54 protein-coding genes and 2 pseudogenes (2 of these 56 running past the window's edge) are annotated in these 55,484 nt (G+C 68.5%); 22 read left to right on the forward strand and 34 right to left on the reverse strand.

Annotation, left to right across the window (positions count from 1 at the left end):
* Both alaS and KHC23_RS10035 read left to right on the forward strand, forming a co-directional pair.
* Positions 1–454, forward strand: partial view of an alanine--tRNA ligase gene (alaS, locus tag KHC23_RS10030; RefSeq protein ID WP_213372039.1) — the final stretch only. It extends 2,198 nt beyond the left edge of the window; the window shows 454 of its 2,652 coding nt (coding positions 2,199–2,652); its start codon lies off the left edge, out of view; it ends in the stop codon at positions 452–454.
* Positions 455–485: 31 nt separating this feature from the next.
* The gene (locus KHC23_RS10035) at positions 486–1,757 is read left to right on the forward strand and encodes a cyclic nucleotide-gated ion channel (RefSeq protein ID WP_213372041.1); all 1,272 of its coding nucleotides are present in this window, start codon (positions 486–488) and stop codon (positions 1,755–1,757) included.
* Positions 1,758–2,001: 244 nt separating this feature from the next.
* Here KHC23_RS10035 and KHC23_RS10040 read toward each other — a convergent pair whose 3' ends face one another.
* Positions 2,002–3,213, reverse strand: a complete 1,212-nt coding sequence (locus KHC23_RS10040; protein ID WP_213372043.1) for an NADP-dependent isocitrate dehydrogenase — start codon at positions 3,211–3,213, stop codon at positions 2,002–2,004.
* Between the two features lie 301 nt (positions 3,214–3,514).
* Between KHC23_RS10040 and KHC23_RS10045 the strand changes: the two genes are divergently transcribed.
* The 4 genes from KHC23_RS10045 (at position 3,515) to rpsD (ending at position 7,555) form a co-directional block, all read left to right on the forward strand.
* Positions 3,515–4,351: an RNA methyltransferase gene (locus KHC23_RS10045; protein WP_213372045.1), complete on the forward strand. Its 837-nt coding sequence runs from the start codon at positions 3,515–3,517 to the stop codon at positions 4,349–4,351.
* Between the two features lie 143 nt (positions 4,352–4,494).
* Positions 4,495–5,346 (forward strand): glutamate racemase, encoded by an 852-nt coding sequence (gene murI / locus KHC23_RS10050; RefSeq protein ID WP_271188629.1) that lies wholly within the window; start codon positions 4,495–4,497, stop codon positions 5,344–5,346.
* A gap of 103 nt (positions 5,347–5,449) precedes the next feature.
* Positions 5,450–6,706 carry a lytic murein transglycosylase gene (locus KHC23_RS10055; protein ID WP_213373187.1) on the forward strand — a complete coding sequence of 419 codons (1,257 nt, stop codon included), beginning with the start codon at positions 5,450–5,452 and terminating at the stop codon, positions 6,704–6,706.
* A gap of 231 nt (positions 6,707–6,937) precedes the next feature.
* Complete coding sequence (rpsD, locus tag KHC23_RS10060; protein WP_213372055.1) at positions 6,938–7,555, forward strand: 30S ribosomal protein S4; 618 nt, start codon at positions 6,938–6,940, stop codon at positions 7,553–7,555.
* A 129-nt stretch (positions 7,556–7,684) separates the two neighbouring features.
* Here rpsD and grxD read toward each other — a convergent pair whose 3' ends face one another.
* The 6 genes from grxD to purC form a co-directional block, all read right to left on the reverse strand.
* The gene (gene grxD / locus KHC23_RS10065; protein WP_213372057.1) at positions 7,685–8,023 is read right to left on the reverse strand and encodes a Grx4 family monothiol glutaredoxin; all 339 of its coding nucleotides are present in this window, start codon (positions 8,021–8,023) and stop codon (positions 7,685–7,687) included.
* A gap of 73 nt (positions 8,024–8,096) precedes the next feature.
* On the reverse strand, positions 8,097–8,330 hold the full coding sequence (locus KHC23_RS10070; RefSeq protein WP_213372059.1) for a BolA family protein: 234 nt from the start codon (positions 8,328–8,330) through the stop codon (positions 8,097–8,099).
* A 13-nt stretch (positions 8,331–8,343) separates the two neighbouring features.
* Positions 8,344–10,557, reverse strand: coding sequence for a phosphoribosylformylglycinamidine synthase subunit PurL (gene purL / locus KHC23_RS10075; RefSeq protein ID WP_213372061.1), 2,214 nt, complete (start codon positions 10,555–10,557; stop codon positions 8,344–8,346).
* Between the two features lie 52 nt (positions 10,558–10,609).
* A complete protein-coding gene (gene purQ, locus KHC23_RS10080) occupies positions 10,610–11,308 on the reverse strand; it encodes a phosphoribosylformylglycinamidine synthase subunit PurQ (RefSeq protein ID WP_213372064.1) in 699 nt (232 codons plus the stop codon).
* A gap of 5 nt (positions 11,309–11,313) precedes the next feature.
* Positions 11,314–11,556, reverse strand: coding sequence for a phosphoribosylformylglycinamidine synthase subunit PurS (gene purS, locus KHC23_RS10085; protein WP_213372072.1), 243 nt, complete (start codon positions 11,554–11,556; stop codon positions 11,314–11,316).
* Positions 11,557–11,708: 152 nt separating this feature from the next.
* On the reverse strand, positions 11,709–12,518 hold the full coding sequence (purC, locus tag KHC23_RS10090) for a phosphoribosylaminoimidazolesuccinocarboxamide synthase (RefSeq protein WP_213372075.1): 810 nt from the start codon (positions 12,516–12,518) through the stop codon (positions 11,709–11,711).
* A 315-nt stretch (positions 12,519–12,833) separates the two neighbouring features.
* Between purC and KHC23_RS10095 the strand changes: the two genes are divergently transcribed.
* Both KHC23_RS10095 and KHC23_RS10100 read left to right on the forward strand, forming a co-directional pair.
* Positions 12,834–13,157 (forward strand): DUF1476 domain-containing protein, encoded by a 324-nt coding sequence (locus tag KHC23_RS10095; RefSeq protein ID WP_213372076.1) that lies wholly within the window; start codon positions 12,834–12,836, stop codon positions 13,155–13,157.
* A 391-nt stretch (positions 13,158–13,548) separates the two neighbouring features.
* The gene (locus KHC23_RS10100) at positions 13,549–14,217 is read left to right on the forward strand and encodes an SH3 domain-containing protein (protein WP_213372078.1); all 669 of its coding nucleotides are present in this window, start codon (positions 13,549–13,551) and stop codon (positions 14,215–14,217) included.
* 63 nt (positions 14,218–14,280) lie between these two features.
* Here the strand turns inward: KHC23_RS10100 and purB are convergent, their stop codons facing one another.
* The 3 genes from purB to KHC23_RS10115 form a co-directional block, all read right to left on the reverse strand.
* Positions 14,281–15,588 carry an adenylosuccinate lyase gene (gene purB / locus KHC23_RS10105; RefSeq protein ID WP_213372080.1) on the reverse strand — a complete coding sequence of 436 codons (1,308 nt, stop codon included), beginning with the start codon at positions 15,586–15,588 and terminating at the stop codon, positions 14,281–14,283.
* Between the two features lie 90 nt (positions 15,589–15,678).
* Positions 15,679–16,365: a ribulose-phosphate 3-epimerase gene (gene rpe / locus KHC23_RS10110; protein WP_213372082.1), complete on the reverse strand. Its 687-nt coding sequence runs from the start codon at positions 16,363–16,365 to the stop codon at positions 15,679–15,681.
* A 78-nt stretch (positions 16,366–16,443) separates the two neighbouring features.
* Positions 16,444–18,609 carry an inverse autotransporter beta domain-containing protein gene (locus KHC23_RS10115; RefSeq protein WP_213372084.1) on the reverse strand — a complete coding sequence of 722 codons (2,166 nt, stop codon included), beginning with the start codon at positions 18,607–18,609 and terminating at the stop codon, positions 16,444–16,446.
* Positions 18,610–18,925: 316 nt separating this feature from the next.
* On the opposite strand from KHC23_RS10115, the gene KHC23_RS10120 reads away from it, so the two are divergent.
* Positions 18,926–19,300, forward strand: a complete 375-nt coding sequence (locus KHC23_RS10120; protein ID WP_213372086.1) for a hypothetical protein — start codon at positions 18,926–18,928, stop codon at positions 19,298–19,300.
* Between the two features lie 185 nt (positions 19,301–19,485).
* Here the strand turns inward: KHC23_RS10120 and KHC23_RS10125 are convergent, their stop codons facing one another.
* From KHC23_RS10125 to KHC23_RS10140, 4 genes are all read right to left on the reverse strand, one after another.
* Positions 19,486–20,340: a glycine betaine ABC transporter substrate-binding protein gene (locus KHC23_RS10125; RefSeq protein WP_213372089.1), complete on the reverse strand. Its 855-nt coding sequence runs from the start codon at positions 20,338–20,340 to the stop codon at positions 19,486–19,488.
* A 70-nt stretch (positions 20,341–20,410) separates the two neighbouring features.
* A complete protein-coding gene (locus KHC23_RS10130; RefSeq protein WP_213372091.1) occupies positions 20,411–21,265 on the reverse strand; it encodes an ABC transporter permease in 855 nt (284 codons plus the stop codon).
* A 13-nt stretch (positions 21,266–21,278) separates the two neighbouring features.
* The gene (locus KHC23_RS10135; RefSeq protein ID WP_213372093.1) at positions 21,279–22,478 is read right to left on the reverse strand and encodes a quaternary amine ABC transporter ATP-binding protein; all 1,200 of its coding nucleotides are present in this window, start codon (positions 22,476–22,478) and stop codon (positions 21,279–21,281) included.
* Between the two features lie 193 nt (positions 22,479–22,671).
* Entirely contained in the window at positions 22,672–23,670 is a 999-nt protein-coding gene (locus KHC23_RS10140; RefSeq protein ID WP_213372095.1) for a P1 family peptidase, read from the reverse strand.
* 128 nt (positions 23,671–23,798) lie between these two features.
* Between KHC23_RS10140 and KHC23_RS10145 the strand changes: the two genes are divergently transcribed.
* Positions 23,799–24,530, forward strand: coding sequence for a cytochrome c biogenesis CcdA family protein (locus KHC23_RS10145; protein WP_213372097.1), 732 nt, complete (start codon positions 23,799–23,801; stop codon positions 24,528–24,530).
* Between the two features lie 113 nt (positions 24,531–24,643).
* Here the strand turns inward: KHC23_RS10145 and KHC23_RS10150 are convergent, their stop codons facing one another.
* From KHC23_RS10150 to KHC23_RS10175, 6 genes are all read right to left on the reverse strand, one after another.
* The gene (locus KHC23_RS10150; RefSeq protein WP_213372099.1) at positions 24,644–25,744 is read right to left on the reverse strand and encodes a branched-chain amino acid ABC transporter substrate-binding protein; all 1,101 of its coding nucleotides are present in this window, start codon (positions 25,742–25,744) and stop codon (positions 24,644–24,646) included.
* A 128-nt stretch (positions 25,745–25,872) separates the two neighbouring features.
* Complete coding sequence (locus KHC23_RS10155; RefSeq protein WP_213373188.1) at positions 25,873–26,244, reverse strand: DUF6867 family protein; 372 nt, start codon at positions 26,242–26,244, stop codon at positions 25,873–25,875.
* Positions 26,245–26,348: 104 nt separating this feature from the next.
* A complete protein-coding gene (locus KHC23_RS10160; protein WP_213372101.1) occupies positions 26,349–27,134 on the reverse strand; it encodes an ABC transporter ATP-binding protein in 786 nt (261 codons plus the stop codon).
* Positions 27,131–28,093 carry an ABC transporter ATP-binding protein gene (locus KHC23_RS10165; RefSeq protein WP_213372103.1) on the reverse strand — a complete coding sequence of 321 codons (963 nt, stop codon included), beginning with the start codon at positions 28,091–28,093 and terminating at the stop codon, positions 27,131–27,133. The genes KHC23_RS10160 and KHC23_RS10165 overlap by 4 nt, the downstream gene beginning before the upstream one ends.
* Entirely contained in the window at positions 28,093–29,538 is a 1,446-nt protein-coding gene (livM, locus tag KHC23_RS10170; protein WP_213372105.1) for a high-affinity branched-chain amino acid ABC transporter permease LivM, read from the reverse strand. Before livM ends, KHC23_RS10165 begins: the two co-directional genes overlap by 1 nt.
* An 11-nt stretch (positions 29,539–29,549) precedes the next feature.
* Positions 29,550–30,467, reverse strand: coding sequence for a branched-chain amino acid ABC transporter permease (locus KHC23_RS10175; RefSeq protein ID WP_213372107.1), 918 nt, complete (start codon positions 30,465–30,467; stop codon positions 29,550–29,552).
* A 394-nt stretch (positions 30,468–30,861) separates the two neighbouring features.
* On the opposite strand from KHC23_RS10175, the gene KHC23_RS10180 reads away from it, so the two are divergent.
* On the forward strand, positions 30,862–31,374 hold the full coding sequence (locus tag KHC23_RS10180) for a flavin reductase (protein ID WP_213372109.1): 513 nt from the start codon (positions 30,862–30,864) through the stop codon (positions 31,372–31,374).
* Positions 31,375–31,542: 168 nt separating this feature from the next.
* Here the strand turns inward: KHC23_RS10180 and KHC23_RS10185 are convergent, their stop codons facing one another.
* Both KHC23_RS10185 and KHC23_RS10190 read right to left on the reverse strand, forming a co-directional pair.
* Complete coding sequence (locus KHC23_RS10185) at positions 31,543–32,730, reverse strand: BaiN/RdsA family NAD(P)/FAD-dependent oxidoreductase (protein WP_213372111.1); 1,188 nt, start codon at positions 32,728–32,730, stop codon at positions 31,543–31,545.
* Positions 32,727–33,815 (reverse strand): lysine-2,3-aminomutase-like protein, encoded by a 1,089-nt coding sequence (locus KHC23_RS10190; protein WP_213372114.1) that lies wholly within the window; start codon positions 33,813–33,815, stop codon positions 32,727–32,729. The genes KHC23_RS10185 and KHC23_RS10190 overlap by 4 nt, the downstream gene beginning before the upstream one ends.
* 94 nt (positions 33,816–33,909) lie before the next feature.
* Here KHC23_RS10190 and KHC23_RS10195 point away from each other — a divergent pair, with 94 nt between their 5' ends.
* The 3 genes and pseudogenes from KHC23_RS10195 to KHC23_RS24865 form a co-directional block, all read left to right on the forward strand.
* Complete coding sequence (locus KHC23_RS10195) at positions 33,910–34,233, forward strand: XdhC family protein (RefSeq protein ID WP_213373189.1); 324 nt, start codon at positions 33,910–33,912, stop codon at positions 34,231–34,233.
* A pseudogene (locus tag KHC23_RS24860) lies at positions 34,233–34,904 on the forward strand (XdhC family protein); the annotation flags it as partial. The gene KHC23_RS10195 and the pseudogene KHC23_RS24860, both read left to right, overlap by 1 nt.
* 33 nt (positions 34,905–34,937) lie before the next feature.
* Positions 34,938–35,561 (forward strand): annotated as a pseudogene (locus KHC23_RS24865) (nucleotidyltransferase family protein); the annotation flags it as partial.
* Between the two features lie 11 nt (positions 35,562–35,572).
* Here the strand turns inward: KHC23_RS24865 and bcsS are convergent.
* Both bcsS and KHC23_RS10210 read right to left on the reverse strand, forming a co-directional pair.
* Entirely contained in the window at positions 35,573–36,316 is a 744-nt protein-coding gene (bcsS, locus tag KHC23_RS10205) for a cellulose biosynthesis protein BcsS (protein WP_213372118.1), read from the reverse strand.
* 134 nt (positions 36,317–36,450) lie between these two features.
* Positions 36,451–36,912 carry a DUF488 domain-containing protein gene (locus KHC23_RS10210; RefSeq protein WP_213372120.1) on the reverse strand — a complete coding sequence of 154 codons (462 nt, stop codon included), beginning with the start codon at positions 36,910–36,912 and terminating at the stop codon, positions 36,451–36,453.
* Positions 36,913–37,145: 233 nt separating this feature from the next.
* Between KHC23_RS10210 and KHC23_RS10215 the strand changes: the two genes are divergently transcribed.
* Entirely contained in the window at positions 37,146–38,621 is a 1,476-nt protein-coding gene (locus KHC23_RS10215; protein ID WP_213372122.1) for a helicase HerA domain-containing protein, read from the forward strand.
* Positions 38,622–38,775: 154 nt separating this feature from the next.
* Here KHC23_RS10215 and KHC23_RS10220 read toward each other — a convergent pair whose 3' ends face one another.
* The 3 genes from KHC23_RS10220 to KHC23_RS10230 form a co-directional block, all read right to left on the reverse strand.
* Positions 38,776–40,104, reverse strand: coding sequence for a TRAP transporter large permease (locus KHC23_RS10220; protein ID WP_213373190.1), 1,329 nt, complete (start codon positions 40,102–40,104; stop codon positions 38,776–38,778).
* On the reverse strand, positions 40,104–40,733 hold the full coding sequence (locus tag KHC23_RS10225; protein WP_213372124.1) for a TRAP transporter small permease subunit: 630 nt from the start codon (positions 40,731–40,733) through the stop codon (positions 40,104–40,106). The genes KHC23_RS10220 and KHC23_RS10225 overlap by 1 nt, the downstream gene beginning before the upstream one ends.
* 176 nt (positions 40,734–40,909) lie before the next feature.
* Positions 40,910–42,049: a TRAP transporter substrate-binding protein gene (locus KHC23_RS10230; protein WP_213372126.1), complete on the reverse strand. Its 1,140-nt coding sequence runs from the start codon at positions 42,047–42,049 to the stop codon at positions 40,910–40,912.
* A 364-nt stretch (positions 42,050–42,413) separates the two neighbouring features.
* Between KHC23_RS10230 and KHC23_RS10235 the strand changes: the two genes are divergently transcribed.
* A complete protein-coding gene (locus KHC23_RS10235) occupies positions 42,414–44,630 on the forward strand; it encodes an esterase-like activity of phytase family protein (RefSeq protein WP_373878502.1) in 2,217 nt (738 codons plus the stop codon).
* Between the two features lie 204 nt (positions 44,631–44,834).
* On the opposite strand, the gene KHC23_RS10240 is transcribed toward KHC23_RS10235, so the two are convergent.
* Positions 44,835–45,455, reverse strand: coding sequence for a helix-turn-helix domain-containing protein (locus KHC23_RS10240; protein WP_213372128.1), 621 nt, complete (start codon positions 45,453–45,455; stop codon positions 44,835–44,837).
* 146 nt (positions 45,456–45,601) lie between these two features.
* On the opposite strand from KHC23_RS10240, the gene KHC23_RS10245 reads away from it, so the two are divergent.
* Entirely contained in the window at positions 45,602–46,591 is a 990-nt protein-coding gene (locus KHC23_RS10245; RefSeq protein ID WP_213372130.1) for a threonine ammonia-lyase, read from the forward strand.
* A gap of 3 nt (positions 46,592–46,594) precedes the next feature.
* On the opposite strand, the gene KHC23_RS10250 is transcribed toward KHC23_RS10245, so the two are convergent.
* The 4 genes from KHC23_RS10250 to KHC23_RS10265 form a co-directional block, all read right to left on the reverse strand.
* Positions 46,595–47,662 carry a glycosyltransferase family 4 protein gene (locus KHC23_RS10250; protein ID WP_271188608.1) on the reverse strand — a complete coding sequence of 356 codons (1,068 nt, stop codon included), beginning with the start codon at positions 47,660–47,662 and terminating at the stop codon, positions 46,595–46,597.
* Complete coding sequence (locus KHC23_RS10255) at positions 47,662–48,489, reverse strand: UDP-2,3-diacylglucosamine diphosphatase (protein WP_213373193.1); 828 nt, start codon at positions 48,487–48,489, stop codon at positions 47,662–47,664. The genes KHC23_RS10250 and KHC23_RS10255 overlap by 1 nt, the downstream gene beginning before the upstream one ends.
* A gap of 101 nt (positions 48,490–48,590) precedes the next feature.
* A complete protein-coding gene (locus KHC23_RS10260) occupies positions 48,591–49,193 on the reverse strand; it encodes a LysE family translocator (protein WP_213372132.1) in 603 nt (200 codons plus the stop codon).
* Between the two features lie 156 nt (positions 49,194–49,349).
* Entirely contained in the window at positions 49,350–50,165 is an 816-nt protein-coding gene (locus tag KHC23_RS10265) for a universal stress protein (protein ID WP_213372134.1), read from the reverse strand.
* 224 nt (positions 50,166–50,389) lie between these two features.
* Here KHC23_RS10265 and KHC23_RS10270 point away from each other — a divergent pair, with 224 nt between their 5' ends.
* The 3 genes from KHC23_RS10270 to KHC23_RS10280 are packed head-to-tail and all read left to right on the forward strand — an operon-like array spanning position 50,390 to position 52,527.
* Entirely contained in the window at positions 50,390–50,836 is a 447-nt protein-coding gene (locus tag KHC23_RS10270; protein ID WP_213372136.1) for a c-type cytochrome, read from the forward strand.
* Positions 50,833–51,543: a cytochrome b/b6 domain-containing protein gene (locus KHC23_RS10275; RefSeq protein WP_246544496.1), complete on the forward strand. Its 711-nt coding sequence runs from the start codon at positions 50,833–50,835 to the stop codon at positions 51,541–51,543. The genes KHC23_RS10270 and KHC23_RS10275 overlap by 4 nt, the downstream gene beginning before the upstream one ends.
* Before the next feature lie 45 nt (positions 51,544–51,588).
* Positions 51,589–52,527: a DMT family transporter gene (locus tag KHC23_RS10280; protein WP_246544497.1), complete on the forward strand. Its 939-nt coding sequence runs from the start codon at positions 51,589–51,591 to the stop codon at positions 52,525–52,527.
* 60 nt (positions 52,528–52,587) lie between these two features.
* On the opposite strand, the gene KHC23_RS10285 is transcribed toward KHC23_RS10280, so the two are convergent.
* Positions 52,588–52,824: an Lrp/AsnC ligand binding domain-containing protein gene (locus KHC23_RS10285; protein WP_213372140.1), complete on the reverse strand. Its 237-nt coding sequence runs from the start codon at positions 52,822–52,824 to the stop codon at positions 52,588–52,590.
* Between the two features lie 345 nt (positions 52,825–53,169).
* Here KHC23_RS10285 and thiD point away from each other — a divergent pair, with 345 nt between their 5' ends.
* Positions 53,170–53,976: a bifunctional hydroxymethylpyrimidine kinase/phosphomethylpyrimidine kinase gene (gene thiD, locus KHC23_RS10290; protein WP_213372142.1), complete on the forward strand. Its 807-nt coding sequence runs from the start codon at positions 53,170–53,172 to the stop codon at positions 53,974–53,976.
* 96 nt (positions 53,977–54,072) lie between these two features.
* Complete coding sequence (locus tag KHC23_RS10295; RefSeq protein WP_213372144.1) at positions 54,073–55,251, forward strand: MFS transporter; 1,179 nt, start codon at positions 54,073–54,075, stop codon at positions 55,249–55,251.
* Here the strand turns inward: KHC23_RS10295 and dgcA are convergent.
* Positions 55,221–55,484: the 3' portion of an N-acetyl-D-Glu racemase DgcA gene (gene dgcA / locus KHC23_RS10300; RefSeq protein WP_213372146.1), read on the reverse strand. It continues 714 nt past the right edge of the window; the window shows 264 of its 978 coding nt (coding positions 715–978); its start codon lies off the right edge, out of view; it ends in the stop codon at positions 55,221–55,223. The two genes, KHC23_RS10295 and dgcA, sit on opposite strands and share 31 nt — an antisense overlap.

Below are 55,484 nucleotides of genomic sequence, written 5' to 3' on the forward strand. Positions count from 1 at the left end.
CGGCGAGGTGGAGGGGCGTATTTCGCAGCTGATCGAGGAGCGCCGCCGGCTGGAGCGCGAGCTCGGCGAGGCGCGGCGCAAGCTCGCCATGGGCGGTGGCGACTCGGCCGAGGAGCCGCTGCGCATGGTGGGCGAGGTGAAGCTGCTGGCACGCGAGGTCACCGGCATCGAGCCGAAGGACCTCAAGAGCCTGGTCGACGAGGGCAAGAAGCGCATCGGCTCGGGGGTCGTCGCCATTGTCGGCGTCACCGAGGAGGGGCGCGCGGGCCTCGTCGTCGGCGTGACCGAGGATCTCACCGGCCGCTTCGACGCGGTGGCGCTGGTGCGCCGCGGGGCGGAGGCGCTCGGCGGCAAGGGCGGCGGCGGCCGGCCGGACATGGCGCAGGCCGGTGGCCCGGACGGCGCGCGCGCCGGTGAGGCGCTGGCGGCCATCGAGAGCGCGCTGGCCGGCTGAACGCCGCGGGCGGCGAGGGGAGTGGCCGTTCATGACGGCGCACAGGCGCGAGGGCGGCTGGTTCACGGCGTCCGGGTGGCGCGCGCGGCGCCGGCGTTGCTACGAGATTTTGGAGCGCGATGCCGCCCATGACCGGACGGCGCAAAGGGTCGAGATCGGCCTGATCGTGCTGATCGCGCTGAACGTCCTCGTCGCCGTGTTGGAGACGGTGCCGAGCCTGTTCTTGCGGGATTATTTCGCCTTCCTCGCCTTTGAGCGGGCGTCGCTTCTCGTCTTCGCCGTCGAATACATGCTGCGTATCTGGGTGGCGCCGGAGAATCCGCGCTATCGCGGCCTGTCGCCGCTGCGGGCGCGGCTGCATTATGCCCGCACGCCGGTGGCGATCGTCGATCTCGTCGCCTGGCTGCCTTTCGTGGTGTCGGCGTTGTTCGGGGTCAATCTCGTCACGCTGGCCATCTTCCGGCTGCTGCGCTTCGTCAAGCTGGTGCGCTATTCGCCGGGCATGCAGTCGCTGCTCGAAGTGCTGCACCGCGAGCGACAGTCGCTGATGGCGTGCTTCTGGCTGCTTTCCGCCGCGGTCCTCGTGGCGGCCACGGCGATGTATGTCGCGGAGGGCCATGTCCAGCCCGAGCATGTCGGCTCGATTCCGGCGGCGATGTGGTGGGCGATGGCGACGGTGACCACGGTCGGCTATGGCGACGTCTACCCCGTCACTGTCCCCGGGCGGATCATCGCCAGCATCACCATGGTGACGGGCATCGTGATGATCGCCCTGCCGGTGGGCATCATCGCGACCTCCTTCGTCGATGTCATCAAGCGCCGCGATTTCGTCATCACCTGGGGCATGGTGGCGCGGGTGCCGCTGTTCGCCGATCTCGATGCCTCGGGTATCGGGGAGATCCACAAGATGCTCTCGGCCCATACCGCCCAGCCCGGAGAGGTGATCGCCCGCCGCGGCGATGTCGCGCGCTCGATGTATTTCATCGCCTCGGGCGAGGTGGAACTGGAATTCGCCGACGACCTGCATCTGCTCGGCGAGGGGCAGTTCTTCGGCGAGATGGCGCTGCTGCACCAGGCGCGCCGCGCGGCGACCGCACGGGCGCGCACGCGCTGCATGCTGCTGATGCTGGAGGCGGACGCGTTGGCGGACGTGATCCGGCGGCATCCGGAAATCGGCAAGCGCATCCGCGCCATGGCGAGGGATGAGGGGGGGCCGCAGGCGGTGCGGCGCAGCGCCGATATCGCCGATGGCGAATTGAGTGGCCCGGAGCTCGACCCCGGCGGGACGCCGACGGAATCCTAGGGCGTTTTCGAGCGAAGCGGATACCGGTTCGCGTCAAGAAAACGCGTAGATTCACGAAACCAGAACCTTTGCGGCGACCTCGATCCGGCGCTTCCGCCCGGCAGGCGAATGCGGCCGGCGATCGCGGGCCGTGGCCTTCCGGCTTCCGGCGGGGCGCGGCCTGCCGGCGGCAGCTACATCTGGCCGGAGGGGGGAGCCGGGGCGCGAGGCGCGTCCCGGTCCGTTGCCGAAGAGCCCTCGGCGCTCAGGTGAGCGCCTTGCCCAGATTCTCGGACACCTTGTCGAGGAAGCCGGTGGTGGAGAGCCACTTCTGGTCGGCACCGACCAGGAGCGCGAGGTCCTTGGTCATGTCGCCGCTCTCGACCGTGTCGACGCACACCTTCTCCAGCGTGGCGCAGAAGGCGGCGAGTTCGGCGTTGTCGTCGAGCTTGGCGCGATGGGCGAGGCCGCGGGTCCAGGCGAAGATCGAGGCGATGGAGTTGGTCGAGGTCTCCTTGCCCTTCTGGTGCTCGCGATAGTGGCGCGTCACCGTGCCGTGGGCGGCCTCGGCTTCCACGGTCTTGCCGTCCGGCGTCATCAGCACCGAGGTCATCAGGCCGAGCGAACCGAAGCCCTGCGCCACGATGTCGGACTGCACGTCGCCATCGTAGTTCTTGCAGGCCCAGACATAACCGCCCGACCATTTCAGCGCCGAGGCGACCATGTCGTCGATCAGCCGGTGCTCGTACCAGATCTTGTGCTTCTCGAACTCGGCCTTGAACTCGGCCTCGTAGATTTCCTGGAAGAGCTGGCGGAAACGGCCGTCATACTGCTTGAGGATGGTGTCCTTGGTGGAGAGATACACCGGGTATTTGCGCATCAGGCCGTAGTTCAGCGAGGCGCGCGCGAACTCAACGATGGATTCGTCGATATTGTACATGGACAGCGCGACGCCGGCGCCGGGGTACTTATAGACCTCGTGCTCGATCACCTGGCCGTCGTCGCCGACGAACTTGATGGTCAGCGTGCCCTTGCCGGGAACGAGGAAGTCGGTGGCGCGGTACTGGTCGCCGAAGGCGTGGCGGCCGACGATGATCGGCTGGGTCCAGCCCGGCACGAGGCGCGGCACGTTCTTGCAGATGATCGGCTCGCGGAAGATCACGCCGCCGAGGATGTTGCGGATCGTGCCGTTGGGCGAACGCCACATCTTCTTGAGGTTGTATTCGGTCATGCGGCCGGCGTCGGGGGTGATGGTGGCGCATTTCACGCCCACGCCCACGCGCTTGATCGCCTCGGCGGCGTCGATGGTGACCTGGTCGGCGGTCGCGTCGCGGTTCTCGACGCCGAGGTCGTAATACTCGAGCGGCACGTCGAGATAGGGATGGATCAGCTTGTCCTTGATGTACTGCCAGATGATCCGGGTCATCTCGTCGCCGTCGAGCTCGACGACCGGATTCGCCACCTTGATCTTCGCCATGAATTGTCACCTCGCACGGAAATCGTTGTCGGAGGGGTCGCGGCGCGTGTCCGCGCGGGCAGACGCCGGGATGCGCGGGTGATACCGCGCCGGGCCGCACAGGGAAAGCAGGTAGCGGGCCAATTTTCGGCGAAACCGGCGCCCCGGCGGCGCTTCTCCACCAATGGCTGCTGGCATCTGGTATGCGGTGGAGCGGATATGCAGCCGCTCGGGCGCGGCGCGGCCTGCCGGCTTCGCAAGCGCGCCCGGCGCGGCTATATGAACGACCCTTCCCCAATGGCGATGAAGCGAGGAAACCGCGATGTCCGGCGCCGGCACCGACAGCACCAAGCCCTGGCCGGAAAGCGGGCCGGTGGTCATTCTGGTCGAGCCGCAGCTCGGCGAGAATATCGGCTCGGCCGTGCGCGCCATGGGCAATTTCGGCCTGTCGCGGCTGCGCATCGTCAATCCGCGCGAGGGCTGGCCCAACCCCAAGGCGGTGACCTTCGCCTCCGGGGCCGACCGCATCCTCGACCATGCCGAGATATTTCCCGACCTTCGCGCTGCGCTGGCCGACCTCAACTTCGTCGCCGCCGCCACCGCGCGCGAGCGCGGCATGCAGAAATCCGTGCTCGCCGCCGACGCGGTGGCCGCGGAGACGGCGGTGCGCATCAATGGCGGCGAGCAGGTGGGGCTGGTGTTCGGGCGCGAGCGCACCGGGCTCTATACCGAGGAGGTGTCGCTTGCCGACGTCATCCTCACCCTGCCGGTGAACCCCGCCTTCGCCTCGCTCAATCTCGGCATGGCGGTCGCGGTCGTCGCCTATGAATGGTTCAAGCTGGCCTCGGGCGGGGCGCTGCCGTTCCAGCAGCCGGACCGATACCCGATCGCCGACAAGGCGGACCTGCTCGCCTTTTTCGACCATGTGGAGCGCGAACTGGACGAGGCCCTGTTCTTCCGCTCGCCGGAGAAGAAGCCGGTGACGATCCGCAATATCCGCAACATCTTCCACCGGGTCGGGCTGACGCGGCAGGACATCGCCACGCTGCACGGCATGGTGGCGGCGCTGGTTGAGGGGCGGCGGATGCGCGAGGCGCGCACGGCCGCGCGACTGGAGGGGCGCAACGAGCCGCGCGCGGGCGGCGAAACGGAAGGCTGAGGGAGCGCAACGAAGCGTTCACCAAGATGCGCCACAATGATGCCCGGGATGGAGGACATCAGATGCGTATCGAAGCGTCTCCCGTATCCGCTGCCGGCCTGCGCGGCGCCTCGTCACCCGCTTCGTCCAACGGGGCTGTCGCCGTGTCGTCTCTGCCGCTTCACCCGCCTGCCGCCGCCTTGCGCGCGCCGACCATATTGGTGTTCGATTCCGGTCTCGGCGGCCTTTCGGTGTTCCGCGAGCTGGCGCGCACACGGCCGGATGCGCGCTTCGTCTATGCCGCCGACGATGCCGCCTTTCCCTATGGTGCGCTGAGCGAGGACGATCTCGTCGCCCGGGTGATGGCGGTGATGGAATCGCTCATCGCCCGCACGGCGCCGGATGCGGTGGTCATTTCCTGCAACACCGCCTCGACGCTGGTGCTGCCGCCGCTGCGGGCGCGTTTCGCCATTCCCTTCGTCGGCACGGTGCCGGCGATCAAGCCGGCCTGCGAGAACTCGCTGACGCGCGAGGTCAGCGTGCTGGCCACGCCGGGCACGGTGAAGCGCGACTACACTCAGAAGCTGATCCGCGATTTCGCCGGCGATTGCCATGTGGCGCTGGTGGGCTCCACCCGGCTGGCGCCGCTGGCGGAAGCGGCCATGCGCGGCGAGGCGGTCAGCGACGAGGAGATCGCCGCCGAGATCGCCCCGGCCTTCGTGCGCGAGGGGCGGGCGCGCACCGACACGGTGGTGCTTGCCTGCACGCATTACCCGCTGCTGCTGGACCGGCTGCAGAAGGTCGCGCCCTGGCCGGTGCGCTGGCTCGACCCGGCCCCGGCGATCGCCCGGCGGCTGTCCTCGCTGCTCGGCCCGGTCGGCTTCGCCGCAAGCCCGGCGCCGATGCGGCTGTTCTCGACCGGCCAGCCGCTCGACCCGGCGCTGGTCGCGCGCATTGGCGGGCGCCGTACCCGGGCCGGCGAGATCGTGTCGATGGCGGCGCCGACGCCGGCCTGAGGCGAATGCGTTGCGGCCTTGCCCCTGCCGCGATCCCTGCCCAGCATGCCGGTACGGCAGGAGAATCGACGTGACCCGCGACCGCGACGCTTATCACGCATCCATGTTCCCGGCGGCGAGGCTCGCCGCCCCCTTGAGCCGCAGGCGATTGCTGCTGGGGGCGGGGGCTGGTCTCGGCATGCTCGCCCTCGGTGCGGGCGCGGCGCCGGCGCAGCAGGCAAAGCAGCGATTCGAGGTGTGGATCGCCGAATTTCGCGGTCGTGCCCGCGCCAAGGGCATCTCCGATGCGGTGTATGACCGGGTGACCGGTGGGTTGCGGCCCGATATTTCCGTCTACGCCAAGGAGAGCGCGCAGCCGGAATTCCGCGAACAGCTCTGGCAGTATCTCAACCGCCGCATTTCCGACTGGCGGCTGATGACCGGCCGGGCGGCGGCGACGCAGAACGCGGCGCTGATGAGGCGTCTGCAAAAGGATTTCGGCGTCGAGCCGGACGTGCTGCTCGGCCTGTGGGGCATGGAGAGCGCCTTCGGCGAACTGGTCACGGACCCCGACCACATGAAGCCGGTGTTCCCCTCGCTGGCGGCGCTGGCCTGGGGCGAGCCGCGCCGGCGCAAATACTGGGAGGTCGAGTTCCTCAACGCGCTGGCCATCGTCCAGCGCGGCTGGGGCGCGCCGGACGAGATGCTCGGCTCCTGGGCCGGCGCCATGGGGCACACCCAGTGGATGCCGGAGGTCTGGCTCAATCTCGGCGTCGACTATGACGGCGATGGCCACCCTTCGCCCTACAGCGTGCCGGACGCGCTGGCCGGCTCGTCGCTCTACCTCATCAAGCGCGGCAAGTACCAGCGCGGGTTGCCCTGGGGCTTCGAGGTAAGGATGGACGGGGTGCCGACGAAATATGCCGACGCCAGGGCGTGGCGCACCGTCGAGGGCTGGGCGAAGCTCGGCGTGACGCCGGCCGGGGGCGGACGCTTCGCGTTGCCCAAGGCGCGGGCGCGGCTGTGGGCGCCGGTGGGGACGCAGGGCCCGTGCTTCCTGCTGACGCAGAATTTCTATGCCGTGCGCAGCTACAACCCGTCGATGAACTACGCGCTCGCGGTCTGCCATCTCGGCGACCGGGTGCTGGGCGGGGAGCCGTTCATCACGCCGTTTCCCGGCGGCGAGCGGCCGCTGACGCTGGCGGAGATCCAGGAAGTGCAGCGCCGGCTGACCAGGGCGGGGCTCGACACCGGCGGCGTCGATGGCCGGGTCGGCAACATGACGATGCGCGCGGTGGCGAATTTCCAGCGCCGGATGGGCGTCAAACCGGACGGCTATGCCGGCCTCGACGTGCTGGCGGCGCTGAGGCAGGGGAGGTAGAATTACGGTGCGGCGTGACGGGGCGATGACGTTTCCCCGCTCCAGGCCTTGACCTTCCGGCCTTTTGCGCCTATTCACCCGCCCACTCGCGGGGCTGGAAACGGCCCCGCTTGATGTTTCACGCACCCGTGGGTCGGTCCGGCGCGTTCGGAAAGATCCTGTCGGCTCCCGAAACGGGGGTAGAGGAGGGGGCGCGATCCAACCCGCAACGATATGCGAGAGGACCTGCGCATGAGCAAGCGCGTTTCGGCCAAGCACAAGCTTGACCGCCGTATGGGCGAAAACATCTGGGGCCGCCCGAAGAGCCCCATCAACAAGCGTGAATACGGCCCCGGCCAGCATGGCCAGCGCCGCAAGGGCAAGCTCTCCGACTTCGGCGTGCAGCTGCGCGCCAAGCAGAAGCTGAAGGGCTATTACGGCTCGATCGGCGAGAAGCAGTTCTATGCGGTCTATGTCGAGGCTTCGCGCCTCAAGGGCGACACCGGCGCCAACCTGATCGGCCTGCTGGAGCGCCGCCTCGACGCGGTGATCTACCGCGCCAAGTTCGTCCCCACCGTGTTCGCCGCCCGCCAGTTCGTGAGCCACGGCCACATCAAGGTGAACGGCCGCCGCGTCAACATCCCGTCCTACCAGGTGAAGGTCGGCGATGTGATCGAGGTCAAGGAAGCCTCCCGCCAGCTCGTGCTGGTGCTGGAAGCCGTCGCCTCCGGCGAGCGCGACACCCCGGACTATCTCGAGGTCGACCACTCCAAGATGACGGCGAAGTTCGCCCGCATCCCGGAGCTCAACGAGGTGCCCTATCCGGTGGTGATGGAGCCCAACCTCGTGGTCGAATTCTATTCGCGCTGATCCCTCGGCGGATCGCGCGAGACGAAAAGCCGCCCTTCGGGGCGGCTTTTTTGTTGGGCAGGGCTGGCGGGTACGAAAAAGCCGCCCCGGAGGGCGGCTCAACAGAGGCGTAACTGGCCGTCGTCCGGCTCAGGCCGTCGCCTTGCCCATGACGACGACGCCCTTCTCTTCCAGCAGCGTCTGCAACTCGCCGGACTGGTACATCTCGCGCACGATGTCGCAGCCGCCGACGAACTCGCCCTTGACAAAGACCTGCGGAATGGTGGGCCAGGAGGTGTATTCCTTGATGCCGGTGCGCATCTCGTCGGAATCGAGGACGTTGATGCCCTTGTAGTCGACGCCGAGCAGGTTGAAGATCTGCGCCACCTGGCCGGAGAAGCCGCACATCGGGAACTGCGGCGTGCCCTTCATGAACACGACGACGTCGTTGCTCTTCACCTGGCTGTCGATGAAATCCTGAATGCTCATGGCATTGCCTTTCGCCCTTGCGGGCCTCGCGAGAGGGTGTCGTGGCGGCTGCGGGTCAGAGAGCCGGCCGCCTTCAGTCGGGTACATTGGTCTGAAGCGCGAGGGCGTGCAATATGCCGCCCATCTGGCCCTTCAGCGCCGCATAGACCATCTGATGCTGCTGCACGCGGCTTTTGCCGCGGAAGCTCTCGGCAATCACGGTCGCGGCATAGTGATTGCCGTCGCCAGCAAGATCGCGGATCTCGACCGAGGCATCCGGCAGCCCTTCCTTGATCAGCCGTTCGATCTCGCCTGCTTCCATCGCCATTGGTCGGGTTCCCTCACATCAGGCCCGCGCCCATATAGATGGGCAGCCAAGCCTCGTGCCGCTCGCGCAGCGCGTCGATTACAATTGGGCGCTCGCCCGGGATATTCAATCGGTCGCCGCCCGTGGTGCCGAGCTTGGCGATGCTTACCCCGGCCATTTCCGCCCGGCGCAGCACCAGCGCCTTGGCGCTGCCCTCCACCGTGACGATGTAGCGGGCCTGGTCCTCGCCAAACCAGTAGGCGAACGGGTTCATCTCCGGCGACGGGATGGCGAGGCTGGCGCCGATGCCCGAGGCCAGCGCCATCTCCGCCAGCGCCACCAGCAGGCCGCCGTCGGAGACGTCGTGCACCGCGGTGACCAGCCCGTCGGCGATGAGGGTGCGCACGAGGTCGCCGGTCCTGCGCTCCAGCGCCAGGTCGACCGGCGGCGGGGCGCCGTCCTCGCGGTCGAGGATTTCCGACAGGAAGGCGGACTGGCCGAGCCATCCCGTGGTGACGCCGAGCACGAGAATGGTCTCGCCATTCGCCTTGAAGTCCAGCGTGGCCATCTTGGCGATGTCGTCGAGCACCCCGACGCCGCCAATGGTCGGCGTCGGCAGGATGCCGCGGCCATTGGTCTCGTTGTAGAGGCTGACATTGCCGGAGACGACCGGGAACTCCAGTTCCTTGGCCGCCGCGCCGATGCCGCGCAGGCAGCCGACCAGCTGGCCCATGATCTCCGGCTTTTCGGGATTGCCGAAATTGAGGTTGTCGGTCAGCGCCAGCGGCCGGGCACCGACGGCGGTGAGATTGCGCCAGGCTTCCGCCACCGCCTGCTTACCGCCCTCGAACGGGTCGGCCTCGCAATAGCGCGGGGTGACGTCGCAGGTCATGGCGAGGCCCTTGGGGCCGTCCTCGACCCGCACCACGGCGGCATCGCCACCCGGGCGCTGCGCGGTGTTGTTGAGGATCAGATGGTCGTACTGCTCCCACACCCAGCGCTTGGAGGCGAAGTCGGGCGAGCCGATCAGCCGCTCCAGTGCGCCGGGGAGGGTGGCGGTGATGTCGAGCGAGGCGGGGTCGATAGGCACCTGCCTGGGAGTTTCCACCCAGGGGCGGTCATAGAGCGGGGCTTCGTCGCCCAGCTCCTTGATCGGCAGGTCGGCCTTCACCTCGCCCTTGTGCCTGACGATGAAGCGCAGCGTGTCGGTGGTGCGGCCGACAATGGCGAAGTCGAGCCCCCATTTGCGGAAGATCGCCTCGGCCTGCTCTTCCTTGCCCGGCGCCAGCACCATGAGCATGCGCTCCTGGCTCTCCGAGAGCATCATCTCATAGGCGCTCATGCCCTCTTCGCGGCAGGGCACGTTGTCGAGGTCGAGCTCGATGCCGAGCCCGCCCTTGGCGCCCATCTCCACCGCCGAGGAGGTGAGGCCGGCGGCGCCCATGTCCTGGATCGCGACGACGCAGCCGGCCTCCATGATCTCCAGGCAGGCTTCCAGCAGCAGCTTCTCGGCGAACGGGTCGCCGACCTGCACGGTCGGGCGCTTCTCCTCGGCATCCTCGCCGAAGGAGGCGGAGGCCATGGTGGCGCCGTGGATGCCGTCGCGGCCGGTCTTGGAGCCGAGATAGACCACCGGCAGGCCGATGCCGGTCGCCTTGGCGTAGAAGATCTTGTCGGCATCGGCGAGGCCGACCGCCATGGCGTTGACCAGGCAATTGCCGTCATAGCGGGTGTGGAAGCCGACCTGCCCGCCCACGGTGGGCACGCCGAAGGAGTTACCGTAGGAACCGATGCCGCTGACGACGCCGCCCACCAGATGGCGGGTGCGCGGGTGCTTGGGGTCGCCGAAGCGCAGCGCGTTCAGTGACGCGATCGGGCGCGCGCCCATGGTGAACACGTCGCGCAGGATGCCGCCGACCCCGGTCGCCGCGCCCTGATGCGGCTCGATATAGGAGGGGTGGTTGTGGCTCTCCATCTTGAACACGGCGGCCTTGCCATCGCCGATGTCGATGACGCCGGCATTCTCACCCGGGCCCTGGATCACCCATGGCGCCTTGGTCGGCAGGCCGCGCAGGTGCAGGCGGGAGGATTTGTACGAGCAGTGCTCGTTCCACATCGCCGAGAAGATGCCGAGCTCGGTGAAGCTCGGCTCGCGGCCGATCAGCTTCAGGATGCGCTCATACTCGTCCGGCTTGAGGCCATGCTCGGCGACGAGTTCGGGAGTGATTTTCGGTTCGGAGGGGGTCATGCGAAGGCCGTCATTCCGTTTCGCGGTCGGGCAGGGCGGGCGAGGGCGGGTGTCACGCCTTCTCCAGCGCGCCGACGAGGCTCTCGAACAAAGCGCGCCCGTCGGTCGGGCCGACCAGCGGGTCGACATGATTCTCGGGGTGCGGCATCAGGCCAAGCACGTTCAGCTTCTCCGAGACGATGCCGGCAATGGAGTTGGCGGCGCCGTTGAGCACCTGCGCGTCATCGCGCCGGCCGTCCGGCATCACATAGCGGAACAGCACGCGGCCCTCGTCCTCCAGCCGCTTCAGCGTTGCCGCGTCGGCGGTGTAGTTGCCCTCGCCATGGGCCACGGGATAGCGCACGATGGCGCCCCGCGCATAGCGGCGGGTGAACGGCGTGTCGTTGCGCTCGACCTTCAGCAGCGCCTCGCGGCAGATGAAGCGCAGGCGCGCATTGCGCACCAGCACGCCGGGCAGCAGCCCGCTCTCGCACAGGATCTGGAAGCCGTTGCAGATGCCGAGCACGAGGCCGCCGCGCGCGGCATGGGCGCGCACGGCGTCCATAATGGGCGCGCGGGCGGCGATGGCGCCGCAGCGCAGATAGTCGCCATAGGAGAAGCCGCCGGGCAGCACCACGAGATCGGTGCCGGCGGGGAGCGCGGTGTCGGCGTGCCAGACCATGGCGGGCTTGACGCCCGAAACCCGTTCGAGCGCGCGCGCGGCATCGCGCTCGCGATTTGAGCCGGGAAAGACGAGGACGGCGGATTTCATCGTCCTCAGCCCACCAGCTCGATGCGGTAGGTTTCGATCACCGTATTGGCGAGCAGCTTCTCGCAGGCGTCCTTGAGCGTCGCCTCGGCCTTGGCCGGGTCGCTGGTCTCCATCTCGACGTCGAACACCTTGCCCTGGCGGACGCTGGAGACGCCGGGTACGCCGAGCGAGCGCAGGGCGCCCTCGATGGCCTTGCCCTGCGGGTCGAGCACGGCGGATTTCAGGGTGACGAGGACGCGCGCCTTCATGGAATCACTCTCGGGGACGTTCGTGCGACGGAAGCATCGGAAAAACAGAAACGGGGGCTTTGAGGCCCCCGCCTACCATTTGGCCGCGAACGGCTCAATGCTGGAATGCGGAATGGCTGACCCGAGGGCAGCGCATTTCGTATCCGGCAATCTCACTCCTCGGGCTCGGACTTCACCAGAACCGGGCCGCCGGTCTGGACGCGCTCGTTCTCGGACATGATGCCGAGGCGACGGGCGACTTCCGAATAAGCTTCGACCAGCCCGCCCAGGTCGCGGCGGAAGCGGTCCTTGTCGAGCTTGTCGTTCGACTTGATGTCCCACAGCCGGCACGAATCCGGGCTGATCTCGTCGGCGACGACGATGCGCATCATGTCGTTTTCCCACAGGCGGCCGCATTCCATCTTGAAGTCCACAAGACGGATGCCGACGCCGAGGAAGAGGCCGGACAGGAAGTCGTTGACGCGTATCGCCAGGGCGATGATGTCGTCGATTTCCTGGGTGGTGGCCCAGCCGAACGCGGTGATGTGCTCTTCCGAGACCAGCGGGTCGTTGAGCGCGTCGTTCTTGTAGTAGAACTCGATGATCGAGCGCGGCAGCTGGGTGCCCTCTTCGATGCCGAGACGGGTCGACAGCGAGCCGGCGGCGACATTGCGCACGACGACTTCCAGCGGGATGATCTCGACCTCGCGGATGAGCTGCTCGCGCATGTTCAGCCGCTTGATGAAATGCGTGGGGACACCGATCTCGTTCAGTCTCAGGAAGACATATTCCGAGATTCGGTTGTTCAGCACGCCCTTGCCGTCGATGACGTCGTGCTTCTTGTTGTTGAAGGCGGTGGCGTCGTCCTTGAAGTGCTGGATCAGGGTGCCGGGCTCAGGGCCTTCATAGAGGACCTTCGCCTTACCTTCATAAATGCGGCGGCGGCGGCTCATGGGTGGGTACCGTCGGTTGAGGAAGTCCATTAGGATGCCGGGGCTCCGGTTCCGGGTTCACGGCTGGGGGCGCCGCACGTCTGCGCGAATTCTCGGCGCTCTGACGATTCGTCTCGCATTGGTGCTGACACCCACGCGCGGACACTAGCCCATCGGGGGGGCGGATACAAACGGCGCCGCAAGCGATGGCGTCGCAGCCTTCCCGTGCGCTCGCGCCGCTCTCCGGCGCCAGCCGCCGATAAGCGTCACATTGACGTAGGGGCGGCGAGCGACGTGTCGAGGCGTTGATTTGGGGACGGCGTCGCGATAATCAAGCCGCGCATTAGCGAGACACGGGGCGATCACATGAGCACGTTCGACGACCGCGAAGATGCGTTCGAAGCCAAGTACGCCCACGACCAGAACCTGCGCTTCAAGGCGCTGGCCCGTCGCAACCGGGCACTTGGCCTGTGGGCGGCGGAGAAGCTCGGCCTGACCGGCGAAGAGGCGACCGCCTATGCCGCGTCCGTCGTTGCCGCCGACCTCGAAGAGGCCGGCGAGGAAGACGTCTACCGCAAGCTGAGGGCGGATTTCGACGCCAAGTCCATCGACGTTTCCGAGCATCGCATCCGCCGCACCATGGATGAACTGCTGGCGGCGGCGATCGAGACGCTGAGGACGGAAGGCTGACCCACAGCCTTCGGTGAGCATCGAGCCGGGCGCGCTGCCCCGGCTCGACCCTCTTAGAGTGCCTTCTCGCCGTGTGCCGGCGGGCGGCGCCGTGCCCTGCGGCCCGCCGTGAGCCCGACCGTGACGCAGCGGCGAGTGGCGCTGCGCCGGCAGCGATGTGGCTGGAGCGCCCGGCTGACCTCTCCCGCCCTTTGAGACACGCGCGCCAACAGCGGCGCCGAGAACCGCGCACCGAGACGCCCGGGTAGCGAGCCCGGCACGGCGGGGTCCCGCGTTTCCCGCTGTTAGGTAATGCAACCAATTTCGCCGGATTCGATTGATATCGAGAATAGAATTCGGTCGGGGCCGCCGGGCAACGTGGCACTCAAGGCGCTCCCGCAGGGAGGTTTGCATGAAACTCATCAAGTCGCTGGCGCTGGCCGCCAGTCTTCTCGTCAGCGGGGCGGCGTTCAGCGCCGCTTCGGCGGCCGTGGTGACGCGCGATCTGAACGTGCGCAGCGGCCCGGGGACAAATTATCGTGTCATCCGCACATTGCCGGGTGGTACCCGGGTCGCTGTCGGCGGCTGCCGGGGCAATTGGTGCCAGGCGGCCGGCGGCTGGGTGAGCGCCAGCTATCTCGCCGGCGGAAACCAGACCGTGATGGTCGGTCCCAACTATGTCGCCGACGATGTGGCGCTCGGCGTCGGGGCCTTCGCGCTCGGCGCGGTGGCCGGTTCCGCCTGGGGTCCGGGTTGGGGTGGCGGCTATTACGGCCCCGGTCCCGGCTGGGGCTATTACGGCCCGGGCTGGCGCCCGCGCCCGGTCTGGTGGGGTGGGCGCCCGGGCTGGGGTCCGCGCCCGGGCTGGGGGCCGAGGCCCGGTTGGCGCCCGCGTCCCGGCTGGGGTCCGCGCCCGGTTTGGGGGCCGCGTCCTGGTTGGGGCCCGCGCCCCGGCCGTCCGGGTTGGGGAGGGCGTCCCGGGTGGGGCGGTCGTCCCGGCATGGGTCCACGCCCGATTATCGTCCGCGGCGGCGGTTTCGGCGGCGGACGTGGCTTCGGTGGTCGCGGCGGCTGGCGCTGAGCGCCCGCTATTTCGCTAGCGAGAGAGGCCGGAGCTGCTCCGGCCTCTTTTCGTTTTAGGGGTTCAACTGCGGCCGAACACGCGGTTGAAGATCGTGTCGACATGCTTGAGGTGGTAGCCGAGGTCGAACTTCTCGGCGATCTCTTCCTCGGACAGGTACTGGCGCACATCCGGGTCGGCGGTCAGCAGCTTCTGGAATTCGCCCTCGCCGCGCCAGACCGGCATGGCGTTGCGTTGCACCAGGCGATAGGCGTCCTCGCGGCTCGCGCCCTTCTGCGTCAGCGCCAGCAGAACGCGCTGGGAATGCACCAGCCCGCCGAGGCGGTCGAGGTTCTTCTGCATGGTCTCGGGGTAGACGACCAGCTTCTCGATGACGCCGGCCAGCCGGTTCAGCGCGAAGTCCAGCGTCACCGTCGCGTCGGGGCCGATCATCCGCTCCACCGAGGAATGCGAGATGTCGCGCTCGTGCCAGAGCGCCACATTTTCCAGCGCCGGCGTGACCATGCCGCGCACCAGCCGGGCGAGGCCGGTGATGTTCTCGGTCAGCACCGGGTTGCGCTTGTGCGGCATGGCCGAGGAGCCCTTCTGGCCGGCGGAGAAGAACTCCTCCGCTTCCAGCACCTCGGTGCGCTGGAGATGGCGGATCTCGATCGCCACCCGCTCCATCGAGGAGGCGACGACGCCGAGCGCGGCGAAATAGGCGGCGTGGCGGTCGCGCGGGATGACCTGGGTCGAGACCGGCTCGACCGTCAGCCCCATCTTGGCGGCGACATGCTCTTCCACGCGCGGGTCGATCTGCGCGAAGGTGCCGACGGCGCCGGAAATGGCGCAGGTCGCCACTTCCTCGCGCGCCGCGACAAGGCGGGCACGGTTGCGCTGAAACTCGGCATGGGCCTGGGCCAGCTTCAGGCCGAAGGTGGTCGGCTCGGCATGGATGCCATGCGAACGGCCGATGGTGGGGGTGAGCTTGTGCTCGAAGGCGCGGGCTTCCAGCGCCGCCAGCAGCCGGTCGACGTCCTTGATGAGGATGTCGGCGGCGCGCACCAACTGCACCGAGAGGCAGGTGTCGAGCACGTCGGAGGAGGTCATGCCCTGATGGACGAAGCGCGCCTCGGGGCCGACGATTTCGGCGAGATGGGTGAGGAAGGCGATGACGTCGTGCTTGGTGACGGCCTCGATCTCGTCGATGCGGTCGACGTCGAAGGTGGCGTCCTTCGCCATCTCCCAGATCTTCGCCGCCGCTTCCTTCGGCACCACGCCCAGCTCGGCCAGCGCGTCGGTGGCGTGCGCCTCGATCTCGAACCAGATGCGGAAGCGGGTCTGCGGCTCCCAGATGGCAGCCATTTCGGGGCGGGTATAGCGCGGGATCACGGGCGGCTCTTTCGGCAAGCGACAGGGTTGCCCGCGCTCTAGCAGATCGCCGTCAAGACGACAAACCGGCGCCGTTGCCCGCCGGCCGGTTCACACCAGTTCGCCGCGCGCCCGCAGGGCGGCGCTGCGGATGGCGTCGATGTTGCCGGCATAGGCGTCGGCGCCGCCCTTGAACACCGCTGAGCCCGCCACCAGCGCATTGGCGCCGGCCTTGATGCAGGCGGCGGCGGTGTCGCGGGTCACGCCGCCGTCGATCTCGATATGGATCGGCCGCTCGCCGATCAGGGCGGAGAGCTGGGCCACCTTGTCCATGACGGAGGGAATGAAGGCCTGGCCGCCGAAGCCGGGGTTCACCGTCATCACGATGACGACGTCGATCAGGTCGAGCACGTTCTCCACCGCGCTGGCTGGCGTGGCGGGATTGATCGCGACGCCGGCCTGCTTGCCCAGCGCGCGGATCGCCTGCAGCGAGCGGTGCAGGTGCGGCCCGGCCTCGGCATGGACGGTGATGTGGTCGGCGCCGGCCTTGGCGAAGGCTTCGAGATAGGGGTCGGCCGGCGCGATCATCAGATGCACGTCGAAGGGCTTGGCGGAGAAGGCGCGGACCGCCTTCACCACGTCCGGGCCGAAGGAGATGTTGGGCACGAAATGCCCGTCCATCACGTCGATATGGATCCAGTCCGCCCCGGCGGTGTCGACCGCGCGCACTTCCTCGCCGAAGCGCGCGAAATCGCAGGCGAGGATGGAGGGGGAAATGATCAGCGGGCGTGTGGTCATGGCGCGGGGCTCCGGCTGTTTGCCGGGGCGTAGCATCAAGGGGCCGGGGCGGCAATGCCGTCCCGGCCCGCGAGGGACCTACAGGCCGCAGGAGGCCGAGAGCGTGCCGGCCGGGACGGGGGCGCCGCCGATGGCGAAGACCTGTCCGCCGGTCTGGGTCAGCTCGGTGCCGGACCACGCGCCGGCATCGGCCGAGCAGGGGGTGGGAACGTCGGTGGTGGCGATGTCGCCGGAAATGTCCTGGATCGGGCCCGAGACATAGACGGCGGAGCTTCCGCTGCCGATCACCTCCACATCGGTGAAGCTGACGCCGGTCACCGGCCCGCCGGCGAAGCCATAGGCGTCGCCATAGAAATACACGCCATAGCTGCCGGGATTGACGATGGTGACGTTGGCGAAGCGGATGTCGCTCGACGGGTTCATGAAGATGCCGGACCGATAGGTGTCCTCGATGAAGGCGTTGGAGACCGCGATGTCAGTGGTCTCGCCCGGCAGGTTGAAGGAGGACGCGAACATCAGCCCGTTGATGCCGCCCTTGAGCGTGAGGTCGTCAAGCGTGGCATGCGCGGTCTTCTGCAGCACGATCAGGTCCATCGAGCGGTCCAGAGCGGAATTGTCGATGGCGATCGAGCGCAGCGCGGCGCCCTCGACGCCGACGAGCAGGATGCCCTCGCGGCGGCTGTTGACGATGGAGAGGTTGTCGACCTTGAGGTTGCCGCTCTGGCCGGTGACGACATTCTCCCAGTCGATCTCCTCATACTCGCTGCCGACGAACAGGCCGTAGGTGACATTCTCCATCGCCACGTCGCGAATGGTCAGGTCCTCCACCGCCAGCGCGGCGATGCCGGCATTGCGCACCACATTGGGGTTGAAGATCGACCATTCGCATTCCGTGTTGTCCTCACAGAAGGCGAGATCGTGGATGCGGGTGGTGCCGATCGTGGCGCCGGCGACGTTCTCCAGCGAGATGCCGTGCTCGGCGGTGCCGGCAATGTCGAGATCGCGCATCACGATGCCGGAGACGCCTTCCGCCACCACGCCGGAACGGCCGCCGCGAATGGACAGCGCCGCCACCGCGCTGCGGTCGCCATCGAGGGAGAGCACGTCGTCGAGCGGGTCGGTGCCGTTCAGCGTCGCCGCCGGCAGGGCGTTGCGGAACACCGCCGTGCCGCCGCTCACCGCGCCGCGCACGGTGAGCGCGCCGCCGCCGCCGAGCAGGAACTGGCCGGCGCCGAGCGAGACGGTGGAATCGACGTCCACCGTGCCGGAGGCGAGCACCAGCGCGCCTTCACCCGCCGTCGCCAGCCGCGCATTGACAGTGCCGGCGTCGTCGGCGGCGCCGATCGCGACCACCCGGCCGGCGACGGTGCCGGTCTCGGTGTAGACCGCCGCTTCGGCCGCGCCGGTGGCGCCGACATGGGTGCGGATCGCGTCCGAGCGCTCGACCCGGCGATAGAGCGGGTCATAGGGCGCCTGCGCCGACGTGTCGCCGAGCGGCACGCGCAGGCGGGCGAGGAAGATGCCCTGCGTGTCGTACTGCTCGTCATGGGTCAGCCCGGCGATGAGGGTCAGCCGCGAGCCATTGCCGAAGGCGGGGAGGCCGGCGCGGGAGAGTTCCACGCGGGCGGAGACGCCCGGCACGTCCTCGACATCCTCGCCCGTGTACCAGTAGCCGCCGGCGAAGATCTTGATCTGGGTGAGATCGTCGGGGGTGAGGAAGGGCAGGCGGTAGCCGATCTCGCCGTCGAACCCCTGCATCGCGGTTTCCTCGCCGGCGCGGAAGATCAGCCGGCCGGCCTCCACCAGCGCGGCGTTGGCGCTGGCCAGCGCCGCCTCGATGTCGCCGACCGGGAGGTAGCCATTGGCGCGCAGTTCCCAATCCTGGCTCAACGCTTCCACGCCGAGGCCGAGCTGGGTGAAGCCATTGTCGTACTGGCTGTTGAGATAGTCGAAATAGCCGTTGATCCCATAGACCCAGCCATTGTCGTGCCGGAACCGGTAGCCGATGCCGAGCGAGCCCTGTTCGATCTCCTGCTCGCTGCCGAAGCTGGCGCGGGCGTCGAGGAACAGCAGCCGGTCATTGTCGCCGAGCATCGGAAGGAACAGGTCGAAGCTGCCGAAGCCTTCCTCGCCCACGCTGCCGAGCGTGGCTTCCACCGAGGCGGGGGAAATCCCGCGCGGGTCGGCCATCGCCGGCAGGCTCACCGTCGCCGCGAGAATCACGGGGAATACGGCGCGTCTCATGTGCACTCTCCTGGGAAATGTGTCGGAGGGTTTCCGAACCTCGACCCACGGCCGTGCGATAGCATCGTTCCGTCGCGGAAAGAACGAAGAATGACTCTAACTTATTGATACAGAACGTATTTTGTAATTATTCGTAGTTTAATCAGCGGTCCGGCGGAAACAGGCGAGGGCACGCGGATGCCGGCTGCCGCGCGCGGGAGCGGACCTTGCGGAAGAAGCGTGTTGCCGCGTCGCCGGAAAAGGCGTCCCCTTACCACCGCGACTCCGCTGCGCCCGAGGTGGCGCCCTGGGGCGTGATTCTGAGAAGGGGATGAACATGATCCGAAAGAGCATGCTCGCCGGGCTGGCGGTGCTGTCGATGGCCGGCCTGGTCGGCACGGTGCAGGAAGCGAGCGCGTGGCGCGCCGCCGGGTGTGGCGAACGCGGCTGCGCGGCCGCCTGGGGCCGGAGCCCCGGCCATTATTACGGGCCCGGCCGCTATTACGGCCCGGTGCCGCGCGGGGGCGGCGTGGTTGTCGTCAATCCGCGTCCCTACTGGCCGCCCGGCGGCGCCGTCGCGGCCGGCGCGGCGCTCGGCTTCCTCACCGGGGTCGCGGCCGCCAATCTGGCCGGTCCGCCGCCGCAGCCGAACTATTGCTGGTACTACACCAATCCGCAGCGCACGCAGGGCTTCTGGGAGCCCTGCCCCTGAGCCTGAACCGCGGCAACGATCCGGGGACGAAAAAGGGCGGCCGAAACGATCCGGCCGCCCAGTAGAAGGATTTCCCGCGCCGGAGCATGTCCGGCACGGGCCGTCCGGGAGGGCAGGCGGCAGAACCGCTGGCCCGCATCGGCTTCAGCACGCCGATCCCATGCTTTCGGCCACAGGGCCGCGGGTCACTTCATCCAGGCGTCGACCTTGGCCTTGTTCGCCGCGACCCAGGCCTTGGCGGTGGCGGCCGGATCGGCGCCGGGCTTGTTGTTCTCGACCATCACCTTCTGCTCGTCGTCCAGCGACAGGTTGAAGTTGTCGAGGATCTTGTAGGCCTCGGGCGCCTCTTCCTTCAGCTTGGTCGAGACGATGGTGTTGACCGTCTCCTCGCCGCCGAACACGTTCTTGGGATCAGCCAGGTACTTCAGGTCCCACTCGGCGAACATCCAGTGCGGCGTCCAGGTGGTGATGACGATCGGCTCTTTCTTGGCATAGGCGTCCTTGAGCGCGGCGACCATGGTGGCGTCCGAGCCCTCGACCAGGGTCACCGGCAGATCATATTCCTTGATCGCCGTCTCGGACGCCTTCATCAGGCCCGCACCGGGATCGATGCCGATGACCTTGCCGTCGAACTTAGCCGGGTCCTTCTTGATGTCCTCGATCGAGGCGATGTCGACATAGGTCGGCACGGCCCAGCCGATCTTGGCGCCGGAGAGGTTGGGGCCGAGATTGACCACCTTGTCCTTCAGCTTGGCGTAGTAGGCTTCGTGCGTCGCCGGCAGCCAGCCGGCGACCATCGCGTCGGCCTCGCCGGTGGCGACGGCCTGCCACATCGCCGCGCCGGACAGCGGCACGATCTTGACCTTGTAGCCGGCGTCCTCGAGCACCGTCTTGACGATGTTGGTGGCGACCACGGTGTCGGACCATTCGACATAGGCGATGGTGAGGTCCTTCTTTTCGGCCTGCGCCGCACCGGCGGCAAGGCCGAGCGTGGTGGCGGCGACGGCCGCCGTCTTCAGGAATTTTGCCAGGAATGACATGTCGCTTGCTCCAATCTCGGTGGGGATGGTCGGAAGCGGAGGCGTTGCCCCGCTCCCCGGGGGCGAAGGTTCAGCCCTGCTGGCGGTCGCGCCGCATGTGGTGGGCGATGTGCTGGGTGATGCGGTCGAGGATGACGGCCAGCACCACGATGGCGATGCCGGCCTGGAAACCCTGGCCCGCCTCCAGCCGCTGGATCGCCCGCCACACCTCGCCGCCGAGGCCGCCGGCGCCGATCATGGCGGCGATCACGACCATCGACAGCGCCAGCATGATGGTCTGGTTGACGCCGGCCATGATGGTCGGGATGGCGAGGGGAAGCTGGATCTTGAACAGTTTCTGCCAGCGGCTGGAGCCGAAGGCGTCCGCCGCCTCCACCAGTTCGGCCGGCGTCTGCATGATGCCGAGCGCGGTCAGGCGAATGGTCGGCGGCATGGCGAAGACGATGGTGGCGAAGCAGGCCGACACCGCGCCCAGGCCGAAGAACGGGATGGCCGGGATCAGATAGACGAAGCTCGGCATGGTCTGCATCATGTCGAGCCCCGGCCCGACGATGCGCCAGAACCGCTTGCTGAGCGCCGCCGAGATGCCGATCGGAATGCCGATGGCGAGCGCGAACGCCGTCGAGACCAGCACCAGCACGAGCGACTGCAGCGTGGCGCGCCACAGTTCGAGGTTCCACAGGAAGGCGAAGCCGAGCATCGTGCCGATGGCGATGCGGGCATTGGTCAGCCGCCACACCAGCAGCCCGCAGGCGAGAATCACCAGCCAGGGCGGCAGGCCGACGAGAAAGTCGGTCGTCGATTCGATGGCGGTGCCGACAACCGCGCTCATGGCGCGGGTGACGCCGGAAAAGTGCTCCGTCGCCCAATTGAGCGCGATATCGCACCATTCGGCGAGGGGGATGCGCGGGATGTACAGGTCCATCGTCAATTCCCCCTCAATGCGCGGTCGTGGGCCGGCGCCGCGCCAGGGCGGCGACGAGGTCGGCATTGGCGATGACGCCGGCAAGCGTGCCGTCCGGGCCGGTAACGGCGATCTCGCCACGGCCGGAGGCGAGCCGTGCGACCGCTTCGTTGAGCGTGGCGGTGAAGGGGACATAGGCACTGCGGTCGCTGAGCAGCAGGCGCAGGGCCGTGGTCCCGGCACCCTTCAGCGTGTCGGCGTCGACCGTGCCCTGGAAGCGGCCCTGCTCGCAGACCACGGTCACGACCGGCTCGCCCGACTGGGTGAGAATGGCCAGCGCCTCCTCGGCGGTGCTCTGCCAGGGCCTTACCGCCGACGGGGGACGCATGGCATCGCCGGCGGTGACCACGCCGAGCACGTCGATATGCTCGACGAAGCGGCGCACATACTCGTCTGCCGGGTTGGCGAGGAAATCCGCGGCGGTGCCTTCCTGCACGACGCCGCCGTCCTTCATCAGCACGATCCGCCCGCCGAGCGCGATAGCCTCGTCGAGATCGTGGCTGACGAAGACGATGGTCTTCTTCAGCCGCTTCTGCAGCGCCACCAGTTCCTGCTGCATGTCGCGGCGGATCAGCGGGTCGAGGGCGCTGAACGCCTCGTCCATCAGCAGCACGTCGGGGTCCAGCGCCAGGGCGCGGGCGAGGCCGGCGCGCTGCTGCATGCCGCCGGAGAGTTGCGAGGGAAAATGCTGGTCCCAGCCCTTCAGCCCCACCGTCTCGATTGCCGCGAGCGCCTTCTCGCGCCGCGCATCCGGCGGCATGCCCTGGATTTCCAGGCCATATTCGACATTGCGCAGGATGGAGCGGTGAGGGAACAGCGCGAATTGCTGGAACACCATGCCGAACCGGGTGCGGCGCAGCTCCAGCAATTCGCGCTCGCCGAGCCCGATGACGTCGATATCGTCGATATGGACGCTGCCGTCGGTCGGCTCGATCAGCCGGTTTATGCAGCGCAGGCAAGTCGACTTGCCGGAACCCGAGAGGCCCATGACGACGAGGATTTCGCCGGCATCGACATCGAAGTTCACATTGTCCAGGCCGATCACCGCCCCGGTGGCGTTCTGCACTTCGGCGCGGCTCTCGCCGGACCGGAGCCTCTCAAAGGCGGTGCCGGCCTCGTCGCCAAAGATCTTGGTGAGTCCCCGAACCCGGATGCGTGGCTGTTTCTCGCTCATGCGCTCCCCTCGTCATTGAGAGAAGTGTCCGGCGCATGGCTGCTATGCAGATTGGACAGATGCGACAAGCGGGGCTGCAAATACGACAGAAAAGTGGCAGGCGCTTGAAAGCCAGATGAAGATGAAGAATCGGGAAGGTCGATAGTCAGTGTTCCGTCCTCTGTCTGACCCTCAGGCGGGCGTCAGTTGGAGTTCATGGCACACGGCCCCAGCGGTCGCGCCACGCTGGGAGCGTTCCCGCCTGCGGAAGGGCTGCCGCCTCATAAATCGCCCGGGCACAGGCGCGGGCGAGTGTTCGAACCACGGTGTCGCCGATCAACGCTAGGTCGAAAATCGGGTCGGCGAGGGGTTTCATGCTCGTGGCCGCGGCGAAGATCGTGTCGCCATCGAGCGGTGTATGGACCGGCCAGATAGCATGTGCATACCCGTCATGGGCCATGACCGCAACCCGCTTGCACTGCGCCTTTGTGAGAATGGCGTCGGTGGCGACGATGGCGATGGTGGTATTGGCGCCCGGCGGCAGGCCCTTCAGCGCCGGCCGGGCGGGCAAGGGCGGCAGCGGATGAGGCAGGCCTAGACCGCCAAATTCATCCCCCTGTTCGAACGGCGCCGCCCAGAAATGCGGGCCGCCGGCGAAATTGGTGGCGCCGCAGGCATTGACCGCCACAAGCGCGCCGACCATGTGGCCGCTCGGCGACATCATGGAGGCGGAACCGAGGCCGCCCTTGAGATCCACCGTCGTCGCCCCGGTTCCGGCCCCCACCGTGCCGAGCGGAAAATCGAGCCCGGCGGCGTTCGCGGCGGCGTAGCCGAGATCGCGATAGGGCGGGAAGCGGCCCCACGCCTTATCGCCGCCATTGATGAGATCGAACAGCACCGCCCCGGGCACGATCGGCACCCGGGCGTCGCCGACGGGAAAGCCGATGCCGCGCTCGGCCAGCGCCGCCGCCACGCCGCCGGCGGCGTCGAGCCCGAAGGCGGAGCCGCCGGACAGGGTGAGGGCGTGAATGGCGCCGACCGTTTCGTCCGGCGCCAGCAGGTCGGTCTCGCGGGTGCCCGGCCCGCCGCCGCGCACGTCCACGGAGGCGACGGTCGGCTGGTCGAACAGCAGCACGGTGACGCCGGAGGCGAGGTCGAGGTCGGTGGCATTTCCGACCTTGAGGCCGGCGACGTCGGTGATCAGGTTACGCATGCGGTCCTCGTTCACGGCGCGGCACAATCGGCGCATCACATCACGGGTAGAGGCCAAGCCGTCGCATTGCACAAGCCGGTAGGGCGGTGCATTGGGAAGCCTCGGATAAGGCTAAGGTTGCTCATTTCATGGCCGACGTCACTCTTCCGGCCGCCTTCGTGGCCGGCATCGCCAGTTTCGCCTCGCCCTGCGTGCTGCCGCTGGTGCCACCCTATCTGTGCTACCTCGCCGGAACGAGCCTCGACCAGATCACTCACAAGGCACCGACCGATGCGGCGGCCCGGCGCACGCTCGGGGCGGCCATGCTGTTCGTGGCCGGCTTCTCCACGGTATTCGTGGCACTGGGGGCGGGCGCGTCGGTGGCGGGGGGGTATCTGCGTTACTATTCGCAGGAGCTCGCCATGGTGGCCGGCGTCGCCATCCTGCTGATGGGCCTGCATTTTCTGGGCATCCTGCGGTTCGGCTGGATGACCCGGACCAAGCGGGTGCATGTCGACGCACCCACGACCTTCCTCGGCGCCTATGTGATGGGGCTGGCCTTCGCCTTCGGCTGGACGCCGTGCATCGGGCCGGTACTGGCGGCGATCCTCGCGGTGGCGGCCAGCGAGCAGACGCTGACCCATGGCGCGGGGCTGCTGGCGGTCTATTCCGCCGGGCTTGGCGTGCCCTTCCTCGCGGTGGCGGCGATGGCGCGGCCGGCGCTCGGTGTGCTCGGCCATGCCAAGCGCTACCTGCCGATCATCGAGAAGGTGATGGGCGCGCTTCTGGTGCTGACCGGCATCGGCTTCCTCTCCGGCTGGATGGCGCAGATGAGCTTCTGGCTGCTGGAGACGTTCCCGGCGCTGTCCAGCTTCGGCTGAACCACGGGTTTTCCGCCCGCCCGCAAAGCAAAACCCGCCGGATCGCTCCGGCGGGTTTCATCTGTCCGTGGCGAGGACCGGGCACCGCGCCATATCGGGCGCGGCGCTGCGGCTCACATCTGCGAGTAGCCGCCGTCCTTCCAGACGTAGAGCACGTAGTCGAGGGTGGTGCGGTCGCCCTTCTTGTCGAAGATCAGGTCGCCGAGCACCGTCTTGAAGGTCGCGCCCGAGTGGATGTACTCGGCCAGCTTGACGTTATCGAGCGACTTGGTCGCCTCGGCCGCCTGCTGGAACACCTGGCCGGCGGCGTAGGTGTAGAGCACATAGCCTTCCGGATCGATGCCCTTCTTCTTGAACTCCTCGACCACGGCGGTGGCGGCGGGGCTGTTGCGCGGATCGGGACCGAAGGTCATCAGCGTGCCGGCGGCGCCCGGACCGGCGATGGTCCAGAACTCCTTGTCGGTGATGCCGTCACCCGAGAACAGCACGGTTTCCATGCCCTGGTCGCGCATCTGGCGCACCAGCAGGCCGGCTTCCGTGTGCAGGCCACCGTAGTAAAGCACGTCGACGTTGGCGGCCTTCAGCTTGGAGACGAGCGCGGAATAGTCCTTTTCGCCCGGATTGATGCCCTCATAGACGACTTCGGTGACGCCGGCGGCGTTCATGGCCTTCTGCGTCTCGTCCGCGAGACCCTTGCCGTAGGGGGTCTTGTCGTGAACGATGCCGATCTTCTTGCCCTTCAGGTTCTTGGCGATGTAGTCGCCGGCGACGGCGCCCTGCTGGTCGTCGCGGCCGCAGACGCGGAACACGGTGGTCATGCCGCGCTCGGTAAAGGTCGGGTTGGTCGAGGCCGGGGTGAGCTGGAGGATGCCCGCCTCGGCGTACTGCTCGGATGCCGGGATCGACACGCCGGAGTTGAAGTGGCCGAGAACAACCTTCACGCCGTCGGAGATGAATTTGTTCGCGACCGAGACGCCCTGCTCGGGCTTGGCGGCGTCGTCGCCGATGATCAGCTCGACCTTCTCGCCGAGGATGCCGCCCTTGGCGTTGACGTCGGCCGCCCACTGTTCGGCGCCGTTCTTCAGCTGGGCCCCGAAAGTGGCGTTGGCGCCGGTCATCGGGCCGCCCACGCCGACCTTGATCTGCGCCGACGCCGGAGCGGCCAGCGCCGCCATGGCGCCGAGCGCGATGCCGGCAATCAGAAGCTTCTTCATGAACTTCTCTCCTGGTTCTGGAAGGTTGGTAGCCACGGGCTCTATGGCTCGGCGGCTGTCGCCCCGGGCCGATATCATGCCCTTTTCGGTGCTCTTGTCGACGAGCAAGCGAAACATGGTGAAGGTGCCTATGGGGCGTCCCCGGAACGGCTGCCGGCATCGCCTTCGAGCCAGCCGAAGACGCCCGACTGGCGGTAGATCCAGCCATAGCGGGTCGCCATCTGCCGGGCCCGCTCGGCACGGAAGCCCAGTGTCGCGACGGCGACCAGGAAGGCCGTGTCGGTAAGGAAATAGTGCAGCGAGAGCAGCGTGCCCTCGAACAGCGCGAAATGGAAGAAGCGCACCACGCAGCCCAGCAGCAGCGCATAGGCCGCCGCTTGCCGGTAGGGGCGCCAGGTGGAGGCGATGGAGCGCCCGGTGAGCCACGCCGCGCCGCCACCGAGGAACAGGGTGACGAGGACGAAATCGGCGCGCGACACCTCGACCACCAGCTCGGGCATGAACACGGCCGAGAGCAGGACGAGGGCGACCACCAGCAGCGGGAGGGCGACGGCGAGGCTTGCCGAACTTCCCTTGGAGACCAGGGTGCCGGAAGTGTGGGCCATCAATGCGCCCCTCCTTCGAGATAGGCGGCCCGCACTTCCGGGCGCTCCAGAAGCTCGCGTCCCTCGCCCGACAGGGTGATGGCGCCATTGACCAGCACATAGCCGCGATGCGCCAGCCGGAGCGCGTGGAAGGCGTTCTGTTCGACCAGGAACACGGTGAGCCCCTCGGTGCGGTTGAGCTCGCGGATGGCGTCGAAGATCTGCCGCACCACCAGCGGCGCGAGGCCCAGCGAGGGCTCGTCCAGCATCAGCAGGCGCGGCCGGCTCATCAGCGCCCGGCCGATGGCGAGCATCTGCTGCTCGCCGCCCGACAGCGTGCCGCCGCGCTGGTTGATGCGCTCTTTCAGCCGGGGAAACAGCACGAAGACCTTTTCCAGATCCGCGTCGAAATGGGCGAATCCATCGACCGCCGCGCCCATCTGCAGGTTCTCGAACACGCTCATGCGCGGGAAGATGCGGCGCCCCTCCGGCGATTGCGCGATCTTGAGATGCGCGATCTCGTGGGTCGGCACCCTGGTGATGTCCCGGCCCTCGAACACGATCGAGCCCTCGCGCGGGCGCGGCTGGCCGAAGATGGTCATCATCAGCGTCGACTTGCCGGCGCCGTTGGAACCGATGAGGGTGACGATCTCGCCCTTGTAGACATCCACATCGACCCCGCGCAGGGCCATGATGTTGCCGTAGAAGGTCTTGACCCCGCGCACCTGCAGCATCGGCGCGTCGGTGCGGGCCGGCGTGGCGAGGGCCGGCGTGGCGGCTGCGGCGGGCGTGAGAATGTCGCTCATGCGCCCGCTCCCGTCGCGGCATGTTCGATATGGAGTTCGGCCTCGACCTCCTCGACCGCATCCTCGTCGACGCCGAGATAGGCGGCGATGACGCGCGGGTCGTCCTTGACCGCCCGCGGCGTGCCGTCGGAGATCTTGGTGCCGTAATCCAGCACGACCACATGGTCGGAAATTTCCATCACCACGCTCATGTCGTGCTCGATCAGCAGGATCGAGGTGCCGTGCTCGGCGCGGATGGCGCGCAGGAGGGTGTTGAGTTCGAGGCTCTCGCGCGGGTTGAGGCCGGCGGCCGGCTCGTCGAGGCAGAGCAGGATCGGCTCCGAGCACATGGCGCGGGCGATCTCCAGCCGGCGCTGGGCGCCATAGGGAAGGTCGCCGGCCGGGTCGTCGGCGCGGTCGGTGAGGCCGACCTTGTCGAGCCAGTACTTCGCCGTCTCGGTGGCGGCTTTCTGAGCCTTGGTCCAGCCGGGCAGCCCGAACAGCCCCTTGAGCGAATAGCCGGAGGCGGCCATCAGCGCGTTGTGCTGGGCCACCATCAGGTTCTCCAGCACCGTCATGCCGGTGAACAGGCGGATGTTCTGGAAGGTGCGGGCCACCTTGGCCTCGCCGGAGACCCGGTAGTCCGGCATCCGTTCCAGCAGGTACACGCCGGCGTCGCGCCCGACCAGCGCGCGCTCGCCGATGCGGGTCACCTCGGCGATCTCGTCCGGCGTCGGCGCGCGGCCATGCGCCAGTATGAGGCGGCCCTCGCTCGGCTTGTAGAAGCCGGTGATGCAGTTGAAGACGGTGGTCTTGCCGGCACCGTTGGGGCCGATGAGAGCGGTGATGTCACCGCGCCCGACCTTGAAGCTGAGGTCGTTCACCGCGATCAGGCCGCCGAAGCGCATGAACAGGTGTTCGACGGAGAGGATGGGATCGGCTTCCCAGCGTGGGAGCCCGGTTGCGGGAGAGGTCGCCATCAGCCGTGGCCCTCCTTCACGAGATCGCCGGAAACCGCCTTGCGCTCCTTGAGGAAGATCGTCGGGTCGCGGGTGGAGACGAGGCCGCGCGGCTTCCACACCATGATGGCGACCATGGCGAAGCCGAAGATCAGCATGCGGTAGAGGCTCGGGTCGAAATCGTTGCCGAAGATCTGCCGGAGGAAGCCGAGATTGCGCAGCATCTCCATGCCGCCCATCATCACCGCCGCCGCCACGGCGACGCCGATCTGCGAGCCCATGCCGCCGAGCACGACGATGGCGAGGATCATCGCCGAGACGTCGAAGGTGAAGCTTTCCGGGCTGACGAAGCCCGCGCGCACGGCGAAGAAGCAGCCGGCGAAGCCGCCGAACATGGCGCCGGTGGCGAAGGCGGAGAGCTTGGTCGTGGTGGTGTTGATGCCGAGCGAGCGGCAGGCGATCTCGTCCTCGCGCAGCGCCTCCCAGGCGCGGCCGACCGGCAGGCGACGCAGCCGTACGGTGACGAAGGCGGTGACCAGCGCCAGTGCCAGGATGACGAAATAAAGGAAGATGATGCGGTGCATCGGGTTGAACGGCAGCCCGAACAGCGCCGCGAAGCCATCCGGCCCGGCATTGAACTGGATGCCGAAGAAAGTGGCGCGCGGGATCGAGGCGATGCCCGCCCCGCCATTGGTGAAGTCGACCCAGTTGATCAGCACCAGGCGGATGATCTCGCCGAAGGCCAGCGTGACGATCGCGAGATAGTCGCCGCGCAGCCGCAGCACCGGAAAGCCGAGGATCATGCCCCACACGCCGGCGAAGATGCCGGCCATGGGCAGGCAGAACCAGAACGCCCAGTTGGCCCAGAAGGTGGCGCCGAACAGGCCGGCGAAGAAATCGTTGATCGGCGCCGACGTGGCGAGCAGCGCATAGGTGTAGGCGCCCACCGCGTAGAAGGCGACGTAGCCGAGATCGAGCAGGCCGGCGAGCCCGACCACGATGTTCAGGCCCCAGCCCAGCATCACATAGGTCAGGATCAGGATGCCGAGATCGATGAGATAGCGGCTCTGGTTGAGCCCGCCCATCGAATAGGCGGCGATGGCCGGGAACAGCACGGCGAAGGCCAGCAGCGCCGGCTTGACCCCGGGCCCGATCAGGGTGCCGACGCGCTCGAACACGGTCGGGCCGGCATGCGTGGCCGGCCTGCGGTTCGGCGACCAGACGGTGAGGTTGAGCAGCAGCCTGCCGACGAAGATGATGCCGACCATGATGGCCAGCAGCGAGGGCCGGTAGGCCAGCCCCAGCGCGCCGTCGATGATGACGGTCTCGAAGCCGATCAGCGGGCCGAACAGGCCGAGCGCGACGAGGCCGGCGATCAGCGCGTCCTTGAAGGCAGGGGCCAGCACGGCGTTGGCGGCGGCGGCCGGGGCCGCGGGCGGGGCGGTTTCGGCAGTCTGGACAGCCATGATGCGCGACCTCAGACCTTCTCGACCTCAGGCCGCCCCAGCAGGCCCTGCGGCATGAAGATCAGCGTGATGGCGAGAATGGAGAACGCCGCCACATCCTTGTATTCGATGGAGAAATAGGCCGACCAGAAGGTCTCGATCAGGCCGATCAACAGCCCGCCGAGCACGGCGCCGGGAAGCGAGCCGATGCCGCCCAGCACCGCCGCGGTGAAGGCCTTGACGCCCGGCACGAAGCCGTCGGCGAAGTTGGCGACGCCGTAATACATCAGGTACAGCGTGCCGGCGACGGCGGCGAGCGCGGCGCCGATGACGAAGGTCAGCGAGATGGTGTGGTCGACATTGATGCCGAGCAGCGCCGCCATCTTGCGGTCCTGCTCGCAGGCGCGCTGGGCGCGGCCGAGCGAGGTCTTCTGCACCAGGTACCAGAAGCCGCCGAGCAGGAGCGCCGTGATCACCATGATGATGATCTGCTTCCAGGCCAGGGTGACCTGGTAGCCGCCGGAATCCATCAGCACGATCACGTCGGTGACCATGGGCGGGATCGGCTTGTTGCGCGGGCCCTGGGAAACCTGGACGAAATTGGCGAGGAAGATCGACATGCCGATGGCGGAGATCATCGGCGCCAGCCGGAACGAGCCGCGCAGCGGCCGGTAGGCGACCCGCTCGATGGCCCAGTTCAACAGCGAGGTGAAGAACATCGCCACCACCAGTACGATGGCGAGCGCCAGGAAGATGGAGGTGATGCCCAGTACCGTGGTGACCAGCAGGAAGCAGATCAGCGCGATGAAGGCGGAGACCATGAAGACATCGCCATGGGCGAAGTTGACCATGCCGATGATGCCGAACACCATGGTATAGCCGATGGCGATCAGCCCGTAGATCGAGCCGAGAGTCAGCCCGTTGATGAGCTGCTGAACAAAGATTTCCATAATTTTCGCCGGCTCCCCTCAGCCGAATTCGCGCAAAGCACAACCGCCGGGCTTTTGCACAGTTTCTAACCGTGCCCGTACGATGTGCGCCTCTGACTCTTAGCCTGCGTCGCGTTCCGATACAATTCAATCGAAAGGCGAAATGCAATCAATCGAAAAGCATGATATTTGGGTATTTAGATACCTATTCTCCGAATTCCTTTACAACTCAAGCGGTTATTGTGGCGAAGGCTGGCCCGTCCTGTGGCGGCGGGCACCGTTTTCGTCGCCGGATCGTCATGTGAGCGGCGCCGCAGCGCGGTGGTTTTCAAATTTCTGCGGCTGGGGTTATGCACAGTTCTGCCGCGTGGTGTGGATCGTTCGTGCCACGACCGGCCGCAGGAGATGAGGCAGCGTGGACGATCACAGGGCGCAGGGTGTGGAACGCACGGTCGAGGCCGGGCTCTACCGGGAGGCGATGAGCCGCCTTGTGGCGGCGGTGCATGTGATCACCACCCGTGGCCCCGACGGGCGCGCCGGTTTCACCGCCACGGCCGTGGCTTCGGTGTCGGACAGCCCGCCGACTCTGCTGGTCTGCCTCAACCGCCGGATACGCTCGGCCGCCGCCTTCCGCCAGTCCGGCCGGTTCGCGGTCAACATGCTCGGTGCCGACCAGCAGATGGTGGCGGAAAGCTTCGGCGGGCGCGGCGGGCTGGCGGGCGAGCAGCGCTTCGCTGTCGGCCACTGGCACGAGGGCGCGCTGGACGTGCCGTGCCTTGCCGCGGCCGTCGCGGTCTTCCAGTGCCGCATGGTGGATGTGCGCACCATCGCCACCCATGACGTGCTGGTCGGCCGGGTCGAGGCGGTGACGCTCGGCCCCGACAAGGCGAAGCTCGCCTATCTCGGGCGGGGCTTCCTGTCGGTCTGAGCGATGAGGCCCTGCCGGCGCGACGTCATCCTGAGGCGCGAGCGCAGCGGGCCTCGAAGGATGGTTGCGATGTGCGCCGCGAGGACCATCCTTCAAGGCCCGGCCCGAGACCGGGCGCCTCAGATGAGGGTCAGCGATTCCGACGAATGGGAGGCCGCGCGGCGCGGCTCACGCCACCTGCCCGGCGACCCAGCCGGACGACCACGCCCACTGGAAATTATAGCCGCCGAGCCAGCCGGTGACGTCCACTACTTCGCCGACGAAGAAGAGGCCGGGCACCTCGCGCGCCTGCATGGTGCGCGAATCGAGACCTGCCGTGTCGACGCCGCCGAGCGTGACCTCGGCGGTGCGGTAGCCTTCCGAGCCGGTCGGCTTCAGCCGCCAGCCATTCACCGCCTCGTCGATCCGCCGCAGCGCCCTGTCGGAGAGGTCGGCGAGGTTGACGGTGCCGGCCTCGCGCTCGGCGATCAACTGGGCGAGGCGCCGGGGCAGCAGGGCGGCCAGCGCGGTGGCGGGCGACTGCCTGCCCTGGGCGGCACGCGCCTCGCGCAGCCGAGCGAAGATGTCCGTGTGCGGCGCGAGCGCGAGCGCGATCTCGTCGCCTTCGCGCCAATAGGAGGAAATCTGCAGGATCGCCGGCCCGGACAGGCCGCGATGGGTGAACAACAGCCCTTCCTCGAACCGCGTTTTTCCGTGGGCGACGCGCGCCGCCACCGCCACCCCGGCGAGCGGGGCGAGACGCTCCAGCAGCGCCGGATCGAGGGTGAGCGGCACGAGGCCGGGGCGGGTGGGCTGAAGCGCCAGCCCGAAGCGCTCCGCCACCTCATAGCCGAAGCCTGAGGCACCCATTTTCGGGATCGACTTGCCGCCCGAGGCGACGACCAGCGAGCGGCAGGCGACGGTGCCGCTGGCGGTCGCCACGGTGAAGCCGTCGGCGGTGCGCTCGACACCGGTAATGGCCGTGGACAGGCGCAGTTCGCCGCCGGAATCAGCGAGGTCGTCGGTCAGCATGTCGACCACCTGCCGCGCCGAGCCGTCGCAGAAGAGCTGGCCGAGCGTCTTCTCGTGCCAGGCGATGCCGCGCCGGTCGATGCGGGCGATGAAGTCCTGCGCGGAAAACCGCTTCAGCGCCGAGATGGCGAAGCCCGGATTGGCCGAGAGATAATGGCGCGGGGCGGCGTCGCGATTGGTGAAGTTGCAGCGCCCGCCACCGGAAATGCGGATCTTCTCGGCCGGCGCGCGGGCATGGTCGATCACCACGACGCGGCGCCCGCGCCGGCCGGCCTCGATGGCGCATATCAGCCCGGCGGCGCCGGCGCCGATCACCACCACGTCGACGGGCACGGGGCGGCTCACACGCCCTCTCCATAGCTGTGGACGCCGCCGCAATAGTCGGTGACCCGCCAGCCGTCGGGCGCCGGCTCCAGATAGCCGGGCCCGATGGGCACCTTGCCGTGGCCACCGGGGATGTCGAGCACATAGGTCGGCAGCGCGAGGCCGGAGACCCGCCCGCGCAGTGCCGCCATCAGCGCCTGCCCGCGTTCTATCGGCAGGCGGAAATGCGCGGTGCCGGGGGCGAGGTCGGGATGGTGCAGGTAATAGGGTTTCACCCGGCACTCGACGAGGGTGCGGAACAGCGCCGCGAGCGTGGCCGCCTCGTCATTGACGCCGGCCAGCAGCACGCTCTGGCCGACCAGCGCGACGCCGGCATCGGCGAGGCGGGCGAGGGCGGCGCGCGCCTCGGGCCCAAGCTCGCGGGCATGATTGGCATGGACGGCGACGTAGGTGGTCACATCGGGCGCGCGGATCGCTTCCACCAGCGCGGGCGTCACGCGCTCCGGCGCGGCGATGGGCACGCGGGTGTGGAAGCGCACCACCTTCACATGGGCAATCGCGGCGAGCCGGGCCATCAACGCGGCGAGCCGGCGCGGGGCGAGGACGAGCGGATCGCCGCCGGTCAGCACGACTTCCCAGATCTCCGGCCGCGCCGCGATATAGCCGAGAGCGGCGTCAAGCTCCGCGTCGGTGAGGCTGGTCTCGGCGCCCGGGCCGACCATCTCGCGGCGGAAGCAGAAGCGGCAATAGACGGCGCAGACGCCGACCAGCTTGAGCAGCGCGCGGTCGGGGTAGCGGTGGACGATGCCCGGCACCGGGCTGTGCGCGCCGTCGCCGATCGGGTCCCCGCGCTCCTCCGGGCGTGTCTCCAGCTCGCGCGCATCGGGCACGAACTGGCGGGCGATCGGGTCGGCGGCATCGGTGGGGTCGATCAGGCCGATCAGCGTCGGTGTCACCGCGACCGCGTAGCGCGCGGCGACCGCCTCCAGCGCCGGATCGGCCGGCGCCAGCCCGGCCTCCGCCAGCTCGCCGATATGGCGCAGTGTCCGCTTTGGCAGTGCGGCGAGGGGAGGACAGGCGGCGGGAAGGGGGGCGGGGGAACTCATGCGCGGCTTTGTGATGGTTTCGGAGCGCTCCGGCAAGGCCAGGCGGCGCAGCCGCGCTATAGTGGGCCATCATGGCGTTGTGGAGGTGGGGCCGATGCTCTCGCGCGAGGAAGACGTATTGCAGGCGGCGGCGGGCTGGCGACGGGCGGGCCGCGGCGTGGCGCTGGCCACCGTCATCGAGACCTGGGGCTCGGCGCCGCGCCCGGTGGGAAGCCACCTCGCCATCGATGAAGACGGCAATTTCCTCGGCTCGGTGTCCGGCGGCTGCGTCGAGGGCGCGGTGGTGGCGGAAGCGGCCGAGGTGATCGCCGATGGCAGCCCCCGGCTGCTGGAGTTCGGCGTCGCCGACGAGACCGCCTGGCAGGTCGGCCTGTCCTGCGGCGGGCGCATCGCCGTCTATGTCGAGAAGGTCGCCTGATGGACCTGTCGTTGCTCGAAGCGCTCAACGCCGAACGTGCCGCCCGCCGCGCCGCCGTGCTGGTCACCGATCTCGACGGCGGCGGGCAAAGGCTGGTGCGGGCCACCGAAGCCGGCGCCGACCCGCTGGCGCAACCGCTGGCCGAGGCGCTGCGCAGCGGCCGCAGCGGGCGGGTGGAGGTCGACGGGCGACGCCTGTTCCTGACCGTGCAGCTTCCCGCGCCGCGCCTCGTCGTCACCGGGGCGGTGCATATCTCGCAGTCGCTGGCACCGATGGCGGCGGCGGTCGGCTTCGAGGTGACCATCATCGACCCGCGCACCGCCTTCGCGACGGCCGAACGTTTCCCCGGCGTCGATGTGCGGGCGCAATGGCCGCAGGACGCGCTGGCCAGCCTCGCGCTCGACCCGTTCACCGCGGTGGCGGCGCTGGCGCACGACCCCAAGATCGACGACCCGGCGGTGGTGGCGGCACTCGGTGCCGGCTGCTTCTATGTCGGGGCGCTGGGCTCGCGCAAATCGCATGCGGGCCGGGTCGAGCGGCTGGCCGCGCGGGGCGTGCCGCGTGCGGCGCTGGCGCGCATCCGCGCGCCGATCGGCCTCGATATCGGTGCCGCCAACCCGGCGGAGATCGCGGTCTCCATCCTCGCCGAACTGGTCGGCGAATTGCGGCGCCGCCCTGCCCGTCCGCCCGCCGCGCTGGTGCTCGCCGCCGGGCAGGGCACGCGCATGCCGCATGCCCACAAGCTGACCCTGCCGCTCGGCGGGGTGCCGCTGGTGCGCCGTGTGGTCGAGGTGGCGCTCGCCGCCCGGGCGCGGCCGGTGGTGGTGGTCACCGGACACGAGGCGGAGGCGGTCCGCGCGGCGCTTCAGGGGCTCGACGTGACCTTCGCGCATAATCCGGACTTCGCGCAGGGGCTGTCGACCTCGCTGCGCACAGGTGTCGCCGCCCTGCCGAAGGAGGTGGAGCGCGCCGTCGTCATGCTCGGCGACATGCCGAAGGTCGAGGCTTCGCTGGTCGACCGTCTCGCCGATGCGCTCGCTCCCCTGCGTGGCCGGCTGATCGCCGTGCCGGTGGCGGAAGGGCGGCACGGCAACCCGGTGGCGCTGGCGCGGCCGCTGTTCCCGGCGCTGATGACGCTCGAAGGCGATGTCGGCGCGCGCCAGATCATCGCGCAGAACCCCGATCTGGTGGTCGAGGTGCCGGTGGAGGGGGAGGGGGCCTTCTTCGACATCGACACCAGCGAGGAACTGGAGGCACTGGAGATCGCCGAAGGCGCCGATGTCGACGCCAGCGCGGCGCTGGAGGCGATGAAGGCGGAGGACGCCTGAAGGCGCGGCGGTCAGAACGGCATGAACAGGGACACGGTGCCGTAGGGGCTGTCGTCGCTGTCGCTGCTCCAGCGCCAGCCGGCGGCGGCGCGCAGTTCACGCCCGTCCAGCGGGCAGGCGATGAACAGCCCGACGCGGGCGCTCTCGTCGAGCCAGTCGGTGGTGGCGCCGGTCTCGACACCGACGTCGAGCCAGTCGACTGCCCGCCAGCCGGCGGTGGCGCGGCCGCCATAGGTGCCGTCCGCCGTCGAGGCGCTGAGGGCGGCGGTGAGGGTCCAGCGCTCATCGAGCCGATAGAACCATTCGGCGACGAACCTGGCACCGAACTGCGTGCCCTGGTCGCGGTTGCCGGGGTCGGGCTGGTCCAGCCTGTTGTCGACGACATTGACACCGCCATAGAGGGCGAGGGCGTGGGCACCGCGCAGGAACTGCCAGCCGAGGAGGACTTCGCCATCCATCTTGTTGCCGGTGTTCCAGCCGCCCGGCACCGCCCGGGTGCGGTAGCGGTAGCGCCCGCCGCCGGTCTGGGTGCGCACGCGCAGCCCCTCGCGGTCCATGGCGGCGAAGGGCGCCCACGCCATGCCGCCCCAGCCATAGCCATTGTCGCGGGCGATATCGACGCCGGTATAGAAGTAGAGCCGCCGGCGCAGCGACGCCTCGGCGTTCTCCTCGGCCGCCGCGCCGGGAGCAAGGCACGCGACGACCGCCGTCGCTGCGAGAATGGGCGCGCACGAACGCGCCGGCGAGGGAAACATCGCCGTGCTCAGGGTTGCAGATGGTCAGGCTATGCAGTCCATCCGAGCACCCTATCGAGACACCCTCAATCAACCCCTGGACGTGAATTGCGAAAGCTGCACGCTCCGGCATGCCGCGTTTTGTCGCAGGGGTGTCAGACCGGCGGCGCCATCAGATGTGCGACGCCGACGCCGACCCGCTCGCAGACCAGCTCGGCGATCATCAGCCGGTGGCAATGCTCGGGATGACGCTCGAAGCACAGCACGCAGACCCGGCGGCCGGTCTTCACCAGTTCCGCGAGTTCATCGAGCTGGCCCTGCGCCGTCGGGGTGGCGAGGTGGGCGTCGTAGATGCGCCGCAACTGGTCGTAATGGCCGCTGCGCGCCGCCTGCCGCCCTTCCGCCGGCGTGCCAAGACCGCGCAGGTGCAGGTAGCCGATGCCGCGCTCCGCCACCCCGGCGGCGAGGTGGCTCTTGGAGAAGCCGGCCCGGCGCGAGGCGGCGACCGCACGCACGTCGACCAGCAGTTCGACCCCGGCCTCGCTCAGCGTGTCGAGCACGGCGGCGGAGGAGACCTGTTCGTAGCCGATGGTGAAAAGCGGCGGGCGATCCGTCATGGCGAGAGGATGACCGCGACGAGGGGGCTTGTCGAGCCGGACCGAATCTGTGGACTTCTTCGCCTTGTCCCGCGCGGGCGCGTCCTGCGTGCTAAACGCGGGACCGAGTGGGACGGTCGAGCAGAGCGTTTCCCGGACCGGAGCCCGCTTCGGCCGGCAGGGAACGCCCGGATTTCGCACAGTTCGACCCGTCGCCAAATGCGGCAGAAGGGTCCAGGGACGCGTCATCGCAGATGAAGATCGGTATCGAGCTTGGAAGCAGCAACGCCGGACAGCCGGTTCGGCTCGATCTGGAAGAACTGCTGTCCACGCGCCTGCTGGTGCAGGGCAATTCCGGCTCCGGCAAGTCGCATCTGCTGCGCCGGCTGCTGGAACAGAGCGCCGGCCACGTGCAGCAGGCGATCATCGACCCGGAGGGCGATTTCGTCGGGCTGGCCGAGCGCTTCGGCCATGTCGTCATCGATGCCGAGCGCACCGCCGGCGAGATCCAGCGCATCGCCGCCCGCATCCGCCGGCATCGCGCCTCGGTGGTGTTCAATCTCGAAGGGCTGGACGCGGACGCGCAGATGCGCTCGGCGGCGGCGTTTCTCAACGGGCTGTTCGAGGCCGATCGCGAGTACTGGTTCCCGATGCTGGTCGTGGTCGACGAGGCGCAGCTCTTCGCCCCGGCCGGCGGCGGCGAGATTTCCGACGAGGCGCGGCGCATCTCGCTCTCGGCCATGACCAACCTGATGTGTCGCGGCCGCAAGCGTGGCCTCGCCGGCGTCATCGCCACCCAGCGGCTCGCCAAGCTGGCCAAGAACGTCGCCGCGGAAGCCTCCAACTTCCTCATGGGCCGTACCTTCCTCGACATCGACATGGCGCGCGCCGCCGACCTGCTGGGCATGGAGAAGCGGCAGGCGGAGAGTTTTCGCGATCTGAATACCGGCTCCTTCGTGGCGCTCGGCCCGGCGCTGTCGCGCCGGCCGCTGGCGGTGAAGATCGGCGATGTCGAGACCGCCAGCCGCAACGGGCGCCCCTCGCTGATGCCCCCGCCGGAACTGGGCATGGCGCAGATCCAGGACCTCATCTTCGACGATCTCGGCACCGAGCCGCTGCCCGCGCCGCCGCCACGCCGCGCGCCGCCCGCCACCGAGGTCATCCTCGAAACGCTGGAGGACGCCCCGGCGCCGGTGCCGGGGCCGGTCGACCCCGAGGTCGCGGCCGCCTTCGAGGCCGAGCGCGAGGCGCTGGTCGAGGAGATCGTGCGCCAGTTCGTCTCGGACCCGGAAGCACCGTTCCGCTCGGCCGCCGCGCTCTATCCCGATTTCCTGGTGCATTGCCGGGTGCGGCGGGTCGGCTCCAAGGTGCCGGACCTCGCCGAATTCACCCGCCGGCTCGCCATCGCCCGCGCCGGCCTCGATTCCCGCGCCGGCGACGAGAGCTGGGGCCGGGCGGTCGAGCAGGCCGCCGGGCTGCCGGAGGAGATGCAGGGCGTGTTCCTGCTGCTGGCGCGCGCCGGCATGGACGGCGCACCCTCGCCGGCCGACGAGGCGCTGGCGCGGGCCTATGGCAGCCGCTCGCCCTCGCGCGGGCGCTGGCTGCTGACCTATATGGAAGAGCGCGGCCACCTCGTCTGCGAGGCCGATTTCCGTGGCCGGCGGGTGGTGCGCTTTCCCGCGCTCGGCTGGAAGACCGCGCCGGGCGATCCCAAGGCGCTCACTGCCTGAGAATGTTCACGCCGCGGCTGGGGGCTCTGCGTGCGTCGAGATGCGGGGCTGTGCCCCGCTCCTCAGCATGACGAAGGGCTTTTTGGTCGTGTCCCCTTCGTCATCCTGAGGTGCGAGCCGGAGGTGAGCCTCGAAGGACGCGCCACCGTTCCACTCACCCACCGTAGAGATAGCCCGGCAGCCAGAGCGCGAAGTTCGGGAAGGTGTAGAGCAGGACCATCGCGAACACGACGATGAAGATGAAGGGCATGACGCCGGAGAAGATTTCCTCGATCGTCACATGCTTGGGCGCCACGCCCTTCAGGTAGAAGGGAGCCATCGCCACCGGTGGCGACAGGAACGAGGTCTGCAGGTTCAGCGCCACCAGCACCCCGAAGAAGATCGGGTCGATGCCGAAATGGTCCAGCAGCGGCAGGAAGATGGGCAGGAAGATCACGATGATCTCGGTCCATTCCAGCGGCCAGCCGAGCACGAAGATGATGATCTGGGTGAGGATCAGGAAGCCGATCGGCCCGATGTCCAGACCCATGATGAACTCTTCGACCACGCGCTGCCCGCCGAGCAGGGCGAACACGGCGGAGAACACCGCCGAACCGACGAAGAGCCAGCACACCATGGCCGAGGCACGCGCGGTGAGGAACACCGAATCCTTCAGCTTCTCGACGCTGAAGGTGCGGTAGGCGAGGGCGAGGACGATGGCGCCGAGCGCACCGACCGCCGCCGCCTCGGATGGTGTGGCGAGGCCGAAGATGATGCAGCCCAGCACGGTGACGATCAGCGCGACGAGGGGAAGAAACGAGGTCAGCAGCGCCCAGATGATGGTCAGCGTCGGCACGTTGCGTTCCGCTTCCGGCAGCTTCGGTGCCAGAGAGGGGTTCAGCATCGCACGGATGATGACGTAGGCGATATACATGCCCGCCAGCGCCAGGCCGGGAAAGAAGGCGGCCGCATAGAGCTTGACCACCGAGACGCCGGCCGTGGCGCCGTAGAGGATGAGCATCACGCTGGGCGGCAGCAGGATGCCGAGGCAGCCGCCCGCGCACACCACGCCCGAGGCGATCTTGGTGTCATAGCCGGCGCGCAGCATCGCCGGAAAGGCCAGCAGGCCCATCAGCGTGACGACGGCGCCGACGATGCCGGTGGCGGTGGCGAACAGGGCGCAGGTGATGAGGGTGGCGACGGCGAGCGAGCCGGGAATCCAGCCGGCGGCGAGCTGGATGGCGCGGAACAGCCGGTCGAGGATGTTGGCGCGCTCGATCACATAGCCCATGAACAGGAACAGCGGGATCGAGATCAGCACGTCGTTCGCCATCACCGAATAGGTGCGCTGGACGAAGAGCTGGAAGATGCCGTCGCCGATCGAGAGGTAGCCGAAGGCGACGCCCAGCGCCATCAGGGTGAAGGCGATGGGGAAGCCGAGCATCAGCAGGATGAGGAAGACAACCAGCATCAGGATGCCGAGTGCGGGATCGGACAGGAACATCACAGGGAACCCCGGGTGGTGGATTCACGCTCGGCAGCGTTTGCGGCAGCTTCTTCCCGGGCGGCTTTGGCGGCCGCCTCGTCGAGAATGATCTTCTCCAGTTCTTCCACGTCGTGCAGCCGCTGCGGCCAGTCGCCGTCGCGGATGCAGATCCAGCAGCGCACCACCTCGACCATGCCCTGCAGCAGCATCATCACGCCGGTAATGGGAATGAGCGCCTTGAACGGCCAGATCACCGGCCCGTCCGGGCTGAAGGAGGAGTGCTCGTTCAGCAGGTAGGACAGGTAGAAATAGCCCCAGCCGGAATAGATCAGCGCCAATATGCCGGGGAAGTAGAACAGGAAGTAGAGCGCCAGGTCGGTCTTCGCCTGGGTGCGCGGATGCCACTTCCGGTACACGAAGTCGGCTCGGACATGGCCGTTGCGCGACAGGGTGTAGGCGCCGGCCATCATGAACAGCGCGCCATAGAGCATGAGGCTGACATCGTAGACCCAGGTGGTGGGGTCGTTCAGGACGTAGCGGCGGAACACCTCGTAGCAGACGACGGCCATGAGGATGACGATGCACCAGGCGAACACCTTGCCGATGAAGGCGTTCACCCGGTCAACGCCGAGAAGGATGGATTGCATGGGAAGGGGCCTCTTGTGGCATGGCACGGGCGGCGCGGGCTTCGGGCGCGGCCATTTGGGCGCACCTCCGCACCGGTGCGCGGAGCCGTGTCGCGGTCCTGTGCGCAGACCACCAGTGCCGTGCCGAAACCAAAAGCCCCTCTCCGTCGCCGGAGAGGGGCGCACGCGACAGCCGGTCAGGCCGTCTTGAAGAAGTGGTCGTAGGCGAACTTCGAGTCCGGCTCATATTCGAGACGGAAGCCGACGATGCGCTTGGCCCAGTCCTTCTGGCTGTCGACGACCTTCTTGAACACCGGATCGGCCGAGAGGTTGGCGATCACGGTATCCCAGGCATTGAGCTGGGCCTCGAGCACCGCCTTCGGCGTCGGCAGAACCTTCACGCCGCGCGCCTTGATGGCTTCGAGATCCTTCGAGTAGCGGTCCTGCGCCTTCCACATCATGGTTGCGGAAGTGGCGTCGGACGCACCCTTGAGGATTTCCTGCACGTCGTTGGGCAGGCTGTCGAACTTGGTCTTGTTGAACAGGATCTCGAAGCATTCGAGCGCCTGATGGTAGCTGCCGAGCATGTAGACCTTGGCCACGTCGGGGAAGCCGAGGATAAGGTCGGAGGAGGGGTTGTTGAACTCGGCGCCGTCGAGCAGGCCACGATCGATCGCCGGCACGATTTCGCCGCCCGGCACGATCGTCACCGCCGCGCCGAATTCCTTGAACAGATCCGCGCCGAGGCCGACGGTGCGGTATTTCATGCCCCTCATGTCGTCGGCGCTGGTGATTTCCTTCTTGAACCAGCCCAGCGGCTGGCTCGGCATCGGGCCGGTCAGCATGCCGACGACGTTCAGCTTCAGCGTGTTCTGCACCAGGTCGTCATAGAGTTCCTGGCCGCCGCCGTAGCGGACCCAGCCGAGCAGTTCGTCGGCGTCCCAGCCGAAGGCCGGGGCGGTACCGAACAGCGAGAACGCCTTGCTCTTGCCGTACCAATAGGCGGCGACGCCATGGCCGCCGTCGAGAATACCCGAGGACACCGCGTCGAGCATCTGGAAGGCGGGAACGACCGAGCCCGCCGGCAGGATCTCCAGCTCGACGCGCCCGCCGGTCATGGCATTGACGCGTTTCACATAGTCGCCGGCGAACTCGTGGAAGATGTCCTTGTTCGGCCAGGTGGACTGGAATTTCAGCTTGATCGGGGCCTGCGCGTGCACAGCGGGGGCCGCGACGGTGACGCTGGCGGCGGCCGCGGCGGCAGTGGCAATGAAGCGGCGGCGACTGGTACCCGTGTCCTGACGCGCGTCCGTGCTCTTCCCTGACGTTTCGGTCATGGGCGGTTCCTCCTATGGCGTTTCCTTGCGGGTCGTGCCCGCCGGGCGGCGATTGATCGCCTTGTCCCGATGCCGCAAGGAGACGATGCCGGAAGGGCGAGTGCAAGCCCTAATTCATGATTTTTACTGTAATCGCGTCATCCGAAAGTCGAATGCTTGCGGATATGCGCGCGTCGCGGCGCAACGGTCGGGCTTTCTCTGCGGCAGGGCGTCTGCCGGTCACGGGGCGGGCGCGCTCCTGCCGGCGCGGGTGGGGCGGCAAATCACTGCCGGGTGCCCGGATCGTCATCCGTCTGTCATCGGCAGGGACTTGAACCGCATCAGCGCGGGCGGTCGGCCCGCTTTGAGATCGGAGTTCCCCGTCATGCGCCCGATGCTTCTCGCCAGCGTTTCCGCCGCCGTGCTCGCGCTCGTCGCGCTGGCGTCGCCGTCTTCTGCGGCCGACGCAGCGTTCAATCGCATCGCCACCTTCAATGTGGTGGAGAACCTGCCGGCCGGCACCGACCCGGCCAAGTCGACCGCCGCGGAGATCATCACCTTCACCGAGGACGGCAACACGCTGATCTACAGCGACAGCCCCGGCCAGCGGATCGGCTTCATCGACATCACCGACCCGGCGGCGCCGAAGCCGGCCGGCGTGGTCGCGCTCGACGGCGAGCCGACCACGACGGTGGTGATCGGCGGCAAGGCCTATGTCGGCGTCAACACCTCGGAATCGAAGTCCAAGCCCTCCGGCCATCTCGCCGTGGTCGACCTCGCCACCCGCAAGGTCGAGGACAAGATCGACATCGGCGGCCAGCCGGACTCGATCACCAAGAGCCCGGACGGCAGCTACCTCGCCATCGCGATCGAGAATGAGCGTGACGAGGACCTGGACGACGGCGCTCTCCCGCAGATGCCGGCCGGCAACCTCACCACCTTCGAGGTGAAGAACGGCCGCGTCGTCGACGAATCCAGGAAGGTGATCGACCTAACCGGCCTCGCCGCCGTGGCCCCCGAGGACCCCGAGCCGGAATATGTCGACATCAACTCGCGCAACGAGGTGGTCGTCACCCTGCAGGAGAACAACCACATCGTCGTGGTCGACCTGCCCACCGGCAAGGTCACGGCGCATTTCTCCGCCGGCACCGTCGATCTCGACCAGATCGACACCAAGAAGGATGGCGTCATCGACCTGTCCGGCTCCAAGAAGGCGGTGCCGCGCGAGCCCGATACCGTGCAGTGGATCGACGACGATCGCTTCGTCATCGCCAATGAAGGCGACTGGAAGGGCGGCACGCGCGGCTTCTCGATCTTCGACAAGACCGGCAAGCTGCTGTTCGAGAGCGGCAACGCGCCGGAGCATCTGGCGGTGCGGCTCGGCCATTACCCCGACAAGCGCAACAAGAAGGGCATCGAGATGGAGGGCGCGGAAGTCGCGACCTTCGACGGCGAGCGCCTGATCTTCGTCGCCTCGGAGCGCGGCTCGCTGGTCTTCGTCTATCGCGACAAGGGCGGCGCCGAGGCGCCGGAACTGCTGCAGGTGCTGCCGGGCGGCATCGGGCCGGAGGGGCTGATCGCCATTCCCGCCCGCGAACTCTTCGTCACCGCGGCCGAGACCGACCTGCGCAAGAAGGGCGGCATCGGCTCCGTCGTCACCGTGTATCAGCGCCAGCCGGGCGCCAAGCCGGCCTATCCGACCATCGTTTCGGCGGACGGCCCGGACGGGCTGCCGATCTGGTGGTCGGCCCTGTCGGGCTTCGCCGCCGACGCCAAGGAGCCGGGCAAGCTCTATGCGGTGACCGACAGCGCCTATGCGCAGGCGCGCATCCTCACCGTCGACGCCACCGCGACGCCGGCCCGGATCGTCGCCGCCACCGTGCTGACCAAGGACGGCGCGCCGGCCAAGGGGCTCGACCTCGAAGGCATCGCGGTGCGTCCCGAGGGCGGCTTCTGGGTCGTCTCCGAAGGCAACCCGGAAAATAAGGAAAAGGCGACGCAGAACCTGCTGCTGCGCGTCGACGCCGACGGCACCGTCGCCGAGGAGATCGCGCTTCCCGAGGCGGTGGCCGCGCAGGCCGGCCGCTTCGGCTTCGAGGGCGTCGCGGTCATCGGCTCCGGCGCCGACGAGACGGTGTGGATCGCCGTCCAGCGCGAGTGGAAGGACGACCCGAAGGGCTTCACCAAGCTCATCGCCTACAAGCCCGCCGACAAGAGCTGGGGCTATGTGCGCTACCCGCTCGACGCGTCCGCCAAGGGCTGGGTCGGCCTCTCCGAGCTGGCGCCCTACAAGGACGGGCTGATCGCCATCGAGCGCGACAACCAGATCGGCTCGGACGCGGCGATCAAGAAGCTCGCCTATGTCTCGCTCAAGGGGGTGACGCCGGTGGTTCTCGGCAGCGAGGACAAGCCGGCTGAACTCACCAAGAGCGAGGTCAAGGACCTGCTGTCGCTGCTCCAGGCGCCGCACGGCTATGTGCTTGACAAGGTCGAGAGCTTCGCTATCGACGCCAATGGCAACGCCTTCATCGTCACCGACAATGACGGCGTCGACGGTTCCTCGGGCGAGACCCAGTTCATCTCGCTCGGCAAGCTCGACTGAGGGCAAGCGTCACGCAGGCCGCTTCGGCGGCCTGCTTCGCCCGACGCTGCCTTGCCAAGGGGCCGTGCTTCGAGGCCCTGCTGCGCAGGGCACCTCGGCATGACGAAGCCTCATTCTGTGAAAAGGCAACGTCATCCTGAGGCGCGAGCGCAGCGAGCCTCGAAGGAGGGTCGGCCCGTACCTGCGGCCCGCGCCTCTGCTCCCTCAGTCGAGCACGGCGGCCTTCAGCAGGCACACCATGGTGGCGTGGGCCGGTTCGGTGCCCATGTTGCGGATGATGTGGCGGCGGTCGCAGCGGTAGCGCAGCGTCTCGCCGGCGCGGGCGGTCTCCACCACGTCGCCGCACTCGACCTGCAATTCGCCGGCGAGCACGGATAGGCACTCCACCGAGCCGCGCTGGTGGCCGTCCGACACCAGCTCGCCGCCCGGCCCGGCGACGAAGTCGAACCATTGCAGCCATTCCACCGTCTTGATCCAGCCGGTGATGGTCAGCCGGCACTTGCCGTCCTCGGAGACCAGGATCGGCGTATCGGCGCGGGTCAGGTGCTCGACGAACGGCTCGTCGTCGGTCGCCGCCATGAAGCGGTCGATCGACATGTCGAGCGCCTGCGAGAGCCGCCAGACGGTGGCCAGCGTCGGGTTGGTCTCGTTGCGCTCGATCTGGCTGATGATCGATTTGGCGACGCCGGACTGCTCGGAAAGCTCGGACAGCGAGAGATTGTAGGCCTTGCGCAGGCGCTGGATGGTACGGCCGAGCTGGCCGGTGATCGCCTGCGCCCCGGCATCCATGTCGCCTCGATCGAGACTGCGCGTTCGGCCCGACATGCCGGCTCCTGTTTGGCGTTATGTGACATGTATTTAGGTCGGCCCGGCGATAGGGCGCAAGCGGGCGGCGTCGTATCGCGAAAAAGGTGGCGCGAAAGGCGGTGAAATCGCAAGCGCGCGCCCGGCCGCCGGACTAAGCTGGCAGCATGATTCAGAGCAACGCCCTTCCCACCTTCGCCGATGTGGCCTCGGCCGCCGAACGCCTGTCGGGCGTGGCGGTGCGCACGCCGCTGATCACCTGCGCCCGGCTCGACGAAATCACCGGCGGGCGCGTGTTCCTGAAGCCGGAGCCACTCCAGCGCACCGGCTCGTTCAAGTTCCGCGGTGCCTATAACCGCATCTCGCGCATCCCCGAGGACCAGCGAGGGGGCGGGGTGGTCGCCTGCTCTTCCGGCAACCACGCGCAGGGCGTGGCGGCGGCGGCAACACTGATGGGCATGAGTTCCGTGATCGTGATGCCGAGCGATGCGCCGGCGATGAAGCGGGCGCGCACCATCGCCTTCGGCGGCGAGGTGGTGGAATATGACCGCGAGCGCGACGACCGCGACGCCATCGCCGACGAGATCGCCCGTGCGCGCGGCGCCATTTTCGTGCCGCCCTATGACGATTTCCACATCATTGCCGGCCAGGGCACGGTGGGGCTGGAGATCGCCGAGGACCTCGCGGCGCTGGGGCTTGTCCCCGACATCGTGGTGGCGAATGCCTCCGGCGGCGGCCTCGTTTCCGGCATCGCGCTGGCGGTGAAGCAGCATTTTGCCGAGGCGCGGATCATGACCGCCGAGCCCGCTGGCTTCGACGATCACGCGCGCTCGTTCCGCTCCGGCGGGCGCGAGCGCAACAACCAGGCGAGCGGCTCGATCTGCGACGCCTTGCTGGCGGCGACGCCGGGCCGGCTGACCTTCGAGATTTCCTCGCGCCTCGTCGGCGAGGGCGTGTCCGCCTCCGACGAGGAGGTGGCGCGGGCGGTGGCGTTCGCCTTCGAGGAAATGAAGATCGTGGTCGAGCCCGGCGGGGCGGTGGCGCTGGCCGCCGTGCTGGCCGGCGCGCTCGATCTTCGCGGCAAGGTCGCCGCCCTCGTTCTGTCGGGCGGCAATGTCGACCAGTCGACCTTCGCCCGCTGCCTCGCCGCCGCCTGAAGCTCAGACCGCGACGGCGCCGGGAGTGGCGTGGGCCCGGGCGTGGGCGAGTTCGATATTGTGCAGGAACTGCTCGGTGCAGGCGCGCCAGGAAAAGCGCTGCGCATAGGCGCGCGCGGCCTCCCGGTCGAGATCGAGCGCGGCCAGCGCCGCCCGCCGCAGGTCGGTGTCGAGCACGCCGACCGGTGCCTCGGCCAGCAGGTCCGCCTCGCCGATCACATCCTTCGGCCCGGTGACCGGGAAGGCGGCGACCGGAAGGCCGCTCGCCAGCGCTTCCAGCAGCACGATGCCGAACGTGTCGGTGAGGCTGGGGAACACGAACACGTCCGCCGCCGCGTAGATGCGGGCGAGCGCCTCGCCTTCCCGGAGCCCGAGGAAGTGCACGTCGCGGTGCCGGGCCTGAAGCTCCGCGCGCGCCGGGCCTTCGCCGACCACCACCTTCGAGCCGGGCAGGTCGAGATCGAGGAAAGCGGAGATGTTCTTCTCCACCGCGACGCGCCCGACCGAGAGGAAGATCGGGCGGGGCAGGGCGGCGACCAGCGGGTCCATTTCCGCCTCGGGGCGGGGATGGAACAGTTCGGCGTCGACGCCGCGCGACCAGCGCATGATGTTGCGGAAGCCGCGCCCGCGCAGTTCCGCCTCCAGCGTCGGGGTCGAAACCATGATCCCGGCGCCGGCATTGTGGAAGCGCCGCAGCCAGGCATAGGAAAGCACTTCCGGCACCGGCGCGCGGGCCGACAGATATTCGGGAAAGCGGGTGTGGTAGCTGGTGGTGAAGCTCTGCCCGCGCTGCAGGCAGGCGCGCCGGGCCATGATGCCGATCGGCCCTTCGGTGGCGATGTGGACGTAGTCGGCGCCGATCTCGTTCATCCGGCGGCCGAGGCGACCGGGGGTGGCGAGCGCCAGCCGGATCTCCGGATAGGTCGGCATCGGCACGGTGCGGAAATCGGCCGGGGTGAGAAAGTCGATCCGCGCGCCGAGCTTTTCCGCCTCGCGCGCCGTGTTCTGAAGCGAGCGGACGACGCCATTGACCTGCGGCAGCCAGGCATCCGTCGCGACGAGAATGTGCATCAGGCGGCGACCTTCGGCCGTTCGAGCAGCAGCGGCGCGGCCACCCGCGCCCGGGTCTGGCGCGCCCAGTCGATCAGTTCCAGGCGCCCGTCGTCATGTTCGACGATCGCGGTGCAGCTTTCCACCCAGTCGCCGCAATTAATGTACTCGACGCCGAAATGGTCGTGGATCACGGCGTGATGGATGTGGCCGCACACCACCCCGTCCACCTTGTGGCGGCGCGCCTCGGTGGCCACCGCCTCCTCGAAGCGGCCGATGAAGTTGACCGCGTTCTTGACCTTCAGCTTGGCCCACTGGCTCAGCGACCAATAGGGAAAGCCGAGCTTGCGGCGGGCCCAGTTGAGATAGGTGTTGAGGCCCAGCGCGGCGGTGTAGGCGCCGTCGCCGAGAAACGCCAGCCAGCGGGCGTGGCGCACCACGACGTCGAACACGTCGCCATGGATGACGAGGTAGCGCTTGCCGTCGGCGCCCTCGTGGATCGCCGTCTCGACCACTTCGATGCCGCCGAAATGACTGCCGTAATAGTCGCGCAGGAACTCGTCATGGTTGCCCGGCAGGTAGACGATGCGCGAACCTTTGCGGCCCTTGCGCAGCAGCTTCTGCACCACGTCGTTATGCGTCTGCGGCCAGTACCAGCCGGAGCGCAGCCGCCAGCCGTCGACGATGTCGCCGACGAGGTAGATGGTGTCCGCGTCGTGGTAGCGCAGAAAATCCAGCAGAAGATCGGCCTGGCAGCCTTTCGTGCCGAGATGGACATCCGACAGGAACAGGCTACGGTAGCGGCGTGCCTCGGGTGCGTCGTTCACCTCGGAAGCCCCCTCGATCATGCCCGCATAGGGGCTGGGCAATGTCTCCATGAGGCGAGATAAGCCCGAGTCGCATCACGTTTTTATGACGGGTGCGGCGCCGCACGGTTCACAGGCGCTTGTCAGAGCAGCAGCATGACCACGCTCAAAGCCACCAGCGCCGCCATCGCATAGTTGACGATACGCTGCTGGCGCGGGGTCGACAGCAGGCGGGCGAGCAGGGCGCCGAACCCCGCCCACAGGCACAGGCTGGGAAAGGCGACGATGCCGGAGACGGCTGCGATCATCGCCACCTCGCCGAACAGGTCGTCGCCGCCGACCGTGGTGAAGGCCGGCACGATGGACAGCGCGATGGTCCATGCCTTCGGGTTGACCCACTGGAACAGCGCCGACTGCAGCAGCGTCATCGGCTTCTCGACGGCGGCGCCGGCGCCCGGGCCACCGGCATTGGCGATCTTCCAGGCGAGGTAGAGCAGATAGAGCGACCCGACGATCTTCAGCGTCTGGTGCATGTAGGGAATGGCCAGGAACAGCGTGCCGAGCCCCATGCCGATGGCGACGATCATGACGGCGAAGCCGACCGTGACGCCCCAGATCTGCGGCAGCGTGCGGCGAAAGCCGAAGGCGGCGCCCGAACCGGCCGAGATCATGTTGTTGGGCCCCGGCGTGAGCGCGCCGGCGAGTGCGAACAGGAACATGGGCAGGAGCTGGGACGACAGCGACACCGGGTATTCCTCGCGGGGGCGGGCCGGACGACAGCTAGGGCTCCCGCGACGCCTGCGCAACCGGCAAACGCCGGCGGTGGCTCGAAATGAAATGGCCGCCGGCCCCTCATCGGAACCGGCGGCCTGCGCAGGAGGTCGGGCGTGGGGCGTGCCCGCTCAATGGGCGGCGAACAACGGCACCGGCGGGTCGACCAGCAGCGAGGCGGTGACGCCGCCGAGGATCATCTCGGCGAGGCGCGAGCGGCTGTAAATGCCCATCACCAGGAGGTCGGCGCCAAATTTCTGCGCTTCGTTGGCGATGATGGAACTGGCGTGCCCGCCAGCGGCATGGTGATGCTTCGCGTTCACGCCATGGGTGGTCAGGTAGGCGGCGAGCCGGGCGCCCGAATCGGCGATTCCCGGCGTGCCTTCCTCGACGGTGAGCACCTCGACCTCGTCGGCGACCGTGAGCACGGGAAGCGCGAAGCGCACCGCATGGCCGGCCTCGCGCGAGGGTTTCCACGCCACCAGCACGCGGCCGATGCGGGCCGGTACCGGCTTGCCGGTCGGCACCACGACCACCGGGCCGTTGCAGGCGAGGGCGAGGTGCTCGGGCAGCGTGGCGGCGAGCTGGTCGTCGACCGTGCCATAAGGTGTCTCGCTGACCACGGTGACGTCGGCGAAGGTGACCTCGTCGCGCAGGGCCGAGGTCACTTCGCCCTCGACCGTCTGCCAGGAGCCCTTCACGCCCGCGGCTTCGGTCGCGGTTTCGAACTGCGCCTTGAGGCCGGCTTCCTTCTCCTTCGCCTCGTGCACGAGTTCGTTCACATAGATCGACAGGGCCCGGCCGACGCGCGGCACGCCCGCCGGGTAGAGCGTGTAGACCGCCTTGAGGTGCGCCCCTGCCTGGCGCGCGAGCGCGACGGCAAAGCTCAGTCGGTCGCCGAAGCCCGAATCAGGGGCGGCGTGCAGCAGGATGGTGCGGATGGACATGGCGTTTCTCTCTCCTGACGGCGGTTGTTCTGACGTAAGGTGATTGCGCGCCGATGAGAATGCGGAAAACCACGATCCGCAAGAGGCATTATATATTCTCCATACCTCTCGCCGCCGCCATCACGAGCGCGCGAACACGGCTTTCGGCTCATTGCCATCGCACCCGCGCACAATAGTCTCGCAGCGCGCGCGCCGGTTCTGGCGTGTCGATGAGGGAGCAACTCATGGTTCGTCGCCTGACGGCTGCGCTTGCAGCCGGCATTCTCACCGTTGTGGCCGCGACGGCGGTCATGGCCCAAGCCGATGTCGTCAAGGAACGGCAGACCCTTCTCAAACAGTTCGGCGACCTGACCAAGCCGGTCGGCGGCATGCTGCGGGGCAGCACACCCTTCGATCTGGCGACGGTGCAGGCCGCGCTCGACGCCTATGTGAAGAACGCCAAGGTGCTGCCGACGCTGTTTCCCGAAGGGTCCGATTCCGATCCCGACACCGAGGCGCTGCCGGCGATCTGGACCAACAAGGCAGATTTCGACGCCCGTTTCGCCAAGCTCGGCACGGATGCCGCCGCGGCGCGCGCGGCGATCACCGACGAGGCGAGCTTCAAGGCCAACTTCCCCGCCGTGGTCCGCAATTGCGGCGGATGCCACGACAATTACCGGCAGAAGAATTGACCGGCGCGCAGACCCTCTCCCCCACGCCGGCACAGGTGCTGGCGTGGGACCTGCCGACGCGGCTGGCCAAGTGGGGCCTGGCCGCGCTCGTCGGGCTCGCCTTCGTCAGCCGCTACTGGGGCGATGATGGTTTCGTCTGGCACCAGTGGAACGGCCTCGCCATTCTGGTGCTGATCGTGTTCCGGCTGCTGTGGGGGATCGTCGGCGGCTCGACGGCACGCTTTGCCGGCTTCGTTCGCGGGCCGGTGGCCGCCCTGCGTTATGCGGCAGGGCTGTTCTCCGGACGCCCGCCGCACTTTCTCGGCCATAATCCGCTGGGTGGCTGGATGGTGGTGGCGCTGCTGGCGCTGCTGGCGGCACAGGGGCTCACCGGCCTGTTCACCAGCGACGACATCATCGTCTACGGCCCGCTGACCGCGGTGGCGAGCGACGCGACGATCCGCAGCGCCTCGTCCTGGCACCAGTGGCTCTACCCGTGGCTGCTGGGGCTGATCGGCCTGCATGTGGTGGCCAATCTCGCCTATTCGCTGCTGGGCCGCGACAACCTGGTCCGCGCCATGATCACCGGCACCAAGCCGGCCGGGACCTATGCCGACCGGGCGCCGGCGACGCCGGGCGCCGTCGGGCGGGCGCTGGCCTGCCTCGCGCTGGCGGTCCTTGCGGTGTTCGGCGGTATCGCGCTGGCGGGGGGCGATCCGTTTCCCTGAAAGAGCGCTTTCCGGCCGCTTGCGGGCGGCCGGGAACCGTGCTCCATGGCGCCCATCATGCACGCGCTCAAGGGCATCGCGCTTCAGGTCGGCGCGACGTTCCTTTTCACCATCATGTCGGCCCTCGTCCGCATCGTCTCGGATCATGTTCCGACCGGCGAAATCGTCTTCTCGCGCTCGTTCTTCGCCCTGTTCCCGCTGCTCGCCCTGCTCGCCTGGCGCGGCGAGATCAGCGCGGCGGTGCGCACCGCCCATCCGCTCGGCCACATCGCCCGCGGCACCATCGGCGTCTGCGCCATGGGCCTGAGCTTCGCCGCGCTGGCGCGCATCCCGCTGGCGGACGCCACCGCGATCGGCTTCGCCGCGCCGCTGCTCACCGTGGCGCTGGCGGCACTGGTGCTGCGCGAGCGGGTGCAGATCTATCGCTGGGCGGCGGTGGTGGTGGGGCTCGGCGGCGTGGTGGTGATGCTGTGGCCGCACATGCACGGCTCGTTCGACACGCCCGGCCACATGTTCGGCGCGCTGTTCGCGCTGATGGCGGCCGGCTTCACCGCCGGCGCGATGGTGCAGGTGCGGCGGCTGACGCAGACCGAGACCACCGCCGCCATCGTGTTCTATTTCCAGGCGCTGGCGGCCCTTGCGGGCCTCGCCACCGCCGGCTGGGGCTGGGTGCTGCCGAACGGGCGCGAGGCGCTGCTGCTGCTGACGATCGGCGTTCTCGGCGGGGTCGGCCAGATCCTGCTGACCGAGAGCTACCGCTATGCCCCGGCCTCGGTGGTGGCGCCCTTCGCCTATTCCGCCATGCTGTGGTCGCTGCTGCTCGGCTTCATCCTGTTCGCCGAGGTGCCGCCGCTGCTGGTGCTGCTCGGCGGCGCCATCGTGATCGGCGCCGGGCTGTTCGTGATCTGGCGCGAGCGCCGGCTCGGCATCGACCGCACCCGCGAGGAGGCGGCGACCACGCCGCCGGCCGCGCCGGCGCCCTAGGGATCGGTAAAACGTTCTCTATCAATAATTTAGAGCCTGATCCGATCAGGCTCCAGGCACTCAGAACGCCTTGAAGGTGATAAGGGTGCGGGTATCTTGGATACCTGGGAAATGCTGCACCTTCTCGTTCACGAAGTGGCCGATGTCGGTGCCCTCCGGCACGTAGAACTTGACCAGCAGGTCGAACTCGCCCGCGGTCGAATAGATCTCGGAGGCGATCTCGGCGTCGGCGATGGCGTTGGCCACCTCATAGGCGCGGCCGAGCTGACATTTGATCTGCATGAAGAAGGGGACCATCGCGGCGTTCCGGCTTGGGCGGGGCTTGGGGCGGGTGGCCGATATGGAACAGAAGCCCGGTTCGCGCGCAACCCCCGCCTTGCGCGCCTGCACGACGGGCATTCGCCGGCTTGCGCGGGGGCGCGTCCTCGCCTATCTCGCGGGGACGATCACGTTGGGGTGCCCAAGGCGCGGTGGCGCGGCGGGCTGAGAGGCGAGGCCGCGAGGCCGGGCGCGCCGCAGGGTGCGCCGCCAACCCACGAACCTGATCCGGGTCATGCCGGCGGAGGGAACGGATCGCGCGCGCTCGGGACCGCTTTCCTGCAGCGCGACGCTTCCGCCTCACGCGCGGCGAGGGAGGCGTAGATGGCAGGCTCCACACCGATCGCGGTGACGATGGCGGGCTCGGATTCCGGCGGCGGCGCCGGCATCCAGGCCGATCTCAAGACGTTTTCGGCGCTTGGCGTCTATGGCGCCAGCGTCATCACCGCGCTGACCGCGCAGAACACGCGCGGCGTCAGCGCCATCCACGATGTGCCGCCCGCCTTCATCGCCGCGCAGATCGACGCCGTGCTGTCCGATCTCGCCGTCGACGCGGTGAAGATCGGCATGCTGTCGCGCCCCGAGGCGATCGTCGAGGTGGCCTCCGGCCTGATGCGCCACAACGTTCCGGCGGTGGTGCTCGATCCCGTCATGATCGCCGCCTCGGGCGACCGGCTGCTGGTGCCGGAGGCGATCGAGACGCTGCGCCGCGAATTGCTGCCGCGGGCGCTGCTGATCACGCCGAACCTGCCGGAAGCCGCCGCGCTGCTCGACGAGGCGCCGGCCGAAGATCTCGCCACGGTGCGTGCGCAGGCTGAGCGGCTCAGGGCGATGGGGCCGCGCGCGGTGCTGATCAAGGGTGGCCATGGCGAGGGTCCGGAGAGCGTCGACGTCCTGCTGGATTCGGACGGATTCCTGGAGCTTGCCGCGCCGCGCATCGTCACCCGCAACACCCACGGCACCGGCTGCACGCTCTCCTCCGCCATCGCCGCCGGGCTGGCGAAGGGGCTGAGCCTGCGCGAGGCGGTGGCGGCGGCGAAGCAATATCTCACGAGGGCGCTGGCCCGCTCGGAGGAACTCGCCGTCGGGCAGGGCCACGGGCCGGTGCACCACTTCCACGCCTGGTGGTGAGGCTACGGAGCGCCTAACGCGCCGTCAGGACGCGCAACGCGCTCGCGCCCGGGCGGCGGGCCTGCTATCGAGGCGTCGTTCCCTGCGAGCCGCCTCGTGCCCCTCATCGCCCCCCGCCACGCCATCGCCGCCGTCTATGCCGGACTGTTCTTCGGCATCGGCGTGTTCATGCCGTTCTTCCCGGTCTGGCTGGAGGGGCGGGGCTTCGACGCGGCGATGATCGCGCTGGCGCTGGCGGTGCCGCAGGTGGTGCGGCTCGTCACCATGCCGCTTGGCGGCCTGCTGGCCGACCGCAGCGGGCGGCCACGGGCGACGCTGATCGGCTATGCCTGCGCCACGGCGCTGTGCTTTGCCGGCATCGCCTTCGCGCCGAACACCACCTTCATCCTGATCGGGCTGGGGCTCGCCGCCACCTTCTGGCAGCCGAGCCTGCCGGTGCTGGACGCCTATGCGGTGGCCCGCCGCCGCGAAGGGCTGATCGACTATGGCCGTGTGCGGCTGTGGGGCTCGATGGCCTTCATCGGCGGCAACCTCATCGCCGGCGGCCTGCTCGGCGGGCTGTTCGTCGGCCCGGTGCCCGTCGACACGGTGATCTGGCTGATCGTCGGCGCCAGCGTCGCGGCGGCGCTGGCGGCGGCGACGCTGCAGGAGGTGCGGCCGGTCCACCACGTCGGGGCAGTGCGCCCGGGCTTTCTTCTCAAGGGTCTGGCGCCGGTGCTGCTGGTGGGCATGGCTGCGGCGGCGATGGTGCAGAGCTCGCACGCGGTGCTCTACGCCTTCGCCTCGATCATGTGGCACGGCAAGGGCCTGTCCGACACGGTGATCGGCCTGCTGTGGTCGCTCGGCGTGCTGGCCGAGGTGGTGCTGTTCCACTACGGCACGCCGGTGACGCGGCGGCTGGGGCCGGCGAAGCTGCTGCTGATCGGCGGGCTCGCAGGCGTGCTGCGGTTCGGGGCGATGGCGCTCGACCCGCCGCTGCTGCTTCTGCTGCTGCTTCAGCCGCTGCATGCGCTGACCTTCGGCTGCACCTATCTCGGCACGGTGGAACTGGTCGCCCGCCACGCGCCGCCCGGGCGCGGGGCCAGCGTGCAGGCGCTGGCGGCCTGGGCGACGGCCATCGCCATGGCCGGGGCGACGCTCGCCGCCGGGCCGCTGTGGCAGGCCTTCGGACCCGGCGCCTTCCTCGCCTCGGCGGGTCTGGCGGCGCTGGGAACGGCGCTGGCGCTCGCCGCCGGGTGGACGCGTCAGCCCCAAAGCTCCGGCTCGGGCGGGTAGACCACGCTGCCCTCGTAGCGCAGCGCCGGGGTGCGGTCGGCGGCCAGCAGCAGCGGCCCGTCGAGGTCGACGAAACGGGCCAGCGGCGTCAGCAGCAGCGCCGGGGCCATGGCCAGCGAGGTGCCGACCATGCAGCCGACCATGATGTCGAGCCCGGCCGCCCGCGCCGCGCGGGCCAGTTCGATCGCCTCGGTAAGCCCGCCGGTCTTGTCGAGCTTGATGTTGAGCGCGTC

Source organism: Ancylobacter dichloromethanicus, from assembly GCF_018390645.1.
In the GTDB taxonomy this organism is placed as follows: Bacteria; Pseudomonadota; Alphaproteobacteria; order Rhizobiales; family Xanthobacteraceae; genus Ancylobacter; species Ancylobacter dichloromethanicus.

Coding starts and splice junctions, on each gene's coding strand:
- KHC23_RS10035 (WP_213372041.1), top strand. CDS start 486: ATGACGGCGCACAGGCGCGAGGGCGGCTGGTTCACGGCGTCCGGGTGG.
- KHC23_RS10040 (WP_213372043.1), bottom strand. CDS start 3,213: ATGGCGAAGATCAAGGTGGCGAATCCGGTCGTCGAGCTCGACGGCGAC.
- KHC23_RS10045 (WP_213372045.1), top strand. CDS start 3,515: ATGTCCGGCGCCGGCACCGACAGCACCAAGCCCTGGCCGGAAAGCGGG.
- KHC23_RS10055 (WP_213373187.1), top strand. CDS start 5,450: ATGTTCCCGGCGGCGAGGCTCGCCGCCCCCTTGAGCCGCAGGCGATTG.
- rpsD (WP_213372055.1), top strand. CDS start 6,938: ATGAGCAAGCGCGTTTCGGCCAAGCACAAGCTTGACCGCCGTATGGGC.
- grxD (WP_213372057.1), bottom strand. CDS start 8,023: ATGAGCATTCAGGATTTCATCGACAGCCAGGTGAAGAGCAACGACGTC.
- KHC23_RS10070 (WP_213372059.1), bottom strand. CDS start 8,330: ATGGCGATGGAAGCAGGCGAGATCGAACGGCTGATCAAGGAAGGGCTG.
- purL (WP_213372061.1), bottom strand. CDS start 10,557: ATGACCCCCTCCGAACCGAAAATCACTCCCGAACTCGTCGCCGAGCAT.
- purQ (WP_213372064.1), bottom strand. CDS start 11,308: ATGAAATCCGCCGTCCTCGTCTTTCCCGGCTCAAATCGCGAGCGCGAT.
- purS (WP_213372072.1), bottom strand. CDS start 11,556: ATGAAGGCGCGCGTCCTCGTCACCCTGAAATCCGCCGTGCTCGACCCG.
- purC (WP_213372075.1), bottom strand. CDS start 12,518: ATGGACTTCCTCAACCGACGGTACCCACCCATGAGCCGCCGCCGCCGC.
- KHC23_RS10095 (WP_213372076.1), top strand. CDS start 12,834: ATGAGCACGTTCGACGACCGCGAAGATGCGTTCGAAGCCAAGTACGCC.
- KHC23_RS10100 (WP_213372078.1), top strand. CDS start 13,549: ATGAAACTCATCAAGTCGCTGGCGCTGGCCGCCAGTCTTCTCGTCAGC.
- rpe (WP_213372082.1), bottom strand. CDS start 16,365: ATGACCACACGCCCGCTGATCATTTCCCCCTCCATCCTCGCCTGCGAT.
- KHC23_RS10115 (WP_213372084.1), bottom strand. CDS start 18,609: ATGAGACGCGCCGTATTCCCCGTGATTCTCGCGGCGACGGTGAGCCTG.
- KHC23_RS10120 (WP_213372086.1), top strand. CDS start 18,926: ATGATCCGAAAGAGCATGCTCGCCGGGCTGGCGGTGCTGTCGATGGCC.
- KHC23_RS10125 (WP_213372089.1), bottom strand. CDS start 20,340: ATGTCATTCCTGGCAAAATTCCTGAAGACGGCGGCCGTCGCCGCCACC.
- KHC23_RS10130 (WP_213372091.1), bottom strand. CDS start 21,265: ATGGACCTGTACATCCCGCGCATCCCCCTCGCCGAATGGTGCGATATC.
- KHC23_RS10135 (WP_213372093.1), bottom strand. CDS start 22,478: ATGAGCGAGAAACAGCCACGCATCCGGGTTCGGGGACTCACCAAGATC.
- KHC23_RS10140 (WP_213372095.1), bottom strand. CDS start 23,670: ATGCGTAACCTGATCACCGACGTCGCCGGCCTCAAGGTCGGAAATGCC.
- KHC23_RS10145 (WP_213372097.1), top strand. CDS start 23,799: ATGGCCGACGTCACTCTTCCGGCCGCCTTCGTGGCCGGCATCGCCAGT.
- KHC23_RS10150 (WP_213372099.1), bottom strand. CDS start 25,744: ATGAAGAAGCTTCTGATTGCCGGCATCGCGCTCGGCGCCATGGCGGCG.
- KHC23_RS10155 (WP_213373188.1), bottom strand. CDS start 26,244: ATGCCCGAGCTGGTGGTCGAGGTGTCGCGCGCCGATTTCGTCCTCGTC.
- KHC23_RS10160 (WP_213372101.1), bottom strand. CDS start 27,134: ATGAGCGACATTCTCACGCCCGCCGCAGCCGCCACGCCGGCCCTCGCC.
- KHC23_RS10165 (WP_213372103.1), bottom strand. CDS start 28,093: ATGGCGACCTCTCCCGCAACCGGGCTCCCACGCTGGGAAGCCGATCCC.
- livM (WP_213372105.1), bottom strand. CDS start 29,538: ATGGCTGTCCAGACTGCCGAAACCGCCCCGCCCGCGGCCCCGGCCGCC.
- KHC23_RS10175 (WP_213372107.1), bottom strand. CDS start 30,467: ATGGAAATCTTTGTTCAGCAGCTCATCAACGGGCTGACTCTCGGCTCG.
- KHC23_RS10190 (WP_213372114.1), bottom strand. CDS start 33,815: ATGAGTTCCCCCGCCCCCCTTCCCGCCGCCTGTCCTCCCCTCGCCGCA.
- KHC23_RS10195 (WP_213373189.1), top strand. CDS start 33,910: ATGCTCTCGCGCGAGGAAGACGTATTGCAGGCGGCGGCGGGCTGGCGA.
- bcsS (WP_213372118.1), bottom strand. CDS start 36,316: ATGTTTCCCTCGCCGGCGCGTTCGTGCGCGCCCATTCTCGCAGCGACG.
- KHC23_RS10210 (WP_213372120.1), bottom strand. CDS start 36,912: ATGACGGATCGCCCGCCGCTTTTCACCATCGGCTACGAACAGGTCTCC.
- KHC23_RS10215 (WP_213372122.1), top strand. CDS start 37,146: ATGAAGATCGGTATCGAGCTTGGAAGCAGCAACGCCGGACAGCCGGTT.
- KHC23_RS10220 (WP_213373190.1), bottom strand. CDS start 40,104: ATGTTCCTGTCCGATCCCGCACTCGGCATCCTGATGCTGGTTGTCTTC.
- KHC23_RS10225 (WP_213372124.1), bottom strand. CDS start 40,733: ATGCAATCCATCCTTCTCGGCGTTGACCGGGTGAACGCCTTCATCGGC.
- KHC23_RS10230 (WP_213372126.1), bottom strand. CDS start 42,049: ATGACCGAAACGTCAGGGAAGAGCACGGACGCGCGTCAGGACACGGGT.
- KHC23_RS10235 (WP_373878502.1), top strand. CDS start 42,414: ATGCGCCCGATGCTTCTCGCCAGCGTTTCCGCCGCCGTGCTCGCGCTC.
- KHC23_RS10240 (WP_213372128.1), bottom strand. CDS start 45,455: ATGTCGGGCCGAACGCGCAGTCTCGATCGAGGCGACATGGATGCCGGG.
- KHC23_RS10245 (WP_213372130.1), top strand. CDS start 45,602: ATGATTCAGAGCAACGCCCTTCCCACCTTCGCCGATGTGGCCTCGGCC.
- KHC23_RS10250 (WP_271188608.1), bottom strand. CDS start 47,662: ATGCACATTCTCGTCGCGACGGATGCCTGGCTGCCGCAGGTCAATGGC.
- KHC23_RS10255 (WP_213373193.1), bottom strand. CDS start 48,489: ATGATCGAGGGGGCTTCCGAGGTGAACGACGCACCCGAGGCACGCCGC.
- KHC23_RS10265 (WP_213372134.1), bottom strand. CDS start 50,165: ATGTCCATCCGCACCATCCTGCTGCACGCCGCCCCTGATTCGGGCTTC.
- KHC23_RS10270 (WP_213372136.1), top strand. CDS start 50,390: ATGGTTCGTCGCCTGACGGCTGCGCTTGCAGCCGGCATTCTCACCGTT.
- KHC23_RS10280 (WP_246544497.1), top strand. CDS start 51,589: ATGGCGCCCATCATGCACGCGCTCAAGGGCATCGCGCTTCAGGTCGGC.
- KHC23_RS10285 (WP_213372140.1), bottom strand. CDS start 52,824: ATGGTCCCCTTCTTCATGCAGATCAAATGTCAGCTCGGCCGCGCCTAT.
- thiD (WP_213372142.1), top strand. CDS start 53,170: ATGGCAGGCTCCACACCGATCGCGGTGACGATGGCGGGCTCGGATTCC.